Origin of the sequence: Paenibacillus sp. PL91 (assembly GCF_012935325.2) — a bacterium.
In the GTDB taxonomy this organism is placed as follows: Bacteria; Bacillota; Bacilli; order Paenibacillales; family Paenibacillaceae; genus Pristimantibacillus.
Window position 1 is genome coordinate 57,672 of record NZ_JABBYG020000018.1, and the last position, 57,671, is coordinate 115,342.

The following is a 57,671-nucleotide window of genomic DNA, read 5'->3' on the forward strand; positions in this document are numbered from 1 at the left end:
TGTGCTTTTGTTACCTAAATAAAGACAAGTATTAAACAGATCCCCTATTTAATAAAAATCGATGGAAGCCATTGAGCAAAACCAAATGGAAAAAGAACATGAATAGCCTATTTTCTAAAATTGGCATTGACATCCAAATCGTTAGGTTATATAGTTAGTTACATGAGTAGTTAACCAGTTTGGTGGTGATAAACGAATGAACATTATGATGGACGACAGCCGTCCGATATTTATTCAAATTGCAGAGCAGATTGAAGATGAGATTATTGAAGGTGTACTGTCCGAGGAATCTCAGGTACTATCGACCAACCAGTTTGCCGCCTTTTACAAGATAAATCCGGCAACTGCGGCGAAAGGCGTGAATATGCTTGTTGACGAAGGAATTTTGTATAAGAAGCGGGGGATTGGCATGTTTGTGGCAGAGGGGGCTCGTGCGAAAGTGATTGAGAAGCGGAAAGAGCAATTTTTTGAAGAGTATGTGGTAACGATGGTCCGGGAAGCGAAGAAACTCGGCATCTCGGCCGAACAGTTAACGGATATGATCCGAAGAGGGGAGAATGTGTAATGGGTAAAATAGTCGAGTTGAACCAACTGGTGAAGTCTTATGGGGATGTTATAGCAGTTAATAATGTAAGCTTCTCCTTGGATAAGGAGAAAATCTATGGACTGCTGGGCAGGAACGGGGCTGGCAAGACGACGATCATGCATATGATCACTGCCCAGCTATTCGCTACAAGCGGTGAGCTTAAAGTATTCGGTGAAGCCCCTTACGAGAATAACCGTGTACTCAGCCAGGTCTGTTTTATTAAGGAAAGCCAAAAATACCCTGATGTTTATCGCATTATCGATGTACTGAATATATCTGCTTCTTTCTTTCCCAACTGGGATCAAGACTATGCGCTCTCACTGGCTGAGGATTTTAGGCTTCCATTGAAACGGAGAATGAAGAAGCTTTCCAGAGGCATGCTCTCCTCTGTCGGAATTATTGTCGGCCTTGCTAGCCGTGCGCCGCTCACGATTTTTGACGAGCCCTACTTGGGTCTGGATGCGGTCGCCCGCAGCTTGTTTTATGATCGTCTGATTGAAGATTATTCACTGCATCCGCGAACGGTTATTTTGTCCACGCATCTCATCGATGAAGTAAGCCGCATCCTTGAGCATGTATTGGTCATTGATAATGGGACCTTGATCATAGATGAGGAAGCAGAGGCGCTTCGCGGCCGGGCGTTTACTTTGGCGGGACCTAAAGCTGCTGTTGAATCCTTCACGGCAGGCAAGGAGGTCATCCATCGCGAGCCTTTCGGCAACTTGGTAACGGCAACCGTAATGGGCCGTTGGGATGCCCGTGAACGCAAGCAGGCGGAAGCATTGGGACTTGAGCTTGCTCCCGTATCCCTCCAGCAATTAATTATTTATCTGACGAATGGCAAAACGCATAGAAAGGCGGTTGAAGTCTAATGAACCGAGTCGTAAGCGTCGTGAAAATGCACAGCAGGGATAAATGGTCGTGGTTTATCGTCCCTTGGCTAGTCATGCTTTCAAGCTTCTTAATCAATCTTCTTATCAGCTATCTTGTTGAAGAGCCTCTCCAAACCGGTGGTGTTGCCTCCATCTACATTTATATGTTTATAGCAGGAATTATTACGCTGGCACAAACCTTTCCATTCGCCCTTGGCATGAGTGTAAGTAGAACGGATTACTTTCTGGGAACCTCGGCCATCATTATTTTGACAAGCATAGGATCCACCATTCTACTGTTTCTTCTCGGTCTCACGGAAGGTTGGACGAACGATTGGGGAAGTGATTTGAATTACTTTCATGTGCCTTATCTCAGCGACGGTCCTCTCATCAATCAATTAACGGTGCCACTGGTCCTCTTATTATTCATGCATTATTCGGGGATTTTGATTGCTGCAACACACAAGCGTACTGGCCGTAATGGCATGTTTATCATTTCAGGCGTTATGCTGCTGGTGTCTACCGTTTTAGGATTTCTGGCAAATTATTTGGATTGGTATCCTTCCATCTTTAAATGGATGGGTGAACAATCTGCTGTGGACTATACGCTTTGGATGCTTCCATTAATCGTCATATTCGCGGCGGCGTCTTACCTTCTGCTGCGCAAAGCGACCATTTAATTTCAGAAAAAGCAGCGGCAGCTTCGGACACGAAATCATGTCCTTGGCTGCCGCTGCTTCTCAGTCGCTAATCTTCAAATCGCAAAGTAAAGATGAGTGCCCGTTCAAGTCCGCTTAGCGACTCTGGCGAGAGATCTGCTGCGCTTATTACATTGTTGCTCGTTGCTTGCATTCCCCAAAGATAAACAGGTTCATCGGCAGTAAAAGTACGGGGTTCACTATGATAGATTAATCCTCTTGCGGTTAACTTTTTATCCCATGGAATGGTAAAGGTAGCAGTCGATGATCCGGAGTCATTTTTTGTACTGACTTTAATCGTGTTAAATGTATCCTGTCCTTCGATGAAAAATGTATCAATTGATATGATAACTTCGACTTCGCGACTCATCTTTGCATCCGAATGGAAGAACAAATCACCGATAGAGCCAGCTGAAGCTACTTTCTTGCCATTTTGCCATATATCAATATCCATTATTGCGTTTGGTTTATTTCCTTCATAGCTCAATTTAAAAGCTCCGGACATAGGACCTAAAAAAGGCTGAAACTTTGCACCATCGCCTTTAAACAACTCAACTGATGTCTGTGTAATTACTGCGCTTCCATTATTTTTTTCAGTTTCAAGCGTTTCAGCTTCAAATAATGAAGAACAGCCTGATGAAAGCAACGCAAGCAAACTTACGAACATCACGATACCAAATGCTTTATTTTTGCTAGCCGTCATTATTTGTCTCCCCCCTCTCGATTCCATCCGTTCCATCAGTTTCGCACCAATTCTTGTGTTAAAAAATCTTGTACTTGGCTCAAAAATGGGGTTTCAAGCACGATACCATCAGCATCGATGATCAAATACATGGGAAACTCCTTCAATCCAAGAGCCTTATCCCACTTCACATTACGTTCTTGACTTTGCTTCACCAGAAGGTACTAATTCCTTCATAACGTCTTCTTTACTCGGGCCACCACAACCCGAGAGTAAAAGCAGAGCTGCGACAACAGCAAATATAAACAAGCGGCAGTTAGTATATACGTTCATAAGCTTCCTCCCTATAAATCACTGTTAAAGCCACAATTTCGGTGGAATAATAAAGCATATTATCCAATCCTAACCCTTTATCCATCCTATTGCTATATAAAAAACAGACGCTTCATATCTGCTTATGGTTGCGTTTCTTATTAAACTAAGCAGCCAAACGACCAAAGCTCAATTGTAAGCTAGACATAACAAAGAGGAGCTGCCTTTTGGCAAGCTCCTGCTTCCGTAATATAGATACACTCAACACCGTAATGCCACGTTAAAACGGAGATAACAGCTGTATATAAAATCCGCCAACAACTGTTCGGTTTTGAAAGCCTATTTGCTTACCCGTGACCGTATCGTACCAATCGGTGAGGGGAACACGGCTTGGCGATTCATGCAGCGAATCCCACAGCGGCGCAATCATTTTCGCAAAATCCTCCTTCGATGGCGCCATTGATGCACACCACACTAGCCAATCCGACTTCGTATACGTGTTTCGGCTGTCCAGCGGCGTGCCGTACCGGTTTTGTTTGGCCAAATAATAAGGAATTTCTTTCGCCAGCACATCGCCCGGGAACAAGCCCAGTCCAAAAAGATTGTCCCATACGAGATTGTATTTCATACTCCATGTATCTTCCGAGCTGTCGAATGTCAATTTATAATGGTCGCCTGCCTCATCCATCGCGATCCACTGCGTTGCCATTTCTTTGGCCGTATCGGAATAACGCGACATTTCTTCCGTTTTCCCAAGCATTCTGCACAAAATGGCATACGCTCCGATACCGATGATCGCTTTAACTGAAAGGTTCGCATTATGGGCTAGATGACCGGCAAAATCGTCCGTACACAGCTGGTTATTCGGATCGAGACCGTTTTCTATCAAATAGTTCGCCCATTTCGTAAGCAGCTCCCAGTGCTTCTCTGCAAAGCCCGCGTTCTGTTCAGATAAACAAACGGCTGCCGCCATAATGAGCATATTGCCGCATTCCTCGATCGGCATTTGGTATTCGAGCTTGTTCTCTCCGTATACTTGACCGTTAGCTACCGGGTAACAGCCCACATCGTGAGGGGCAAAATCATACGGCCATTGTTCGCTGGCTGCATACCGAAAAATCGGACGCATCATTCCTTTAACAAGCTCGGAGTTGTACCGCAAAAACAGCGGAATCGACGGATAGCTGACGTCCACTGTGCCAATACAGCCGTTGCTAAAGCATTCCTTGGACAAAAACAGAATCTCGGCGTTCTCATCGACGACCAGCTTGTGCGCCGAGATCGCCTGCCTATAAGCGAGCGACAGTATATCCGCATATTGCAATCCGCCCGCATTCTCGCTCTCCTGCCGCAATTCCCGGTCAAACGCTTCGCATTTTCCGATGATTTCATCGTATTGCGAGAAAGCTGCGGCAATCATATCCTCGAATGAAATACCGTTCCTTCGCCAATACGCATTAAGCGGTTGGTTAAAATATTCGATAGAATGGATGTCGTCGTAAGCCAGCACCGCATACTCTGATTGCACTGTCTCATTTACAGCGCCAAAATCGAATTGCACAGCCATTACCGGCGTATCGTCTTCCACAGCTCGCGGCATACGCTCGTCATCCGGCAAGCTTACATTACCCGATTCGATAAAATGGTTGCGCAGCCGATAAGACTGAATCGCTGTACTTGTAGATGCGGATTTGGAAGCGGCCAGGTACATAAATCCCCAGTCAATCCGCACGTCATCGCCAACACGCTGCAGCACCGGCTGCTGCTCGCTGCCCATGCGCAGCGCCTCGATTCCGTCGCCAATCGCTTTGCGGGACCAGACAATTTTCTGATCCGGCGTATTGACGCACCATTCGCCGGTAACGTCCAAATAAATTTTCGCTTCATGCGATTTGCCGTCAATGGATTGAATACGGAACGTAACGTATGAAGCCGGCCGCGATAATAGTTCCAGATCGTCAAGCAGCAGCGGCGTGGTGAAATCGACCTCCAGCCGAATGCCATCCCCTTCAAACCGGTATTTGCTGGACGTCGCTGTCACTTCCAGGTTCGTCTGTTTGAGGGCATCCGGTTCCGAGCAATCGCTTCCCTCGGCAAGCTCCGTCATCCCCATAAACCGGCGCGTCTGGCCGTCAATTCTTATCAATCCGGTCATGCTGCTGCGTTTGTTGGTCCAATGAGTAGGATGTTGGTCAGTAAGGCAATCGGCAGTAGACCATACGCTGAAATACGGATCAACCGTTACTAGCGGTACTGCAGGGGGCCTGAAATGTTGTGACATTGTTTTTGTTCTCCTTTAAATAAGATTATGATTGCTAGTGAAACTGCTCAGCAGCTTTTGCGTTCGATTAAGACCGTATCAAAAACTTCCTGATAAAATTCTTTCTCCGCTTCACCTTTGATTTTGTTCAGGATGATTTCAACTGCGCGCCCCGCCATCTTCTCCTTGGCAATATTGATCGTTGTAAGCGGGAAGGGATAAAACAGCTGGGACTGGATATTATCGTAGCCAACGACTTTAATATCCTCTGGTACACGGAAACCCGCTTCCTGTATGGCATAAATCGCTTCCAATGCGATCAGATCGCTGAATGCGAAAATGCCTGTATAATCATCTCTGCTTTGCACGAAATCCTTCATATACGCATACGTATTGCCCATCGTAACTTCATGATAGACGACTAATGAAGAATCAAATGCTATGCCGGAAGCGGCGAGTGCTTGCTTATAGCCTTCCTCCCTTTCACGCGAGCAAGAAAGAGAGCTGGGACCGCATAAAAACAAAATCCGCTTCGCCCCTTTGCTTAACAAGTATTCGGTCGCCAAGTAGCCTCCCCGGACATCATCGGTTATGAGATAGTCGGTCTGCTCATTCTCGAAATGCCTACCGACCAAAACGAATGGGATGTTGGCGTTCTTCAAAATCCCTACGCTTCCGGTACTGCCTTGAACCGGGAACAGAATGATGCCGTCCACCCCTTTGTTGATGGCCAGATAGATCGCCTGCTCTTCCATTTCCTGTTTCTCGCCGCTGTTTAGCACAAAGATGGCATAGTCCTTCTTCCTTGCATCCACTTCGATAAAGTTTGCCATGATAGAGAAAAAAGGGTTGGAGAGATCGCTTAGAATAACCGCAATCGTTTTCATTGAGCCGGAACGCAGCCCTCTGGCAATGCCATTTGGGATATATCCCATTTCTTTAGCCGTATGCAGGATGAATTGTCTCGTAGCTTCCGTCAGGTCGCCTTTCCCTTTTAATGCTCTGGACACCGTGTTGATGCTGTAGCCGGTTTTTGCCGCGATATCTTTTAATCTTATTTTCATGATTACAATCAACCTTTAATTCCAGATAAGGTAACGCCTTTTACAATATACTTTTGGAAAATGATAAAGATAATGATGATCGGGACCGAAGCGTACGCGTTTACCGTCATGGGCAAGGTTTCGTCCTGATTATAGGAGCTCATAAAGAACGGAATGCCGATCGGCAGCGTAAACAAATCTTCCGATTGGATCGCCAGAAACGGCCATAAAAAATCGTTCCATGTGCCAAGGAAGGAAAAGATCATCAATGTAGACAACACCGGCTTGGATAACGGAATAAAAATATTCCACCACACTCGGAACAGACTGCAGCCGTCCATTTTGGCAGCCTCAACCAGCTCATTGGGCATCCCATCAAAAAATTGCTTTATGATCAGCACGCCGAGCGGTCCTGCAAGGCCCGGGAGAATAAGCGCAGCATAAGAATCAAGAATGTTCAAGCTGTTAGCCACCATATACAAGGAAACGATTGTCGCTTCTCCTGGAATCATCATGCCGCTGAGAATAAGCCAGAAGGCTAGCTTTTTATAGCTGAAATCGATTCTAGAAAGTGCAAACGCGGCCAAGGAAGCCATGATCAGGCTGAGTATCGGAACGATAACGGCGATCGTCAAGCTGTTCATCGTCCACTTGATAACCGGCGCATTCTCGAGAATATAAGCATAGTTCTCAAACGAAAATGGGGGCAAAAAGCGGTCGATCATCTCCCCCATAGCGGTTCCTGGCGGCTTTAGTGAAGTGAATAGCATGTAGAGAATCGGAACAATAAAGATGATTGCCAATCCGTAAGCTGCAATGTACAGCATTATTTTCGGAAAAGTCCACTTTTTGGATCCAGCGAATTCGTTCATCTCTTCTTCCCCTTAATCCGTTTTTTTGCCGAAAACTTTAAACTGGATGAATGAGAGCACAATTAGAAAAACAAAGAAAATAAATGACATCGCAGACGATAATCCGAGATCGTTGGCGGTAAAGCCCGTTTCATAGATATATTGAATCATCGTTCGGGTTTCGTTGCCGGGTCCGCCGCGCGTGACGAGCCATACCTGGCCGAAAACTTTAAAGGATGCGATAACCTGCAGCACGGTGATGAGAACGATCAATCCGCGCATCGCAGGCAAAGTAATAAACTTTAGCCTTTGCCACGCATTTGCCCCATCGAGTGTAGCCGCCTCGTAATGATCAACGGGAATATCCTGCAGCCCTGCGAGCATGACGATCATGTTGAAGCCCTGTGTCCACCAAAGCGTAATCATGACGATGGAAATCCAGGCAAAATGCGGCTCGTTCAGCCAAAAAATTTCCGTTTCCGGGCTGAGTATGCCTAAGTTATGCAGCACCGTATTTAGCAAACCGGAATATGGGGCAAGGACGAATATCCAGATAAAGCTGACGACCGCTACCGATAAAATATTAGGCATAAAAAATATGGTACGCAGAAACGTTCTGCCTTTCACTTTCGAATCGAGAATCAAAGCAAGCAGGAAAGGCGTTAAGATCATAAATGGCGTTGAGATTAAGGCAAAATAGGTCGTATGCCATAAGGACGCCCAAAAATCCGAATCCTTGAGCGCATAAATGTAATTTTGAATGCCGACAAACCCTTCCTTGCCAATCAAGGTCCAATCATGAAAGCTGACGAACAGTCCGTAAAAAATCGGAATGATCGAGAAGAGAATAAAGAAAAAGAAATAGGGAGCAAGGAATCCGGTTGCGAGCAATTCGTTAAACAGCTTCCTTTTTCGCTTGCCTATAGACATATCCGCCAAATTCGGATCCGTCATCGTTACCGGGTTCATGTTTCACCTCCAATCATGCAACGGCGTTACGTCACCATAACGCCGCTGCACGTGCATGTTTTATCGGTTCAGAAGTTTTTCCATGCTTTGTACGGCTGTATCCAAACCTTTATCGACAGGTGCTTTGCCGGACCAAATCGTGTCAAGCGCTTGGACGAGCTGGTCTTTCGCCGGCCACATTTTCGGAGATCTCGGCAAGTATACGCCATCGTTGCCTGCTTGCAGATAATCTTGGCGATAAGGCAAGCTTTTGAATGCTTCCGACTCTACAGCAGTTGTGGATGGCGGAATATGTCCGGCCTTGGACCACTCGGCAGCATTGTCTGTCACCCATTTGGCAAATGTCATCGATGCCCTTACTTTATTCTCGTCTTGCCCTTTCTTCTGGATCGGCAGGATGAAGTTGTGCGAATCTATCCATGTAGCAGGCTTGTCATAGATTTGCGGGAATGGTATGGCCCCAAACTCCAGCCCTTTAGTCGCTTCCAACGTGCTGGTAAACCATACGCCTGTTGGCAAAAGGGCACCTTTGCCTGCTTGGAACGTCTCGCCGATTTTGGGCATGTTTCTCTGGATCAAGCCGCTCTCGAACAAACCGCTGATATATTCTGCAGCCTGCTTGCCCTGCGGATTATTTAGTGTCACTTTTTGGCCGGATTCATCGAACATGCCCTCTCCGCCAAGCTGGTTATAAAGCGCCCACCATATCCGGTACGGATCCTCGCCTGTGGAGGCGAGCAGCATATTCGCAATGCCTTTTGGAGCACCGTCTTTGATTTTTTGCAGGAAGTTTTTAAATCCATCGGGGCCAGGCTCGATGATCGGTTTGTCACTTTCGTCCAGCAAATTCAATTCACGAAGAATTTTTTTGTTGTAATACAGGATGAGCGGATGAGCATCAAGCGGCAATGCGTATTGCTGTTCGTCAAACATCGTTGCGTTCACCATGTTTTCATTGAATCCGCTTAAATCAATGCCCATCGATTCGATATAAGGATTCAATGGCTCGATAATTTTAAGATCCACTAGCTCGCTTAATTTGGACGTATGGGATATCGCAAGATCAGGTGCGTTTCCGCCGGAAACAGCGGTTTGCAGCTTCGTATAAAATTGGCCCCAATCTTGCGTCAATGCCTTAACTTCAATTTGTCCTTTATGTTCATCGTTAAATTTCTTCACGAGGCTGTTCATGATTACGCCGTCTCCACCGCCGAACATGTTCCAGTAGGTAATAGTTACTTTCTCGGCCGGAGCAGCATCCGGCGTATTTGAAGCGCTTTCATTTGTGGCTTCCGTATTTCCGTTATTGCCCCCATTGCCGCTATTTCCACTATTGCCTCCATTGCCTGACGAACAAGCGCTTAACATTAATGACACAACAAGCAGCATCCCTAGTACAACTGTATACAGTCTGGTACTTTTCATAGAAATCCCCCTCGAATAAATAATAAGAAACGAATGTTTATGCTTACATTGTTCTTCGGAAAATGGATAAATCATCGCTCCTTTCCCTCTTATTATTTTGCAGCATTAACGTTAACCCTAACGTTGATTTACACTCTATAAGAGAAAAAACGATCCGTCAACAGTTTTTTCTCTTTTTTTTGATTGTTACCGAATTGTTGTAATGAATGGCGGAGCCCGTCCTTTGAGCTTGAAAGATATGACAAAAGAAATAGGCCGTCCTATCTAGGACCGCCCGTATATTTGTCGAATATGGCACTTTTTTTCACGCATTTTTATAGACAAAATAATCGCCGATTCTATATTTTTTTACATCATTCGCTGGAATGTTATGATTGTGAAACCATTCGTTTTACGTATCCGATTGGTAGATAATCCGCATAATGATATCTTGGTTATAATCGCCGAACTGCTTGCCGAATATATTGATGCCTCCGATATGCACCGCATTCTGCTTGATTCCGATTCGTAAACTGATAAACCTATTGTTGCTCAAATTGAGCTCGTTCAGCTTCACTTTGGAAATTTCTACGTCATCAAGGAAGCTCCCCGCGTGGTCTACCTTCCATGTTTTAAGCAGCCCGTACTGCGTATGGTTATCGGGTATCCAATGCGGGTTCAGCTTTCCCCTCCTGTCGCCGAAATCACCAGGACAAGTCCATGTTCCGATTTCGATACCATTGATCCATATCGTAATATCCGACGGCCAATTGTGATCGTAATCTGGCGCTTCGGAGCATAGCTCCATCGAAAATTGTATCGATTTAATTTCTGCGTTCGTCTCCGACAACGGAGGAAATTTATAATCAACATATCCTCGGCTAAACCAGAGCAATTGTGCTGAAATTCTGCTCGGATGATAAAAATGGGATGGCTCGTCCACCGGCTGTACAATTCCGGTTTCCGTAATTAAGCCGCAGGTCGGGTTTATTTCACAATCCGTGTAGCAGCCGACCGGCATATCAATTTGGTAGACGCTCGCCTGATTGTTGTAACCAGCGTTTACATTCAATTGCATATGTATATCGTCAAACGTTCTTGAGCAAACCTTCATCGTCCCTCTGGAAGCAGGCAGCACTTCTGTCACGATTATGCCTGCGTTTTCCAGCACTCGGATGTTGGAAGCGACAGTCGATACAGGCAGGTCTAACTTTTCAGCGATATCAACGATATTTTCCTGCTTGAAATTCAACAGCTTTAAAATATTAATACGGACATCCGAGGCAAGCGCGTGCGCCACTTTTCTTAACCGCTCCGATTCATCAATCGACAACTCCAACATACGGCATTGCTCCCCCCTTCGATAGTACTCATTTCAGTTGCAAATATCGACAAAGTTAATTAACCTTCTGACACATCTGCCTTTAATTCGCTCGCTACCTCAATCATCTTAGGGATCACCGCCTCATTGGTGCCGGATACATAAATATCTCCTTGATAATGCCTGAAAGGAATCTTTGTATCGCCGCAGCTCCACATGAAAAATTCCCCCTCAATGGACATGCTGGTAGAGCCTGTCACTGTAAATACCGGAGTATAAGTGAATTCAGGCTTGGACATAAAATATTGTTTACACTCTTCCAAAGATATGGTTTGCGCCAAATGTGCCGATTCCTGAAATGCTCGTGTAATCCGATAGCGTTGACTCATTGTAATGCCTCCAATTTTTCTGTTTTTGCCTCACTCCGTGTAAAGGTAGAAGCTTGTCTGCATAATTTATAATGCTGGCCATTTATATACTTGAGAAACACTTCGAATCATTTCGCCGATTAAAGCCTCCTCTTGCGGCTTCCCCGGCTCACTATTTGTCATCACGACGATTCCGCATTTTAAACGCGGATAGGCCACAAGCATGCACTGATAGCCGATACCCCAACCTTTGGAGAGCATGGATGGTTCACCGTTGGCTTGGGATAGAAATACCCCTAATCCAACATATTGGGCGCAGCCATAGCCGGTGAGCATCTTTTGGGCTAACGCTGGCGATAAAAGTGAGGCATGGTCACCTCCCCAAGCTTTAATGACTTCGATTGCTATTAAAGCCATCTCGGATGGGGTTGTCCACAAGCCAGCACCTGACAAATTCGGATAATGTGCTCTCGTTCCGTCTACCACATTCCCATGCTTATTATGTCCAGCAGTTAATCCGGCTGCCTCAGCAATGCGTGGTTTTGAAAGACCATTCCAAAAAAATGTTTGATGTAATCCTAAAGGAGCAAATACTAACTTGTCAATGGCTGAGATGAAAGACTCACCCATTACATCCTCGATGATAAGCTCTAAGATTGTAAAGCCTGTATCGGCGTAGTGAAATTCACTGTCAGGCACATATTTAACTTCTGCAGATTCTGAAAGATATGTAGTATTCCCCAATAGTAAATCCTTCGGGGCGGGAAACGGAGACTGCTTCTGGCAAATGTCAAAACTACCCTCCGATTCAACGAAACCTGACTGATGGGCGAGCAAGCTGCTTATCGTTACTTTCTTAGCAATCGTATATGGATTTTCAGGAATTTTCCATGATTTCAAATAAACGTTCGCATCTTCTTGTAAATCTAAAAGACCCTCCTGGACTAGTTTAAGGATTCCGATAGAAGTGACCATTTTACTCATGGAGCATGCGTGAAATATACTGTCTGCATTCACTTTCAGAGGCTTCCCTGCCTCTTCAAGCCCAAGGCTCAATGAGCATTCAAGCTGGTTTTCTTGAAAAATCGTTAATCCAGCTCCTGGCACACAAAAGTGGCTCATACGCTCTTGAAGCCTCTCTAATAAATGGTTATTATGTATATCCATATAAACCTCCTAACAAAAAAAGAACGTACGTTTGTGATCATTACACCATAATTAACCAATCGGATCAAGCCTTTTTTCCGCTATCAAAATCAGTTGTCATCGGGAATGAATGAACGTTCATTTCGACAACATATGACAAGTGCGTTGCCTCATAAAACAAAAAAAGCCGCAGGATATGCGGCTTTAATGGGACTGGTTCTGTTATTAAAGATCGGCCATTATCCGGCCTTGTATTTCAGGCAGATCGGATAAAACATTTGATTTGACATTCAAAATGACTTTATCTTCTTCAAACTGCATCAGGATTGTAAAGGCAAAAGGCGTTTCGACATACCTCATCGTCAGTTGAAGCGTATCCTCAGCCCAGGTAAAGCTGGATAACGTTCGTTTATCCTCATCCTGAAGCAGACGAGAGGTTCCTTCCGCCCAATCTCCCCGACCAACGTTAATCTTGTTTTCATCTTCCCGCTTCCTCAGGACGACTACTGCTTGATCGTCTTCAAAGGATAGAGAAATGCTTTTCCAATGCTGAGCATTGTCTTCAAGCAAATATTTGTTGCCAGTGATCGTTGCCTCCAAGGGCGAATTCGGCTGCAGGCGAGGTATTTCAAGGGCCAGTCCCTCTAACCTTTCCGCAAGCTTCGCTTGTGAATCCTGATCAGGCGAAAGCAGCGAAGGTTCCATCGCCGGGAGCAAATGATCCCACACAGCGTCCATGACACCCTGTAGATCGTTCGTGCCGCTCGTCATAGCCAATACCGCATCCTGCTCCGGCATCACGATACAGAATTGACCGAATGCGCCATCACCGCGGTACAATCCATGCCGGCACTGCCAGAACTGGTAGCCATAGCCTTGGGCCCAGTCGCTGGTTCCGCCGTCTCCGTTAGATATTTGCTTGGACGTTGCTTCATCGACCCACTCCTCATGCAAGAGGCGCTGTCCATTCCACACGCCTTTTTGCAAATAAAGCTGGCCAAACTTGGCGATATCCTCTGTGGTGACGTTTAAACCCCAGCCACCAACATGAATCCCAAGGGGACAAGATTCCCACGTCATTCCTACAATATCAAGCGGATCAAACAAACGCGGCTGTAAATATTCAAGCAGGTTTTGACCGGTCACCTTTTGCAGGATTGCTGAAAGCATATAGGTAGCTCCACTGTTGTAGACAAAATGAGTGCCAGGCACATGCTGGACAGATGCTTGGAGAAACGCTTTTGCCCAATTCCCATCCTCGCTCTGGGTCATTCTACTCGTTGTGTCCTCAGCATGGCCCGTTCCCATCATCAGCAAATGGCGAATGCGCATAAGCGCTAAATTCGGTTCTATTTCACCCGGGACATCCTCTGGAAAATACGATATGACCGCATCGTCCAACGACAGCCTCCCTTCCGAAGCGGCGAGACCGATGGCGGTTGAGGTGAAGCTTTTGCTTAGAGAGAACAGCATATGAGGAACAGTTGACGCATATGGCGTCCACCAGCCCTCTGCGACCACCTGGCCGTGTCTGAGCAGCATAAGACTATGCAGTTCCAATTGACGTTCCTGTACAGCGTTTAAAAATGCAATCACAGCTGCGGAGGGAATTCCTTGTGCTTCCGGCTGACTTCTGGGCAAATGCAAATGAGTAGTTTCCATCTTTTTCATTCCTCCTTTAAATAACGAGCTTACGGCTACGGTAGAGGACTGACAACCATTTTGTGAGCGCTCTCATCAATATCGTTTTTTATTGAAAAATGGCTCTTGCGATAACCGCTAGATCAACAATATCAATGATGCCGTCATGGTTGATATCCGCCTTTTGGATCAAATTCCAATCCGGGCTTGTCGAACTTTTGCCATAGCTGACAGCTGCAATTGCAAGATCGCCTACGGACACTTTTCCATCCGTGTTCATATCTCCTGGTACTTTAGCATTGACCGAATTTTTAAAGGTTTGCAACGCTTGATTTAAGAGGTTTGCTGCTTGATCAATCTCTGCTTGACTACTCGCACTCTCGGATGCTGCAATGGCTGCTTGGATCGAGGCTTGCAAAGCAGCTTTTGAACCGATAGGATATTGCCCTGGCGCACTGCCCTCTACCGCCGCATTCACAGCAGACTGAGCTTGAGCAATTAACGCATTCAGTGCTTCCTTGTTCAGTTCATCAGTGCTTGTAACTTGTACCTTATATGAAACAGGTGCAAGTGAAGTCTCCACGCCCGCAGAGTTGGCAATTAACGCTTGAGAGAGTGTAATGGTTGTTTGAGCTGTTTCTTTGATCGCTTTCCAGTTTAGTTTAAGCAATTCACCATCGGTGGTGACGGCATGATCCGCACCTTGACTTACAAGCAAAATACGGACTTGCCCAGAGTGATCTGCTTTAGGATCAATGGCCAGTAGACCTTCCTTCTGCGATTGTACTGAAACAAATTCAAGTTTCTCGGGATCGTAGTTGAATATGAGATCCTGGGCATAGATTGCATCGTCTAGGCTGGTCGAAACATGAGCTAATCCATAGCTTACATCGAAATTATTTCCTGCCGGAATTTGAGGCACACCTGTAAGCGTCCCTGTTAAACCTGTTTCCGTTGTCGGAACAGCATTTGGAACATCTGCTTTATACAACGTTAGATAGTCCACATTCACATTGCCAATACTATCGTTATCAATACGGTAACTGATTACGTTCTTGCCTGCTTTTAAAACTAACCGTTCAGAAGCGGTAAACCATTCATCCCAGCTGATTGCCGTTTTATCTGGTTCGATCGTTTTTACAGGAATACCATTTACATATACATTGATTTTTGCTTGTGCAGGCAATTGTGTCGTTGGATTGTTTGTAGATTCCCCCTCCACTTGAACGCCATATGCATATCTTACACCTACGATGTAATCACCATCTTCTTCTGCGTTTACGACAAAGCTAGCTTCAGCGCCAGATTTTTTGGGCAAGTTTATATAGCCTGTTCCTTGATAATTTTTATGGCTATTGTCTTTTGTAATATCGCCATACAGCATGGCATCCTCTGCTTGATACATATCGCCTAGCCCTAAATCACCTGAAGGCAAATCTTGCCATTCATACGGAGATACAGGTTCGCCAAAATGAGGGGTTCCGTCTTCATTCCAGCCGATTTTCTGAATATTGACTTGGCGCCACCAGTTACGTCCCGTATCTTGGTATACTCGTGAATGGTAGATCATCCAATCTTCCTTGCCGTCTGCCGATTTTACAAAGCCTGCTCTGGCTGGACCAGATACATCGCTGGTGGCAACGAAAACATCATTTGTACGGGTCCAAGAATTCGGGTTTAAAAAATCTCCGTCTGTATTCGTAAAATAAGATAAACGATAACCATCTGATGCATAGTCGCCTTCTGACATGGTAATAAATACTTTGCCATCTCTTTGCAATACTCGGGGACCTTCTCCGCCGCCGCCTGGCAAGAATGAGCGATCTGCCGTAATCGTATAAGGGTTATCCATCGGGGCAATTGCCGGCCCGACTGGTTCTCCGGAGCCTAAAGTGCCCCAAACCGCATATAACTGGCCGTTGTATTCAAATACCGTAAAATCGTTCGCTTGTTTATACACACCATTTTCACCCGCATATAAGGCACCTTTATCGACATATTCCCCTTGAGGATCGTCAGTAACGGATTCCAAAACAGTTGCCATATGCTTGAAACCAAACTCTTTTAAGTCGGCACAATAATAGATATACCATTTGCCGTCAAAGAAAAAGATTTCCGGGGCAAAAATACGAGTCTGATCTCCTTTTGAATCGTATACCATTACCTTCTCACCCTGGTCTAACAGGGTACGGGACTTGGATACATAAACTTTATTGTTAGAATCTAAGTTGCTGGATGATACAAAGTAATAAAATCCGTCTTTATACGTTACAAATGGGTCCTGCCCTTGATATAACGGGTTATTAAATTTGTCGGATACCGAAGAGCTTGTGACGCCCATTTCTTTCATAAAATCGGATCGAGCGATAGATAAGCTCTCAATCGACTCTATTAATAATGCTACCTTATCTCGATCACTAATCTCTTTGTCATCAATCGAGCCAAGCAATTCCTCCGCCGTCATTTTAGTTGCATTTAAGTGGATTACTGCGCTTTCCGTTACTTCGTCAGCAAAGTTTTCCGTTAAATATACGATCTTTTGAATTTCTGCCGTCAAATCCGCTTTCTTAGTCGTCATTACGCGGTCTGGCGGCAAATAAAGAGCCGATTCCGGAACGACTTCTCTACTTTGGCTTGCGCTTTCCCATTCCATACGAAGCCAAGACCCTCCCCACCCTTGTAAATATTCAACTTTGATATCATAATGTTTTCCTGCTTCCAAAGAAAGCGGAATACTAACCTGTGGTTTTTCCCAGGTTTGCTGCCAAAAGTCAATGATTAACTCTCCATTAATCCATAATCTGAACCCGTCATCGCCTACCATATGAAAAGTATAATCTTCTGTAAATTCCGGTACGATAGTTCCTGTAAAACGTGCCGTATTATAGTCGGGAGTTCCTGAAAACTGATTAAAAATGCTTGCGAAAGAATCACCATTTAAATTTCCAACTGCTCTTTCTCCTCGAAAATCATCAAAATTAAAGATGGTTATGTCTTCGCGGTTATTTGGGTTTCTCACACATTTAAAAAATTCACCCAGCAATCCGTGGCCATCCAAAGTTGAATCTGCAGCACGAACATTCATTGGAAAGTTCATCATTCCTGCAAAGAGGATGATGGCCAAAACAATTCCGATTACTCTTTTCATACTTGTTCCTCCTATTTTTTATTGGACTACTTTTCCCGTTAGGGAAGCACATTTGAATTTGCTTATCATGTTCCCTCCTTAGCTTGCTGGGTGCTTCAAATTTAGCATATTTTACAAATTATATATTTGTAATATCCCGATCTTTTTTACGATTTTCTATCCTTTTTTATGTGGATGGAAAAAAAGGCTGCTGACCCAATGGAGTCAGCAGCCTTTACATTATACGTATATTAATTTTCTTTATTTTTCTCTGCATGATAGCACATAACATACCTTTTTTTCATGCTAGGCCTCCAGTGGTGATCGTTTTTTACTGTTCGTCAGCTCAATCACCTCTCTGCTTTCACACCCTTAATCAGAAGCCAAAAGGCTAATGATAGCTCACCAATCACTCCAGGTACGGCAACGATCAGAAGGAATATCGTTTTATAGTCGTCGTAATTGGTTAGAAGAAAATGTGCAAAACTATCTATTAAATAGCCCGCAGCTGCAAGGACCAAGAGGATCCCAATCCATTTAGGCAAGTAGCCTGCTGACTTGATAATTAAATAGCCAACGATCAATAAGTGGAATCCAAAAAACACTAATCCAATAAGCCACCCATTGTTAAACGCATTGATCAATAACATGACCTGAGCGTGCAGCTGTTCGGCAGTGAATACACTCAAGTATTCAGCACCGCTAAGAAGCTGCAGCACATTCAAAAAATTGTACAAGGCGATTCCGAAAATGGCGGTGTATACCAATCTAAACAACGCCGCGAGTATTGCAAGATTTTTATTAACCGGTTTGAGTAAAACATAAAGTGACCACGTTACCAGCACATCCAGAATAAGCACGATAACAAAGCTAATGAACCCACTCCGAAATAACATCTCGTTGGATATGATGTTATTAGCCGTTGTTGCTGCATCATCCGGAACAATAAGGCCATCAAGAATAGAAAAATTAGAAAACATTGCTAAAATAGCCATAAACAGAAGCCCAAGTCCTGTGATACTTGAATAAAAATGAGGTGATTTTTCGTTGTTGCGGGTTGTCATAACAAACCCCTCCTAGTTTTCCTCGAAAGTGAATATCTCTTCCAAGGTTAAATCGAAAACGCGAGCAATACGAAAAGCCAATTCCAAAGAGGGGGAGTAGTTACCTTTCTCAATCGCAACGATAGTCTGCCGGGTCACCCCCGCTTTATCTGCTAATTGTTGCTGTGTCATTTCATCATGATTAAAACGTAAAGTCCGAATGTTGTTGCTAATATGCCATTTGCTCATTTTAAATCCCTCTTCGATAAAGATACAGCTGTGTGATAATTCCAACCATCTCTGATAATAACCCAGAACTAATTAGTATGATGAACATCATATAGGGTGGTTGTTCCATCACCAGCGGTATCATGGATAGTAGAAAACCAATGATAAATACATAATGAGAATTTCTAGTGGATTTTAATGCAATTAATCGGTCGAGCTCATCCGTAATTAATGGTTCTTTTTCTTTTGTGGCAATGGTATTAACAATACTAAACACGATATGGATGATAATTTTGGCTACGATCGATACCGGAATTAAAATTAGAATGAAAGCTCCCCAGAAGCTGAAGTCATTTGAAGTTTGAAAGCTCCCTTCTTGGTACTTTTGAAACACATACGTACAATAGATCGAAAAAATGAGTAAGGTGGCCATTAAGGATACGATGTTTCTCTTTTCTTGAAAGGACATTTCAGATCGCCTCTTCTGTTAATATTTATAAAAAAGTAAAGCTTTCTATACACAGTGTATGATCGACCATACACAATGTCAAATATTTTTTACATGTAAATCAAAAAATGGTTTTCTTCCTGCCTATTCTCTAATAAATCACAAAAAAACCTCCCTGCAGTAAAAGTACTTTTACTGCAAAGAGGTTTACATCTTAAAATCGGCAGGTATCACGGAAGTAAGCTGCTCGATGACCCCATTCAGGTGTATCAATTCGGATACGCTTCATTCAGAAACCTGGCAGATTGGATTATTAACGCTTTCAATACGTCAACATCAATGTCCGCTATTTTATTAATATAGACACATGCTTTACCTGAAGTGTGTTTTCCGAAATTTTGCAACAGCACTTCGCGCTCCGTATCGCCAGTCGCAAAATACAGGCTTATCTTTGCCTTTCTAGGCGAGAAACCTACTAGAGGTGCAACTCCTTCATGACCAGATTCATATCGGTAATGATACGAGCCAAAACCAATAATGCTAGGTCCCCACATCTTAGCTGGGTAACCTGTTGTTTCCGTAAATATGTCTAACAGCTTATATGCGTCTTCGCGCTTCTTGAGATTATCGACATTATCAATAAATTCGATTACGCTGTTGTCGGTTTCCTTTGTTTTCTGTTCATACATCGTTTTTAAATCTCCCTTCAATTTAGCTTGTTCCGATAATCAGATGGTTTATTAATAGAAGTATACCAAAAGTGGTATTCGATATCACCCGAATAGCTTTATGCGCATCAAACAAATGTCTTTCTTCCATATTGAATTGAGCTCTTCAGTAAGACTTAAATTGACAACTAGTTCCGAAGAATATATGTACATGTACGTGCGTATCCAGCCAGAGATGATTAATCTTGGGAGGGGAAAGCGTGAATATGATGGAATATATTCGATATGTCTGGCACGATTGTTGGGTTAATTATTATCTAAACATGTTCAACTCATGTTTGTGTGAAAAGCATAGGTGCTATTTGCTACGAAAGTCAGAATATCATCTTTCAAGAAGGAGGCGTCCCGTTTGAGGACGTCTTTTTTCTTTGCTGACCTATTAATCATAATTTCTAATCGATTAAAATTACAGGTCAATACATATTTAAAGTATAACTTTGTGTTATGTAGCAAAAAATAAATTCGTCTTAAATTCGAAATGAGAATGGGGCATGTAAATGAAGAAAGTAATTTTAATAATGGGCTTCATCGGGTGCTTGATGATTTACTCAGCTATCCCTGCATCTGCAGAGAACTTGAATCGTTCCCAAAGCGGAACAACTATGAATGCAAACAATTACAGGGTTAATGCAGCAACTGATGATGATGGTTTTGATTGGGGCTGGCTTGGCCTTTTAGGACTGTTTGGCTTAGCTGGTGCAAGAAAACGCGTACGTGACCGTGACCACGCTTAAGTAAGGTTAATTAACACAAACACCCCTTTAGTGAAATGCACCCCTAAGAATAGAGATTGGAATACCACTTGGTTATTCTAATGATATATTCTTAGGGGTGTTTTTTATGGCGATTAATATCGTTAAATTAAAGCGGATGCAGTTACATTTTAACGCAAATATCGTTCTTCAAGTTATGTTTTTTCTAACTTGTACCAGACATTGATATTTTGCTCAACGACATAATAAATAAGTCGAAAATTGATTAAAAAAAGGAGCATTATTAAATGGGGGTTTTAAGCGGCAATCCAAAAGATCAACCTCTGCACTACGGAGAAATCTTTAGTGTGTGGCAAGCTTCGACAGTGGACAAAGGAGCAGTATCTTGCTACCAAGCGTACTTAATCCACGCTGGTGACAAAGATCCGACACCGCATTGGGATTAGTTGCTTGTAGTCAAGCTATGGGTCAATCCATAAGAGAAGATATCGGCGCATTATTTGCTAAATACCATATCACTAAAACAGCAATTGGCGTAAAAATCCTTGAGATGAGCAAAGAAAAAGGATGGCTCATACCTCCTCCTTTGCAAGTAAAGAGACCTGAAGCCGTCAATGCTTAAAACTAATTTAAATCCCACCTTAGGGTGGGATTTTTTTATGCATAGAACTATTTGAAGGGAAGCCAAAACACTATGAAAATTTGTCTGGCAGCGCCTTAATGATTTCTTCGTATTGTAGAGCAACCGCCACCTCTAAAATATGAATAGGGTTTTGATGAGCATAAGCTACAAGCAATTCTTTAGTGAACTCATCATCATTTAATTTCAAACTTCTTTTTACCAATTCCATCATTGCTCTTTGATTACGAAAATTAAGCTGCTCAATTTTCTCCATTGCTAATTCAATGTCATCCTGCATGGTTCGCTCCTAATATTCGTGAATTTATAATTAATTTAGAGTACCTGATCATACTGTAAATATAACTGTTCGGTTGTTTTCCTTTTTTTCAGGGGGGGATGTAGATGAGAATAATTTAACAAGATTTTCATATTCATGCTGTGCTAGAATAAGCGATCTAATCACCTATTATTCATATACGGAGGGATTTTATCATCATGTACAGATTTCTTGTTCTATTTGCTTCACTCGTTCTAGTCATCACAACCGCTTCAAATGACAAGATAGATGCTTCCCCTGTCTTGAAAATCGGCAGTGAGGGTCAGGCCATTACGGAACTGCAATTCCGGCTTCATACCGTTGGTTATTACAATCTACCCATCGATAAAAATTTTGGAAAGGCCACCTATAACGCAGTTCAACGCTTTCAGAAATATAACGGACTTCACAGCGACGGCATTGTAGGCCCTAGAACATGGGCAAAGCTCAAAAAATTGTCGGTGAACAAAAAAGAGCTTTCTATGCTTGCTCGCGTCATCTATGCAGAGGCGAGAGGCGAAGATTATAAAGGCCAAGTGGCGGTCGGTGCAGTTGTAATGAATCGCCTGCAATCTCCAAAGTTTCCGAATACACTGAAAGGAGTCATTATGGAGCCAAATGCTTTTTCAGCTGTAAAAGACGGACAGTACTGGCTTATCCCGAATCAAACGGCGTTCAAAGCGGCTAAAGCTGCGGTGAAAGGCGTTGACCCAACCGGCAATGCATTCTTCTACTTTAATCCAGATGTATCTAAATCGGTTTGGTTCAAGACGCGTACAGCGACCAAGAAAATCGGCAATCATCTATTTACAAAATAATTAATGCCAAGAAAGAACATGATCCAGAACAGGAGTACGAATGCATGAGTTTTGATATCAAAAACCGACATAAGGCTAGAGTTGAAGTGATTTTGGATATTATTAAAGAAATCTCTGAAAAAGAGACCATTCCGGAAGCATTCAAACATAAATTAAACGCGATGAGTTACGATGACTTGGGAACATTCGTTATGGAAATCGTTAAAACCCGATCCATTGATGAAATCCTAAAATTAAAGGTCCAGCCAGATCCTTCAGATTAAATCTCATCTGAGCGGCCTCTTTTGCAAAGCCTCGCTCCCAATAACTGCCCTTGATCGAAGAAAAGGCAGCCGCTATTACTGGCTGCCTTCTTGCAATATATAGTGTCCCCTCTAGCTTTAGATTGCTTTATTTGCGCAGTGTGTTCCAGATATTGTCTACGTTTTCGTCATCCCAAATGATTACCCAATATTCTTTGATATCAGCACGCTTAAGAGCTGCTGTGCGTCGATTACCATCGCGGACCGATAGTGCGCCATTCAAATGTTGTATGATTAAAGGTGGAGCATCCCAACCCTCGCGAAACATTCGTTCATATCGGCCAACTAAGTGCTCCCACTGTTCTACTGTAGAATAGTACTCCATATTGGGTTCGTTTTCGGGTCCGTGACAACGCACCAACCGATCAACATCGATCAGGATTGGACCGACCCAATGTCGTTTTCGTTGTTTTAGACCTTCCGAAAACGAAGGATTTTTACCAGCTGAATTCAAATAGAGGTGAACCCACTCCTCCATTTGGCCACGAGAGGCAAACTGCTTCGCTTCTATGCCTGTATATTCAAGCGCCCCGTTTTCCATTTTGTCGCTCCCCCCAACATTGCATATCATTAAAAATATGAATGAACTTAAATGAACATCAACTCTATTCAAATTCCAGCTGGGATAACCGTCAAAGATCTACCGCCTTACCTTTCAACCGCAATCCGTTACATAAGAACGGTTATAGGAGATGATGTGATCTATCGCTTCCGATACAGCATTTACTACAGTGCTTGCTTGGTTTCTTATATCAATATGGCTGCCGCTCATGGCATAACTATGTTCCGTTATGGCAAACATGGATAAATCATTAAACGAATCCCCTATGCATGCGACCTCGTTTGGATGGAGCCCCAACTTTTTGATCAACAGTGATAATGCTGTTCCTTTTGATACATTTAATGGCATAACATCAAGGCAATCCTTGTCGGAAATAAACATTTCTATTTCACCTTCAAACTGATTATGCAATTCAGCCTTCAATTGAAGCAATTTTTCCAGTTCACCAAAGTAGGAAATTTTACAACACCTTATTTCATCCTCTTTTAATGCTGCTTCCAGATCCCAACGCGCGGTACAAGCTGTTAATATACGAGCTTCATACGGATGCGATTTGTCATTACGTTCCTTTAAATAAAATGAATCATCTGTACAATGAACAAAATTTACAAAATGGTCGAAGCAGCGGGTTGTTTGAAGAATTCGAGAAGATACATCTGGCTCAAAAACAGAGGATGCCAAAAATTCTAGATTCTTTAGGCGAACAGTAGCCCCGTTCTGGCCTATTGCATGATAACCATTATTGAGCTCGTTCATGACGATCTTGATTTCAGAGTACATCCTTCCTGATGCAATGCACAATTCAAATCCTTCCTTATGAGCCCATTTTATTGCTTCAAGGTCTCTATTATTCATTCGGCGCGTATGGTCTATCAAAGTACCATCTAAATCACTAACAATCAGTTTAATCATGACGATCTTCCTCCGATACAACTAATAGTTCTACTTGATGCTCTTTAAGATTGTCCATCATTTCTTGATTCGGCTTCTGGTTGGTGATCAACAAATCAATGGATTCTAAACCTGCTATTTTATAAAACATCTGATTTCCGAATTTAGTATGGTCCGCCAATACAATGACTTGATTTGCCCGATTAATCATTTCTCGCTTAACAACTCCATCCTCCTCATAGGGATAAGATAAGCCATTGGCCGTAATTCCACATGCACCAAGAAATAATTTATCCACCTGATAATCGGCTAACATATTTAGCGTTGATTGCCCGAATAGAAACCGATGCCGAGCGTTTAACTCTCCACCTAATAAATAAGTTCTTACCGTATTTTTTCTGGAGAGTACATCTGCGATATCAATCGAATTAGTTACGACAACGTTATTCTCCGAAGATAAATTTTCCGCGGCAAATTGAACTGTGGTTGAAGCATCCATCATAATAAAATCTCCGTTGTTAACAAGTGAAGCTGCAAAATGTCCAATCTCACGTTTCTCACCGGATTCTCTCACGAGTCGCTCTTTATACTCGTATATTTCTTTTGGTTTTATCGGTAAAACCGCGCCACCGTGTGTACGGACGATCAGGCCAAGCGCTTCCATCTTCAATAAATCCCGACGGGCAGTATCGCGCGATACATCATACTGTTGACAAATATCTTTAATATCGACACGTTGGTATTGCTTCAAATGCTCCATAATCGCGTTTATCCGCTCTTCTTGAAACATGCTAATGTCCCCTTATTCATGATGATAATGGTAAAATATCTAAGTAGTATATAAGGCATTATACTTCATTCTTATAAGTAAATACAATCATTTATCGTCTTTTATGCAACATTGTGTAATTTCACTTATCCATTTGTATAATGTTCATGTATCAGCAGAGAAGAACAAGAGCCTGAAATCACGGGGGTGATTTCAGGCTCTTGTTCAACCTGTTAATAAGACTGGATACAATAAATCCGACATATTATTAATAAAAGGTCCTAGTCGGGGCTGGGAAATGCCGGGGGGAGTAGTTGAAGAAGGTGAATCGTTGAAGGATGCAGCGGTTAGGGAAACAAAGGAAGAGAGCGGTATCGATATAGAAGTGACAACATTTTGTGGTATTTTTCAAAATGTAGGGGAGTGTATTTGTAACACTTTATTTTTAGCCAGACCAATCGGAGGCGAATTAACAACGTTCCCTGAGTTTTTAGAAGTAGGATTTTTTCCGATCGAGAAAGCATTAGAGATGGTGACCTGGAGAAATTTCAGGCAGAGAATAGAGTTTTGTTTAAATAAAGAACATCATCCCTTTTATGTTGAATTTTGACTTCCATTTTAAAATCCCGCATATAAAAAGCAATCGAACTGGAATTTCGATTGCTTTTTTCGTACATGCTTATTCAATTATAAGTGCAAATATCAAACATCCAAACGATTAACTATAAACTAGCTCTTTTTCGCTTAGTCCAAGCGTCGCTGCTGTTGAAGCATGAATTTCGTGCAGAAGCTCTGTATTTTCCATTAGTGATACGCCATAAGAAGGAATCATTTCTTTAATTTTCGGTTCCCACTCTTTCATATGTTGCGGGAAGCATTTTTTAAATACCTCAAGCATAACGTGAACAGCGGTAGAAGCACCAGGAGAAGCACCTAGTAATGCCGCAATCGAGCCATCAGCGGCACTAATGACTTCTGTACCAAATTGAAGTGTACCTTTGCCACCAGCCTCAGTATCTTTTATAACTTGCACACGTTGGCCCGCTACTACTAAATCCCAATCCTCGCTTTTGGCGCTCGGGATAAACTCTCGCAACTCTTCCATTCGCTTTTCCTTAGATAACATAACTTGCTCGATCAGGTATTTTGTCAGTGACATGTTTTTTGCACCTGCGGACAACATAGTTACGAGATTATCCGGTTTTACGGAAGTTACCAAATCAAACATTGAACCGGTTTTTAAAAACTTTGGCGAGAAGCCGGCAAACGGTCCGAATAGCAACGATTTTTTGTTGTCGATAAATCTAGTGTCAAGATGTGGAACAGACATTGGAGGAGCGCCAACCTTAGCTTTGCCGTATACTTTTGCATGATGCTGCGCTGCTACTTCCGGATTATTACACACCATAAATATTCCACTTACCGGAAAACCTCCAATATGTTTCCCTTCAGGAATACCGGATTTTTGCAGTAAATGCAGGCTTCCTCCTCCGCCTCCAATAAAGACGAATTTTGCATTATGGCGTTCAACGCTACCGCTGTCGTTTCTTACTTTCAATTCCCACGAGCCGTCGCTAGTTCGTTTAATGTTATCAACGCTATGTTTATATTTAATATCGACGTTTTTACTTTTTAAGTGGTCAAATAAAATGCGCGTCAAAGCACCAAAGTTCACATCAGTGCCAGTGTCGATTTTAGTTGCAGCTATAGGTTCATTCGATGGACGACTTTGTAAAATAAGCGGAATCCATTCCATCAGTTTTTCAGGGTTATCGGAAAATTCCATCCCTTGAAACAGAGGATTATTGGACATCGCTTCAAAACGTTTCTTTAAAAACGATACATTTTGTTCCCCTTGTACCATACTCATATGAGGCAACGGCATAATAAAGTCCTGCGGATTACGTATCAGCTTGCTGTTTACAAGATAAGACCAAAACTGCATGGATAGCTGAAACTGTTCATTAATTTGGATTGCTTTGCTAATATCTATAGATCCATCTGGTTTTTCGACAGTGTAGTTAAGTTCGCACAGTGCGGCATGCCCTGTTCCAGCATTATTCCATTCGTTAGAGCTTTCCTCTCCAGCATTTTCTAGCTTTTCAAACACTGTAATTTCCCATTCCGGTACTAATTCTTTCAGAAGTGTCCCTAAAGTCGCACTCATGATTCCGGCACCAATTAAGATGACGTCTGTTTTAGTTTCTCTGCTACTCATTTTTACCATCCTTATACCCAAAAATTTGCAGAAAGGAGGCAAGGTGCACCTGCTTCGGCATCTCAACAAGCCAAGGCGCGACCTAGTCACACACCTTTTCTGTTTCAATAATAACGTGTATACAATTGTTTATAGATTAATATATCTACTATTATCTTATAATTATAAGCTATTTAAAAGCTGGTGAAAAGTGAACAGTCTGTTCACAAAACTCTCGGAACAATCAAAAACGCAATTAAAAACAAAGTACAGTCTAACCAAAAAGTATACATCATTTATAAAGATAAAACCACTCCTGATCATGGAGTGGTTTCTTTTTTGATTTTTGAAACGTTTTTTTTCATTACATTTAAGAATGTTGGGCATACTAAAATAACACAAAAAAAGCCAACCCATTATGGAGGACTGGCTTTACTATTTTTTCTAGGTAAAAATCGCAGCTCGCCCGGAGCGTCATCCATTTTTTTCGCCATACTTCAAATTCTGGAGTTCAATACCTCCAAATAGTGCTGATTGTACATAATACCCAGCACATTGCCAAATGGATCCGTGACAGAAGCTGTAATGAAACCCTCCCCACGGCGTTGGATCGGTTCGTATTCTTCCGCTCCCATGGACTTCAAATGGTTAAGAGTGGCTTCTATATCATCAACATGCCAGTACATGACGGCACCACCAGGGCCAGCTGTATCACGGGCAGGAGCGAAACGGCGATTGATCAGACCAAGTTCGTGCTGGTAGTCACCAAGGCGAAACTCGACATAGGCTAGTTGACCATCTGGTCCTGAGCGTTCGAAGTAAGGCGCAATGCCCAGCAACTCCGAATACCACGCCTTTGCTGCCTCCATATCATCCGCCCAGTAACTGATGGTCGCAAATCCTCGTAAAGTTTGTTTTATACTCATACTTAATCTCCTCCTCAAATAATAATTATCGGTTTACAATTGCTATTATAAGCATCCAATACTGACAAAGGTATGTCAGTGTTTCTGCTTTACTTCCAACCTAGTTAATATGTTTACCGTTTTTTCGAGGATAGTCTTATCTCGTAAAATCATAAATCTATCAGAATAATCATCACATATTATAGAGGAATCATTCATCACTTCTATTGCTTTATTTAATGTCATCCATTTAACCACCATACCTAATTGCTTTTCGCTTTCACTAAGCATCATATTCTGGCGTTTCCCTGCTTTTGCTATGTAACAGTAAGAGAGCTGCATAAAATCATTTCTTTTCTTATGCTCCTCGATATACCCCAATTTATGAATAATATCAGCTTCATATCCTGTTTCTTCCTGGATTTCACGTAAAAATGCATCCTCAGAATCTTCGTTCTCATCTACCCCTCCGCCGGGTAACTTGTAAAGGTTCGTTTTTGACATATACATCATGGCAACATTACATCCATCATCAACTAAAACGCCTCTTGCTCCATAGCGAGATATGGTGTCTAGGACTTCAGGGGCATCGCCTACAATATCATAATCCGTTATTTTTTTGATCAATTGCACAACATCACCTAGCCTTTCTAAAAAGAGAGGATCCCCTGCCGAATTGTCCGTTCTTGTTCGTTAGCGTAATTACGTTTAATCTTCATTTTATATTCATAATCCTCTTATGTAGAATTGTAAACTTATGACCCGTATGATGGCTGCTTCATTCGCGAAGTGTCCGTTCTTACGGGTCATTGTTTTATTTAAACGACTATTTTTTCGAACGTTTTTTGGAGGATACTTTAACATGATTCCCGCGTTTTACGCCCGAAACCATCACATTTTTCTCCGTATACGTGTAATGGTGCTTATAGACAGGACAACAATGATGCTGCTTAATTGTTTCAATATTTTGAACGACATTCACAAGCTGCGGATGGTAGTAATTCTCATATTGTGTAATTGGAGGATCATAGATCGTTTGCGTTGGGCAATCGGGACAAAATTCAGCTTCACTCATGCCGGCTACATTGCCCATGTTATAGTCATAATTTCGATTCAAAGTAATTATCCCCTTCCTGTTTTGGAATACACCTTATTGTATTCACAGAAAGGCAAGTCGACCTGTACGCTTGACCCGTAAGGCTATGGCCTCCAATATTCATGCGTTATGGAGGGCGAGAGAATTACCACGTACAGATTATACCGTGTTCAGTCTAAAAAACAGATCTATCAGTCGGCGGATACCAGTTCATATGTATATCGTCATTTGATTGCAGGCGTCCGTCTTCTTCAATCCATTATTCATTTATATTTTTTGCAAGGAAGGCGAGTCTACTCACTTCGAAAAAGCCGTTTTTCTTGTAAAACTTTTCTGCTGGAACATCTCTGTCTGTTAGCAAGGTTATCGCTTTTATGCCTCTTACAAGTAGCTCTCTTTCTAGACTTTCAAACAGCTTCGAACCAATACCTTGTCCTTGAAATTTAGGATGAACACACATTTCATTTACAAAGAACTCATCATTTTCCCACCATTTCTTGCGATGTCCACAAATAAAACCAACAATTTCTTCATCAAGAATCGCGATCAACCCCATAAACCCTGGCGTGTTTACAAAATCCAATAAATATTCTCTTGCCTTATGATCCAGCCATCGATCATTCCAAGGTTCTCCATTAAAAACTTCGCAAAATAAAATTGTGCATTTGTCCAGATCTTTAATATCGAATGATCTAATCACTTAAATACTTCCCATCGTTTTGGTCTATTCTGCATTTCCTACTTCATTAAAATTCCACAAAACATACTATTCTAGAGATCATTGGATTATCCTGCCTGCTCGAATGGTGAATCCTATCATATTCGATACCCAAGGAACTCGGCTAACCGTGCCAAACCACCCAAGAATACCGTTTGCACGATTCGCGGCGGGCCTACAATGTAACCATCGATGCATTTCCAGGCGACTCCAAGCCATAAGGGGTTTAACGGAACCCCCTTCTTGTTCAACTTCCCTTCACATTCTAATTTGTGAATGAATTCAAACATCTTCCAATGTTGTCCCGGGGGACGAACTTCGTGCAGAGCAATTAGCCGATTGTCACTAACATTCCAGAACTGGTGAGTCTCATTGGGATGAATAGTGATACAACCTCCTTGTTCCACAATCGTTTCCCTGCCGTCAATCACAAATCGCATTCGTCCCTCCTTCACCGTGAATTTTTCTTGAAGAACGGGATGCCAATGCGGACCGTTCATCGCACCTTGCTGAATAATCACGTGCTCAACTAACAGGTATTGTCCGTGGTCGTCTGTACCGCTGTCGATTAATGTTACGGTTCGACCATCAAGATGAATGAGGGACTGCTTTCTCATATTCATCAACGCTGCACTTCCATTCGCCATTATTTTGTTATTCTCTAATGGTACATCTAAACTGACCGCTCCTCACGAAATAAAATCCAACACACCAGTCACATATAAATAACGCTGCAATATGGATCCATGAACTGGATTGATTAGCCGCATTATTGCTAAGAACTATCAAAGCATGGAAAAAATCTGATAACCGTTCTGCAAGTGATATGTGGATGGAGGGAAATTCATAATCGCGACCTTCCTTTATTGACGAACCCCTGCCCACGCAGGACAGCCCCACCCTATTTCCAGTATACTAAGGTAAAGTTTAATACCATCTTGAGTAGTAGACCTTCGAAGGGAGAGTTTTCCCTTCCATACTAACTTAATGAAGCTTTACAACAAGGTTTGATAATATGTAAAAAAGTTTGATTAAAATATAATTATATTTTCATAAGAACCTTGATAAATCAAGGTTCTTATGAGTGCGAGCATATTGCGCGGGCTGCGCTTATTGCTATCTTTACTTCGTGAAATTCCCTTTATATTACTAGGAGTATGAAAGGCGGTGAACAGATTATGATTTTTAGCGAACGATTAAAGCAAGAACGCGAAAAAGGAGTTGGTCACAAAATGACCTGCAGACAAAATTCATGTAAGCCGCCAATCAGTGTCCAAATGGGAAACAGGAAAAAAATTTCCGAGCATTGAGGTAATTATTCATTTAAGTGATTTATTTTGGATTTCAATCGATGAATTATTAAGGAGTGACGATGAACTGAAAGAGAAAATAATTCGAGAAAGTAAGCAGTTAGCGTACCCAAAGTGGAAAGCTTTTTTTGATAGCATGTTTGTCATAGGGTTATTCTTGTTAGTGTCAAAATTAATAATAATAGCTCTGAATAAATTTACTGGTGCTGATATTACTATTTTAGAAAATATGCGAGTTGTATCCAATATTTCACCATTTGCATTGATGGGTATTGGTGGTATTGTTTCTGATCATTTAAAGAAAAAACATAAGGATGAATTGTAAGCTGTATTCAACGAACTGGCGCGACCGAGGAACAACCTAGGTATTAGGCATGCCCCAGTCACTTCCACATGCACCTCGCGTCGAAATATGTTTTAATATACCAAAGGAGTGTGATTCAATGGACATCAAATCGTTTCTATATCCCAAGAATGAAGTCTCTTACCTCATGACATCCTCTAATATGAAAGAAGCCATGGATAAATTGGAGGAGAGCCACTATACGGCCATTCCGATCTTGGACGACAATGGCTTATATTTCGGTACGCTATCCGAGGGTGATTTGTTATGGAAGTTGAAAGCCACACCTGGCCTCAGCTTCGATACGATGCACGAAATTCCAGTCGTCTCCATCAAAAAACGGATGAAGGTCGAATGCGTCGCGATCAGCGCAGATTTAGACGACATGCTGGCGCTGGCGGCCGATCAGAACTTCGTTCCGGTTGTAGACGCCGATCGCGTCTTCCTAGGTATTATTCGCCGCAAAGATATAATCGAATACTATACTCGGAATATTGTTGATTAGTTGGAAAGAGCTGATCTGGATTATGAAGGCTGCCTTTCGCAGGCAGCCTTATCTTTGTTCTTATCTGAATAGCCTTTATGTCAAATACCAATTAATTGCATTCTTAAATAAAACTTTTTCGGCTTGTTCTTTATCAAGTGCGTTATAAATCAGTTCAATATCCAAATGATTATATGGTCTTTTTGCTCTGGTTGATGGTAAGTCCGTTCCAAACATTAATGCATCTGGATTTACTGAATAAATTGAACGGATAGCCTCTTCTACATGAAGTTCAACCCTACCAAAACCCGTTGCTTTAACTCTAACCCCTTTATCGACTAAAGATAAAAGATGATTAAATCCTTCATTTGATAAACCTAAATGGTCAACCGAAACGGCAGGAAGAGCTTCCAATGTTGATGCGATTTCAGGTAAAGACGCGGAGTCGATATATAATTCTGCGTGCCAGCCTACTAACTCATGAACCCTTCTTGCCAAATAATCTAAACGAGATATATCTTCAGAACCTCCTCGCCTTACATTAAAACGAATGGCTCTCACCCCATAGCTATGAAGCTTTATAATTTCTTCATCTGGTGTGTCATGGGGCAATTGTGTTACACCAACAAAATTTTCACCCAGTTTTCTCAATGAGTCAATTAAATAAGATTGGTCAAATCCTTGGAATGAACCAGATACTATGACACCACCTATAATATGTAAATCACGAACCTTTTCTAAGTAATCATTACAGGTGAAGGCATCAGGTAAAAATCCTTGATTCTCTATCAAAGGGAAACGCGGGTCAATGATGTGTAAATGAGCATCAAATATAGTTCGCATAAAAACGCTCTCCTTATGATTTGAAGTGTAAAATGAGCAGGCCACCGCAGTGCCTGCTCATCATGTGTGTTATTCAACTAGTTCCGTAACTCCCTCTGGGAATGGAATGATGGATTCTTAGTTCTTGTGAGTATAACAGTCCCCACGATTAAGTCATAAAGGGTTTGTTTATTTTTGTTCATTATGGGACTTATCAAATAAATAAACACCAGTCCATAAACCGTGGCAAATAATGAATAAATTAAATAATCTGGATATTCGGTGGGAATGACAATATGCCAAATCGTAAAATGAGCTAGCTCCCATGGGATGAATTTTAAGGCAGAGCGAAGGAGAGAGTTTCCAAGTCCGATTGGTTGACCAGCCATGTCTGTAACTACAATCCCCATTTTTTGTTTTCCCCATGTCGCATGCGATTTCGAACCCTCACTTATGGAAAAATAAAGATATACAGGCATCGTAATCAATAGAAACCCTGTAATCTCCCCCGATATAGGGCTTGCCATAAACAGTGGAATCAGCAACGGCTTTATCAGAAAAGATACTCCGAAAAGCAAAAAGAGGTAACCCAAAATGATCATATAATCCCACAAAAAAGCGATTATGCGGGTGCTAACAGATACACTTTTTATATTTTCATCCCTTTGTACCACTCTAGCCCTCCTAACCTGAATGAGGAAGATATCAGTGAAACTACCAATCCGCTCAGTTGTTATGGCAGCAGGTGATATTTCGAATCATTAACTGTGTGACGCTTCTTTCAGCTTGACCGCCGACCAATCTGTCCGGTAAAACCGGAGCATGATCGACACCCCCATGACCATAAGGAACGTATATAAAGCCAGCCATGCGCCCACACTTCCCCATTTCAACACGTTGATAAAGATATAGGCAAGCGGCACGAACAGCAGCCAGCTGGCGGCCAGCGATATTTTGAGCAAAAATGTCGTATCACCAAGTCCACGCAATCCACCCGCGTAGAAATTCAGCAGTCCGTCGAAAATTTGCAAATACGCCGAAATCATAATCAGAAATGCCGCCACTTCATAGACGGCCGGATCGGAGGAATACAACCGCGCAATCGGTTCGGCCAGGAATGTCTCTACCGTACCGAGTGCGATCAGAAAAATCGATCCAAGGATCGCCGTATCCGTCCCGGCCCTCCTGCCTAGGTGGGCCTTTCCCTGCCCAACATATTGGCCGACCAGAATCGTAGCGGTTGCGCCGAAGGCGAAGGCCGGCATGAAGCCGAACGCCATGACGCTGAGCGCTACCTCGTTCGCTGCCAGCGCCGTATCACCCAGCCGTGCTACAAAGGCGGTGAAAATAAACATCGATAGGCTGAGCGAAAACTCCTGCGCGCCCAGCTTGCCGCTTTCCTGCAGCATCAGCTTCATTTCCGGCCAGTTAAACTTCACAAGTTGTCGGGTGTTGAACGGCTTATGCAGTACGAAATAAAAGACAATCACACACACCAGCAGTTGAACTGCTTCACCGACCAGCACCGCTGCTCCCGCTCCGGTCAGACCGAGTTTAGGAAAACCCCAATGCCCGAATGTCAGCGTGTACGTCAGAAAGATCATTATCAGATTGCTGATCAGCGCGATGACCATAGACAGCCGGGTAGCTCCGATCCCACGCAGAAATCCGTGAAACACAAAGTTAATGATCCCGAAGGACATCGCAAAGAAACGGAGTTCAAGATAATCTGTGCCTTCCCTGACGAGATCCGCCGAGCCTCCGGTCAACCGCAGAATATCATCGGAGAGCAACAAGCCCACGACGGCGGTCAGCACCGCAAAGATCAGACATAAATAAAATGCGAGATACGTCCGCTGGATCCCTTTCTGCATATCGTTCGAACCGTAATTCTGAGCGACCAGATAGTTCACGGTATGTCCGATCCCGGAGAAGATTGCAAAAGCGTTATACATAATAATGTTGGAGACGCCGACGATGGCGATAATCAGGAATCCAAGATCACCTACCAGAATCAGATTGATCGTTCCCGTCACGGTAGCGGTTGCGAAGGACACCAGTGACGGAATGGCTAGAAGTAATATTTTTTTCCAATTTTGCAGCATACGAGTTGTTAGCCTCTTTTCAACAGATTGTATACCCTTTCATTCGACAATGAAGGACCACTTCCTTTTTTAATATGCAACAATGATATCATGTTCGAATGTCGAGTCTCCTTGATGAGGTACTGTTGGACGGTAACAGAAGAAAACCGCTGTCATTTTCCGAATTAATAGTAACCGAAAAACCTGAACGATCCTGCCTTTAGTTGAGAAAACGGCAGCCATTATGTCGGCTGCCGTTTCTATTGTGGAAATGCAATGGGAAGAGAATAATGTTTGTGAGAAAAAGGTTAATGGTCTCCTCAACCTCTTACCATGGGACAACACCATTTTCGTCGTAAAAACCGCCTGTTGGCCCATCTTCAGGCAGTTCCGCTAAGCGGAGTACAACAGTTGCAGCCTGCTCCACCGATCTCGTGCCTTGGAATCCGTTAAGGTCAGTTGCCGTAAAACCTGGATCAGCAGAATTAACTTTGATTGATGTATCTCTAAGTTCATACGCAAGATGTACCGTAAGAGCGTTCACTGCGGTTTTTGAGGCATTATAGAGAAACACTTTATGATGATAAAATTCAAAACTAGGATCACTATGCTGATTTAAAGAGCCCAATCCGCTAGATACATTCACAATTCTACCCGCGGCTGAACGTCGAATAAGGGGCAGAAAAGCCTTTGTTACTGCGAACATAGCAAAAAAATTGGTTTCGAATGTCTTTCTTAATAAGTTAACGTCTGTTTTAGAAGGTACCGAAATTTCAGCGTAATCACCGAATGCAGCGCCTGCATTATTGACCAGAATATCAAGCTTCCCATATGTGGAGTCGATTTTGCGCACCGCATCATCAATTGACGTTTGGTCAGTCACATCAAGCTGCACCCAGAGAGCATGAACACCCTCTGCTCGCAATCTGCGCTCGGCTTCTTTTCCATTAGCTTCACTTCTGGCGCCTACTAAGATTGTAGCTCCCCCACTCCCTAAACGCTTTGCTGTCTCATATCCAATTCCTTTATTTGCCCCTGTAATTAAGGCGGTTATTGCTGGTTGTTCTAACATCTCAACACTCCTCTTATCTTTTCTGTCCATCAGAGCTTAATTGCTCTCTTGGTTCATTTATTAAGTTATAATATTTAGAGTACGGTAACGAGACGTCTAGTTATCCTAGTAGTAAAAGTACTACAATATGGATTTTAAGGAGGGCTTCATGGAGTTTATAAAAGCCGACCGTCATCATGAATTAGGAAAATTTCTTAGGAGTCGAAGAGAACGAATAACTCCTGATCAAATTGGGCTTTCGCCAGGCAAACGACGTAGAACTCCTGGCCTAAAAAGAGGTGAGGTTGCCTTACTTGCGGGGATGAGTTTAGAGTGGTATACCTATCTGGAACAAGGAAGGCCCATTCGAGTATCTCCTGACGTTCTTGAAAGCCTGGCTCGCGTACTCCTAATGGATGATAATGAGCGCAGATATTTATTTACGCTTTCAAATAGATTCGATCAAGCAAGGGATTTACAAGCGAGCGAATACATCTCTCCTGCCTTGTCGCATTTCTTGAATGGGCTAGAATTAACCCCTGCATACGTTATTGATAAGCGCATGAATCTGGTTGCTTGGAATAAAGCTTTTGAGGCTATTTATGATGAGTATCTGTTTACTGACGGAGGCGAGAGAAACTTAGTCTGGATCACGTTTACTTCCGCTGGCTTTCGAAAGCTAAAAGGGGAGAACTGGACAGAAGAAGCTAAACATTGTATGGCACAATTCCGCTCAGGTTACGGACGTTATATTGAAGACCCCTGGTGGTTAGAACAAATTAAAGCGTTAAGAAACTCAAGTGAGGAATTCAGCGTCATGTGGGAACAACAAGAGGTGCTCTATGCCCCCTTGGGGCAGAAAATCGTGCAACATCCGACAGTTGGAAAGTTAATATTTGAGTATTTAGCATTTCAAGCCATGGATCATTCGGAAATGCAAGTTATCATTCATAATCCGGTTATTGGGACTGAAACGAAGAAAAAAATGGAAGATTTAATAAAAACAGCATTATAGGTTAAAAAGCTACAGCTAGGCCGTTCGTTGAGAAAAAAAGGCTGCCATGCGGCAGCCTTATTTAAATTGATTCCAATATGCTTCTTTATGAAAGTTCTACACACAGAATACGTTAGTCAGCTCCAGCGCCACCTCCCCCGTCTCCCCCGCCAAAAATTTAGTCGTTGAAAGACCTCAATTACGCCTTTTTTATTTTTTTATAACATGTTAGCATTCGATTTGTAGGACATATAATACAGAAAGGAAAATGTAAATATGAATATTAAAGTCGAAACGCTTCCAAAATATCGCGTTGCTTATGTGCGACAAGTGGGCCCTTATGGTTCTGGAAACATCCAAGCAATGGAAAAGTTAAAAGAATGGGCTAAGGAGAGAAATCTACTTGCTGAATCTGCCATTATATTCGGAATTTCACAAGATAACCCCGAAACGACACCCCCTGAAAACTGTCGATATGATGCTTGTATTGTCATTTCAGACGATTATCAAATTGATCGTTCCATTTGCGAAAGTGAACTCTCAGGTGGAAAATATGTTATTTGCAAGGTCAAACATACAGCGGAAGATATTCGAAGAGCATGGGCTGAAATTTTTCCTACTATACAACAGAGTGGATATCAAATTGACAACAAACCGATTTTTGAAAGATACACTGGCGATATGATAAACAACGATTTTTGCGAAATAGGTGTACCTGTAAAACCTTAAACTACCTGTTATCCCACTCATCACCGCATTACCTCAAAAACCATAAAAACTCCCACAGAAACGCTTCGCTGTCGATATAAAAATAATTAAAATAATATTTACTTCCTTTGTCGATTTCTCTTAAAAGGCCACCCTCATAAGAAGGTGGCCTTGATTGCATTATTCTATTCGATAGCTTAATGAAGCCGCTGTCTAAGACTTTATTTTCTGGCGCAGCTGACCTGGGGTAACCCCGGTCTTTTTTTTGAATTGTTTATTGAAGAAGCTAAGATCGTCGAACCCGACTTTCAGCGCAATTGTCGCGATTTTGTCTTCGGTGTCCAGGATGGCTTCCTGAGCGATACTCAAACGGATTCCATTACGATATTCGATGAAGGTTCTCCCTGTGTACATCTTGAATTTGGCAGAGAACACAGACGCGCTCATGCCGCAAATATGGCTGATTTGCTCCAACGTAAGAGGTTGGGCATAGTGGCGGTGGATGAAATCGACGATCATCTGCAGACTTTGTTCGTCGGAAACAGCTTCCTTGGGACGTTCCATCTGTTGGTAGTAACGGCTTAAAGAGATAAACAGCTGGATCATGGATGTCTTGATCATCGTTTGGTAGCCTAGATTCCGGTTGTTCTGCTCTGCGATCAGTTTGTCCAGAATGCTGCCGATCTCGAGCTGCTGGCTTGTTCGCAGGCCGAGCCGCGATACGAATCGTGCATTGTTGCGAAGGAAAGGTTCGACATAGAAAAAATCAACGAATGGCGTAACCGAAGACATGGTGTCCAGCTCGTTCTTGAGCAAAGAAGGCATGAACAAGATGTTGCAGATAACGAGCTTCCCTGCTGTCCCGACCCGGTAGGCATGCACCATATCAGGCTCAATAATGAACACGTCGCCAGCACGAATGGCATAATAGTCCCCATGGTTATAGCTGTGCTCACCGGAGCCTTCCGCCACGTATGCCAATTCGGTAAATTCGTGGGAGTGCTCGGCTACTGCCTCACCCGGCGCAATGACGTAGTATCCGGCGTGAAACGGAAAGTCGGGGTTATCGAAATATTGTTTACTCAAGATCCGGGTCATAGGCTACACTTCATTTCCGAAGAAGATCGGTTGTCGCGGTCTGCCGGTTATTTGGCCAGCAGGGGCAACGTACCTGCTTTGATTCTAGCATTAACTTCGAGTCCCAGTCCATCCGTTGCAATATGACTCTTCCCATTATAGGTTGTTCCGTCCGGCATGTAGATGATCGCCAGCACGCGACGGGGCTTATCCGACTGATTGGAGTGGGCATAGTGGAACGTCTGCCCGTGATGGAACGTGCAGCTCCCCTTCTTCAGCGGAACGACGACTGGCTTCGCATGTTCCAGCTCCGTGCCACTAATAAAATCGAAAATATTTTGCGGGTTAACGAGATCGATGCCGGTTAGTTTACCGATTTTGTGCGAGCCGGGGATAAACATCATGCATCCGTTCTTCTCGTCGACGTCGTCGACTGTGATCCACGCGGAGAGCGCGCCAGGCTCGTTCATCGGCCAATAGGGTAGGTCCTGATGCCAGGGAGTTGGCTTGGAATCGTGTGGCATTTTCCAGAGGGCGTGGTCGTGGAACAAGCGAATGCCGCTCGCGCCGCTAAGCTCCTTAGCCGCTTGGGCAATTCTGGCGTGCAGCGAATATTTAGCCATGATCCCATGGTCACGCCAGACGTTGACCTTCTGGTTAAGCACCTTGTAATAAGATCCGGTGCTGACATCGGTGGCAATGGAAAGCTGAGAGCGATCCACCATCACTTCTTCCATCGCCTCTGTTAGCTCCGCGACCTCTTCCTCACTTAGAATATTGTCCACTTGAACGAAACCGTACTTCTGATAGAATTCAATTTGCTCTTGCGTTACGACACGAGTCATCCGCCATCCATCCTTTCGATTGTTTTGGATTTAATGTACCACGCCGCCTCGGACTGCTCTTGGGGGATCTTATTAGTTAATAGGTCAATCTTCTTTAGTGAACGATTGCTGGCGGCATGCAGTCCGGATGGGATGAGCATCGGCTCTTCTATGAGGTATTCTTTATATGTGAAATTAGGATGGTATATATTTATCATGGGGTGCTAAAAAAAACGGGTTCCGATCTCATTAAATCAGGTTAATCATATTGATAAAAAGAGAAGAAGCCGCCAAGGAGCGGCCTCGGTGTCGCGGAATTTCATTTCAAATTTTTTATGTAAAATAAAAGACCAGCTCGGTCTACATCAGAAAATTGTAAATGAATACCATGCGTATTCACGAGGCACGAACCAAAAACTATACAAGCCAATCATCTCTATATAGAGGTAGACTGATACTTCTCCTTCAAGCATTGTTTGGATATATAAAATATTTGCCCCATATGTTCAGAATAATGGGTTGCACATTGATGTAGCATGTCAAGATTGGTCCTTTCCCGTTTCCTCACCAGCTGTGTCTGTTCTAACTTCTCATCTGTAATGTTTTTTACTATATCAATGACTAGCTGAAACCTATCGTGGATGATTGTTTCCAGTTCTGACTTTTCTATATTTGCTCGATTCAGTTCATTCTCACGATTTCTCAAGACCTCTTGATGTAAAATTCCATTAAAGATTCTTTCCTGTATATTACCTTCGATGTGCTTAATCAGTGAGGATATACTTAAACTTGTCTTGTCAGGGCTCCAATTGAGTTGTTCATCATCAAGCTGCTTAATTGCTTTAAGAATTCTTCTACGGATTTCTTCAAACTTTTGTAACAACCATTCCCGATTAAACTCATAGTTCATCCTAGTTTCCTCTCCTTTAAACAATTTACCTAGTCAATTCTCAGATTTTCCTCATTCACTGTAATATTTTTTATTAAAACACAAAAACCCGAAAGACGGGCACTTTTTCTAAAGTGTCTATCTTTCGGGTTACTTCAAGCACTGCTCCAATTTATAGTTATCCATTATGCTTGTTTTATTGGTGTGCAGATATCATATAACTCGACTAAGCTTGTAACCGTGTGTGTACTTTGAATTTCTGCACTATATTTTTGTGACTTTCTGTTAACCCAGCAGGTATCAATTCCTGACAGAAGACCACCTTTTATATCGGTATTTAATGAATCCCCGATAATAAGTGCTTCCTTTATATTAAAATCTTTAATACGGCTCATCACGAATTCGAAAAATTCTTTTGATGGCTTTTGATATCCAATGCTTTGAGAATCAAAAATGTCTTCAAAAAATTCATATAAGCCTGACTGCTTCAATCGCTTTATCTGAGTTTGGGTGATCCCATTAGTGATAACAAAAAGTCTATGGGATACAGATAAGCTCTGGCACACTTCTAAAGCTCCTTCCATAAGCAGCTGACTTCCATTTCCCAAAAGTTCTCTATATAGATTTCCCCATTCAATGCCGTCCACAACGTTTCCTAGTTTTAGCATAGTTTCTGAAAATCTTGAATTTAGCACGACATCTAAAACAATATTCCCATTTTCATAATCAGCCCATAGTTGTTTATTGACGGAATTATATACTTGAAACAATTCATCCGAAAAAGTATAACCGTGTTGCTGAAACAATTTGTTCAACGAATCAGTTTCATTAGCGCCAAAATCTAACAATGTATCGTCTAAATCAAATAGAAGGATTTTATAACTCATTTTTCTCCCCTAAAATATAAATAGTTTTACTTCTTCTCATCTTACAAAGGTAAACATTAGTCTATAGAGAAAAAGGGAACAGGGCTATGAAGACCTGCAACTATTTACGCGCGGCCGGCTGATATTCTCCAGGCACCATACCCGTTGATATCGCTATTCGATTCCAACAGTTGATCGCATTAATCGCCATAATCAAATCGACAAATTGGCTCTCGTCGAAATGTTTTCGAACTTGCTCATACAATTCCTGTGGCACCCCTGCATCCGAAATTTTGGTCACAGCTTCCGTTAATGCTATTGCGGCCCGTTCCGCTTCCGTATAGAACGGAGCTTCCCGCCATGCATTAAGCATATACAATCGCTGCTCCGTCTCCCCCATCGCTCGCGCATCTTTCGTATGCATATCAAGGCAGTAGGCGCAGCCATTAATTTGCGAGGCACGAATTTTTATCAGCTCCCACAGTTTGTGGTCAAGACTACTGTTTTTCACATACCCTTCCAATTTCAAAAGTGTTTGTAAAGATTCGGGTTGCACTTTCATATAATTCAGTCTCATTTCCACGTGTCAATTACACCCCTTAATTTTTTTTGGTTAAACTTTATTCCTTTCTTACGACAAAGGTACAAGTGTCATATCCGTTCAAAAGTAACAAACTGCAAGGTGTATCACAGACAATCTTTATCGTCGATTAACCTCATCTACAATATAGCTCTATAATTTATGGCTGTCAACCAAAAATCGTGAGTCATTTAGCTGAAAGTACCCCAATACCCACATTTGACAAGGGTTTTAAATCCACCTAAGATGATTAATAACAACCTTTATCTAGAAAGCTGGTGTCTGTTTGCAGTATAGTATTGGCGTTGAATATGGGCTGCATTGCTTGGTATATTTAATTGATATTCCTCCTGAGTCAACCATTGGGATTAAAGAGCTTTCCGCTTTTCAAGGTGTTTCGGAGACCTATCTTTCGAAGATTTTTAGTAAATTAACAAAAGCTGGTATCGTAAGCTCTGTCCCTGGTGTAAAAGGAGGCTATAAATTAGCCAAATCTCCTGCGGAAATATCTTTTTGGGATGTAGTTGAAGCTGTTGAAGGCGCTACCCCCATTTTTCAATGTAAAAACATCAAAAATAATAGCTATCTATGCCGTGATGAAGACTATGCAGCATGCTCTTTAGCTTCTCCCTGTGTGATTAACTTAGCTATGCTCGAAGCTGAAGAAAGTATGCGCAATCTTCTGCGAAACAAGTCACTTACTTGGTTGAATGAAGAGCTTGATCGCGTATTAACCCCTCAATCGCGCAAAGATACCCGTGCATACTTTGCTAATAACAACACTGTTTAATGTTGAATTTAAATGGGACACTTATTGAAAAAAATACGCTCAGCTCGTAAATTCCGCTACGGGCGGGACTTGGTTCGTAGATCCCGTTTAAAAAGCTTTCATGAGTGAATGGTTTGCCAATTTCTGCAGGATATTCTCTCGTGACAATAGTGATTTCATCATTCTTCGATACATTCCTTGCGTGAATTCTCCTGCTCTTTATCCCGTTTTTAAGCTCAGCCCTTCTGAGTACCTTCGCGTATGCACCTTTTGGGTAATTTTCGTTTACAGTTGACTCTGGAGAACCTTAGTCGGGAAAGATCAAGTTCTTGTCACCCCGTCTGTTTCTTGACGAGCCGGTAAGCCGTCTCGAAAAATCAAAAAAAACGCCATGTGATTTCACATGGCGGTTAGAGTTTATTGTGATGTAACTTTAGAATAATAACGATTAAATTTGACTGAATAAATTAACACATAGATAACGATTAGCGCAGCAAACAAATTTAGCAGGATCAACGAGAAGTTCAAACTAAAAAATTGAGTTAGCACTCCGACTCCAACAGGGGGAACAATGAATCCGGAGTAAGCGCATAAATAAAATGCCGAAATGACTCGCGGACGTTCTTCCGGCTTCGGTAACTGGCTGGCAAACCTTAAAGAAACTTGAAAAGTCCATCCCGCGCCAATTGCTTGAATAATTATACCGGCCCAGAGCAAAAATAAACTCGCTGTCTGACCAGAAAAAACGATGACCCACGATCCGATGGAAAGAAGGATGATTCCTATACGCATCCGAGTAACGGGGTTTCGCGGCCAAGGAAAGAACTGCATCAAGGCACCCCCGCCTAGAAGCACAAGAATTAACAACCCAGAAATAGAGAGATTGTCAGTGTGAATAACGTTCTTAGCGAAAGAAGGAATGAGAGAAAATACTATTCCGCCTAACGTGAAAAGAGTAAACATCGGAAGTCCTATAAAAGACCAAAAATGGGAACGAATATTGTCTGGAACACCTAGCGAAATCTTCGTTTTAGCAGGCTTCTGCGGTTGGGAATCTTCGTGTTTCGGTAGCATTTCCAGAACTACCAAAGAACTCAATAACATGACGAGCAGAAACCAATACGGCAAACGAAGCGGCATAAAATGAATATATTGCACGATTAAGCCTGAAATAGCTGGGCCCAGTCCAAAACCGATGTTTACGGTTACTCCTGAGAGCTTAATTGCCGTACCCACTTTATTTTGAGAGGTCTGTTTTAATAAAAATGCGCTAGCAGTACCTGTAAAAGCGCCATATGCGATGCCTTCCAAAATCCTTGCTGCATAGAGCATCGATTCGTTAAAACTTCCTATAAAGAGCAACGTCGATGCGATGGAAATCCAAATACTGACGCGAAGCACTCTTTTCAACCCCCATGCGCTTCCTCTGGCTCCCACGACAAGCAAGATCGGCAGCAGGATAGCGGCATAAACGGCAAATAAAATCGTGATTTCCAAACTGCTCAGTCTATAATGCTCCCCATATAAAGGGAATAATGAGGAAATAAACGTAGCTCCGCAGGACATCATAAGAACAACCCAAAGCATTCTTTTCATATATGATCTCCTCTTTCTAATTTGAGTTATTCCCCGAGCGCTTGGTATACATGAACGGTCTTTCGAAATTCCGCGCTGCGTATTTTTGGCAATCGCTTCGAACAACTGCGATGCAAATTGTCGGGAAAGCCGTGCATTGGCACAAAGCCAGGTCCAGTACCTGCGTAGTCTCGGGCATAGATGCTACCCTGACCACGGTCGATACGAATTAATATTCATAGTGTTTTTTCTTTCCTTCAAATTCATGTATTGAGTATTATAATGTCCTGCATTTATCAAGAAATACGGTATCTGTAATAGCAATGGCATTATACTTACTTACTAGTTGATAAGTTTTATTTAAAAAAATTTAGCTCTTTATTAATCTATCTATTTGATCGGTGATTTGAGGTAATATGTCCTTTTCTAACACGCGTTTGTATTGCAAACCACCTTTGATGCATGACAGGACGGCATACGTTAAAGATTCGACGTCAACGGTACTATTAACTACTCCTTCTTTCTGCGCTTCTCTTAGGAGTTCCATCCAATTCGTCAATTCAAACTGGCTTAGTTCTTGGACTTTTACTTGAACGACATCCGGAAGGGATTCATAGTCCGTTTGAAGAGAAGCTATTGGACATATGCCATTACCGCCCAGCTTTAATTGTTCGGCGATGTATCTTTTAATTTTCTCTTCGACGGATATTGAAGCATTATTAACGGAAATCGTTACATTATGCAAAGTCTGATGGATCCTATCCGTTAAAGCAACCGCTAAATCCTCCTTCTTTTCGAAGTGGTAATGAATGCTTGCCTTTGTTACGCCTAATTGCTTAGATATATCATCATAACTAATTGCAACATAACCTTTTTCACGAATCAGATTCAGCGACAAGTCAAGAATTTGTGTTTTTCTGTTTTCCATATCCAAATACTAACTTACTAGTTGATAAGTTGTCAAGAACCTATAACTTCTCACCATTTTCCTCAGACAATACCCATAAGGTATACGACTATTTTTGATCATACCACTTTAATTCCCACCGCCGTCAAAAGAATAATCCGTTCCAGTAACATCCTAACTTTCATTGTGAATGCCCTTTCTATTTGCAAACCATCTCCTTAGACTTATCCATATGCAAAGCAGCGGAATATAACCATACAATAGGATCCACCCCGACAAGGTCAATACGGAATCCAGCTTTTCAATAATCATCGGGCTTTTCATTGGAAGCATAATGATAAACACAAGACCGCAGGTTATCCATAAGGAAGGCCTTGCTTTCATCCCAACCGTTTTTTTTAAGATTCGGCTACCTCCCCATAGGCCAACGCAGCACGCGGAAATGCTCACGAAAAACCAAATAAAAATATAGATATAATCAAATCTTTCAAGAAATGGAAACCGGATGATTTTTGACAAAATAAGCGTAGGCCAGATGGTATGCTTCAGCTGTTGAAGATTAAAAAAAGAAAAGCTTACAAACGCGACGATTAAAGGAATTAAAGTGGAATGGGCAACTGCAATATGAGCCCATTTCTTGGACTTTTCCTGATTTTTGATAAATGGATACAATAGAAGCAAAAACTCAACCCCTAACAATGTACTCAACGAATGATAAGCCGACTCTGCAAATTCATAAGGGCTATGGTTGAATAGGGGAAGAAAATTCGTCCAATGCGCTTGCTTCAACGGAAAATAGAGAGACGGAATTAGCAAGGTGGGGACGATGATGCAGATGAATGAAATGCCTGTAATGACCCTTAAGCCTCCGGATACAAGGTATGCGGAAGTCAACAGGAACATAATCGATAAGGTCCAAAGCTGCGTAAAAGGAAAAACCCAGACATGTATGACTTCCAGGTAGGATCTTATTTCATTTACGATAAACAAAAGGATATAGCCATAAAACGCTAGAGTCAGAAGGCTGCCGAGCCGCTTCCCGAACAACTGGATGTGCAGCGATATAATGTCTCCATCCGTTGCATTTTCCAGCAAAAAAAACATCATCGCAACAATTAAATGAAAGCTTATCCCTACTGCCGCAAAAGAAAACAAGGAATCCATTTCAGCCCCTTTTATTATGCGGTTTTGGAAAATTAACAAGGTGCTGCCCATTTGCGTGCCGTGTATTAAAATCCATAGAAGATAAGGAGATACGGTTAAGCTTTCCTTTACTTGTTTTCCCACCGGCTATCCCCCTGGCGAATTATTCTCCGACTCCAGACTTGCTTAGATGTGTAGAGAATTGAACATCGAATTTGATTTTTTCGTAGTCGGCCATATAGAACTTTTCCTCAGTCCAGCCTCTTTGGCGAGACCTCATCAAATCACCGATTCCGAGCGGGTCCACTTCCTCCTTCACAAACTTGTACAGCAGCGCATGAAGATGGCTTTGAATTTGCTTTTCCAGTTGCTTAATTATTGAATGCGTATTTTCCTCCACATTCAAAGAAAACCAATCCGGATATTCATTTACCATTCCGCTCAACACAAAGGTATAAGTTACTTTCGTCTCATTCTGTTTGAGGGTTACCTTCCTAATCAGCTTGCCGGAATTAACGGTAAATATAGCTGGCGATTGGTTCGAGCCCTTTTTGATGACAAATGGAATATCTCCACGCAATGCATCACCTTGTAGCAATTTAAAATAAACCATTTCTTCCGGGCTTAAGACGAGCTTCAACCGGTCATCCTTGAAGATCCCGTAACCAGAAATTTCAATATCCTTTTTTGAGTTTAATTTGAGATAAGGCATGGAAAAATCCCGCCCCGTTCCGTAAAAATCAAACAGAACGGTTGAAAGATTCGAATAAGGGATCATTTCGCGCTTCATATTTTGTTCGATCAAATGATAAGGAAACTCTTGGCTTCCCTTGCCTGCCAGACTTTCGGATACGGATGCCAGGGATTCGTCAAAAACGGCCAAAATCACATAATTGCTTATTAAAGGGTCTCTGCATATTGTTTTTAAAAATGCGGATAATCCTTCGTTGACCACTTCCTTGCTGAAAGCAAGCATTTTCAGCTTTTCTACCCGGATCGGCTGTGTGGATTGGAAGGCCATGTCCTTCAGGATCACCCTAGTTTGCTTCGCTTTTCCTTGAAGAACTTTTATTTTTCCTTTTTCCTCATAATCGGAATACAATGCCGAGCCCGTATAACCGGAGCCACTTTTGTCGAATCCGAGAACGGTCAAGATCCGGATATGGTCAATAACGTTTTCATTGCTGCAGCCGGTCAGGATGAGCAAACCCATGAAGGGAATTAGCAGCAGACGCTTCATGCTACTCATTGTTAATATCCTCCTTGTCTTCCTTCGGATGATATCGTTTAAATAATTTCGGCTTTAAAAACTTGCTTCGATTTGTCGTGTATTGGAACGATGTACGTAGGACACTGTCCGCAAAATTGCCGGTTCGAAACGGGAATATCGGTACCAAATAAGGTGTCCCTAACGATTTCAAGCGCAGTAAGTGCCCTACAAGAATAAGGAACCCGGCGGCAATGCCTAGTCCGCCCCAAATGGCCGCAAGCAGGATAAAGGGAAATCGTAAAAGACGGATCGTATTCGCCATTTTGAAAATGGGAGTCGTAAACGAAGCTAGTGCCGAAAGAGCAACAATGATCAGCAAAATATTACTTGTCAGCGCCGCGTGAACCGTCGCTTGTCCAATCACGATTCCTCCTACGATCCCCAGCGTCTGCCCGATTTTCGTCGGCAGCCTTGCTCCGGCTTCCCGCAGCAGCTCAATCGTGATTTCCAGAAAGATGGCCTCTATTACAGGCGGAAACGGTACTTGATTGCGCGATACGATGAGCGGTTCGAGAAAGGTTTCCGGCAGCACCTCGAAATGATAGGTTAATACGGCAACATATAACGGAGCGGCAAATATGGAGAAAAATATGCTTATAATTCGAATGATGCGAAAGAAGGATCCGAGTATCCAAGGCAAAAAATAGTCCTCGGGCGAAATGAAAAAGTCCAAAAAAGTAGACGGCCCGGTAATGACATAGGGAGAACCGTCAGAGAAAACGGCAACTTGGCCGGATGTAATGGCATAAATAACGCGGTCCACCCTTTCCGTTGACAGAAACAGCGGGAACGGCGAATTAGAGTTATCCGAAATGATCTGGTCAAGTAGCGAGCTGTCAAAAACAACATCTAAATCAATCGCTTTAAGCCGCTGCCGAACCGTTTGAACGTGCTGATCGTTCGTAACACCATCCAGATAAACGATCATCACCTTTGTGTTAGACAAGGACCCGATTGTTATTTCTTCAAATACTAATTCCGGTACGGCAATTTGCTGCCTGAGAAGGTGAATATTGAGATCTATATTTTCCACAAAGCCGACTTTAGGTCCAACGACGCTAAATTCATTTTCTGTTTCATTGCTCTGGCGGTGACCTAGCTCCGTTTGATTCACGTTTACCAGGATAAACTCATGTTCCGCTTCGTTTAGTTGAATGACCGCGTATCCTTTTATCAGCTTTTTCTCCACTTCGGCAACATCATGGGACACTTTCACTTCTTCAAACGGGATGACGTTTTTAATATCCTCCAGGTCATTTATATGTTCGATATTTTTTTGGATTTCTGATACGAGGTAACGTTTTATTTTCAAACCATCCACAAGCGTTTGAAAATAACTTATTTGAATCCGAACAGAAAAGTCGCCCTCAACAGGGGAAAATTGATGGAAATCGCTGGATTTTCTTGCTAATTGAAAAACCTCGGCGATCGTTTTCCGGGTAATGTTATTTTGTATTGCTGAATCTTTAGAAGGTTCATTATGCCGCTCCATCGCCTGCTCCTTGCCTACACTTATAATATGAGTTAACACCATTATGTTCGGTGATCCCCAATTCCATACATTTTTCGAGGCGATCATGCAGCAGCTTTATGGTTTTCATAACGCTTTACGGCAAGGTAAAGCAGTGCAATTATCCCATTCATGAAGAGGGTATCGTTTAGTCATTGTTATCTTACTACTCACCGTATTACTCCAAATAAAAACAAAAAAACCTCCTCACAGCCAGTTCCGCTGTAGAGAGGTTTCCTCTATGATAAAATTCAAGATCTTTATCAAAACCTGGATAAGAATAATTATAAGCTTACACTAAAAGATATTATTGAGGCTTAAATCAACTCAAAAAAAATCACTAGGCTCATCTTCCTTGATTTGAGTTATATCGAAAATATAATCGCCGTCCAATTGCTCCATTTGTTCCTTCGAGGTTAGATTTACGACGGCCTTCCCTTCAACCATCTGAGCCTGCGGTCTTCCGATGCCAAGCTCTTTGAAGATCGTGCCCGCAAAACCGGTCGCATAGAAGCGTGCGCTTCCGTCCTTCTCAAATCGAATGACGGATGCCTCCGTAGAAGCCAGCTGATCGCCTGCCCTTTGTTTGAAATCGGCAACTCTCTCTTCCCAATCGGCCAGCAGCTTATCCGCTTCCTCCTCCATGTACAACGCTTGCGCCGAAAGCTTCATGTTTTCCTTCCAGTCGAATACCTCTTCCGTAATGATGGTAGGCGCAATGGCTTCAAGCTGAGGATAAATTTTCTCGTCGCGCGTCTTCGTACCGATAATCAGATCCGGCTTGAGCGCGATAATCGCCTCTATATTGGGCTGGTTTTCGACTCCCGTCATTTTATCGCGCAAAAACTCGTACCAAGGCTTCTGATCCCATGATTCCACCGCGCCTACTGGCTTCACGCCAAGTGCTGCGGTTATATCAACCATTCCGTTAAACAAAACGACGACGCGCTCCGGCTTTTTCTCTAATGTAACGGAGCCCATCGCGTGCTCGATCGTTCTAGATGCGCCTGCCGCATCGTTATTCGCCGCTGCGGGCGTCTCGGTTTCGGCAGCACCCGCTGCTCCACCGTTGTTAGTAGCCTCGTTTGTTCCGTTTGTACCGCAGCCCGCAATCGCAATAGAAAGCATGAGCACCGCCAACCATTTAAACCTTTTCATGATCTTCCTCCTGTAAAATGATTCAAAATGAGAATGCATTAAATGATAATGATAATTGATATCAATAATACTATCCACATTTTGATCCATTGTACATGACTGATTTTGTCCGTTTACGGCACTTATTTTGTCATAGCGCTAAAGATGCGATTCCAGGCTTGACTTTGGATATTCCGATATTGTAATCATCTATCGTTACCCGTTAGCTAAATAAAATGAGCAGGCCGCTGCAGCGCCTGCTCATCATGTGTGATATTCCAAATATGGGAGTCCGGTACGAATACATGGCGCCCCAAATCTTAGAAGCAATAATCCGTTTTTATTATATTATCTCTCAGCTTCATTTCCGAAAATATCCTTTGCAACCTGAAGAGCTGAAGCCGCACGAGGCCATCCTGAATAAAAAGCTAAGTGCGTAATGGTTTCTACCAGCTCATCTGATTTCAGACCGTTTTCTATGGCTAAGCGCAAGTGATAGTGAAGTTGCTCCGTCATACCGCCCGTCACTAATGCAGCTACGGTAATCAAACTTCGATCCCGGAGAGAGAGTTCCTCCCTTCTCCACAGATCTCCGAATAACACATCTTCGGAGTAGGCGACGAATGCCGAAGCGAATGGCCCGTAAGATTCTCTTGCGCTGGACGCAATTTTTCGATGTGCCAAAGGTCATGCCCCCCCGATTGATCTCTGCAGCATCTGGGCAACTCCATTACCGAACGACCAATCCTCAAACTCCGTATCAACAAGTACGACGAATACATCTTCTTTTCTCATGGGAAGAGCCATTGATAATTGTTCGGCAAGCGTCTCGTAGAAACTTGTTTTCTGCTTAGTCGGTCTGCCTGATTTAAGCGTAATTTGAATATATAGCAGCCTGTCGCTTCGCTCAACTTCTAGATAGTTGGGACTGTAGTAAAACTCCCACGGTTTATGAGCATGAAACACCTGGAACAAATCGTCCTCAGGTACGTCGAAATGCTGCACCAACGCATTCATGATCGTTTGGCTGATTCGTTCCATTTGGTGGGCTTCAAATTGTTGCTCCAAGTAGCTGACTCTAATGAACGGCATAATTGATCACTCCTTTTTTAGATACCCTCATTGTACTCCGCATATCTTTATTTATATAATGGAATAAGACAATGTTCTTTATCAATTTTATCGATTGAGGTGGCGTGAATGGACTTAAGGGAACTGATTACTTTCCAAACGATCCTTCAAGAGGGAACTTTTTCGCGAGCAGCCGAGAAATTAAATTACGCGCAGTCGACCATATCGAATCAAATTCAACGGTTGGAAAAGGAACTGGGGGTAAAGCTATTCACGAGGGGATGGGATGCGGAATTGACAAACGCGGGGCGATTTTTCGCGTCGGAGATCGAAAAGCTTATTCAACATTGGAACGACGTGACAGACCTTGCCAAAGCATTGCAGCAAGATGAGATCGGCAGCCTGCATGTCGGAGGAATTGAATCTGCGATGAACACCATACTTCCGAACGCCATGCGACTCTTTCTCGAACGCAAGCCAAGAATGGATTACCAGGTCACCATGGGAAATACCGACTCCTTGTCGCAATCCATTCTCCGAGACGAGCTCGATTTCGCAATCTGCGGCGAGCCGTCCGATTCGTCCGCCTTCTTTTTCGAGCCTCTTTACCAAGAGGAAATCATTGTTGTCGCTGACCGCAATCATCCTTTGTCGCGAAGAAACAATGTTACTTTCCGTGAGCTTCTCGATTATCCCATCATCGCGGGGGGACGTACCTGCCTGTACTATTTGCAGATAACAAAGCAGCTGTCTAGATACGAAGTGACTCCCTCACTTTTGAATACGATAAGCCAAATTTCAACCATCCCCTATTTCACCAAGCAATCACTTGCCGTCGGCGTCGTATTGGATTCGACTCCTTTGATTCCAGAAGTGGAGAGAATCAATGTAACATTGGATGAGCCTTTTATTCCGATCGGCCTCTTGCAGCTTCGCGGCCGTTACTATCCGCCTACCTCCTCCAGACAGCTTTTTTTACACATCTTAAGGGAGGAATTATTAGGGAGGGATGACAACAGGCTTTCTTAAATACTCCCGTTTTCGTAGATTTTGATCGTAATAACTTGTTAAACACGGAATTTGCACTAACAGTTCATCAATTTTGCTTTTTGCTGACGGTACAGAGGAAGATGTAAATTGTGACAATGATTGTGATACTAATGCAGCTTCAATGCCGAAAAAACTCCTCAATAATACGAGGCGCTTCAATACTAATTTAATCCTCTTACCATAGAAGAAACGCCCGTACTGTTGTAAGGGCGTTTGTTGAAACTGTCGAATACCTTCTAAACCTCTTTACGCTCCATGCAACGGACTAAGCAGACGCACTGCGCTGCAAGGCGGGAGAAACACTGATCGTGATCCAATGCATTTGCATTTGCGGCAAAAACAAAATCCTGCATCTTGCGACTTGCTTGGGCTACCCTTGAGGTGCGTAATTTATGACATCAATTCTTGCCATCCTTGATACTCTCCTTAATTACTGATAATCCTTCGCCAATTCCGCGAGCTCCTCATAGGCTTGCTCCGGCGTAATTTCACCAAACATGATTTTTTCTCCGACCGCTTTGAAGTCCTTCTGCGTGAAGTTGCTCCAGCCCTTAGGCTCCGGTACATACAGCTGAGCATCCGGCGCCGTATTCGTAATTAACGCAATGCCCATTTTATCGGGAGCATTAAATTTTGGAGTCAGCTTCTCGACAATCTTTTTCGAGACAGGAACGCCGCGGGATGTACCCAAAAGCTCCGCCGCTTCAGGATCGTTAATAAACCAGTCGATAAACTTCTTCGCTTCCTCCACATGCTTGGAATTAGCGCTTGCGCTCCAGAACATCGACGGCTTGAGCCAGCCACCTGCCTGCTCATTTCTCGGGATCGTTACGAAATCGAACACTCCTGGCTTCAAGCTATCCATACTGTTGGATTGTGCAGCGTGAATGACACGCAGCAGAGTTGTACCGTTTACCATGAGATCCAACTGAGGGTCCATTTCCTTGTCCGTTACGCTCACCTCGCCCGGAGGTACAATCCCCTCCTTGCGCAGCTCGGCAAATTTAAGTTGATATTCGAGGTAAGTATCCTTGTCCAAATGCAGCTTGCCATCATCCGTAAAAACTTGTCCTAAGCCTTTGCTAAGCTGATAATTTACGTATTGCTGGAAAGAAGCTGATAGATCAGGTAACGCGTAATGATCGGAACCCACCTTGGCTTTCGCTTCTTTACCGAAGGCGAAAAACTCATCCCAGGTCCAACCGCTCTTCGGCTTCGTAATGCCCAGCTTTTCTACGGCTTCTTTATTAAAGGTCATCCCGATTGCATTATTGCCCAGAGGAATGGCGTACAGCTTATCCTGATATTTCCCTGTGTTCAACAGCGCGCCATCGATATCCTCCGTCGATATGCCCGTAGATAAATCAGCCAACTGCTTACGGCCCGCATATTCCGCCAAATAGGACGCATCCATTTGAATAATATCCGGTGCATTTTTCGCCGCAGATTGGGTGGCCAGCTTATCCCAATAGCCTTCCCATCCGGAAAACTCAGGCTCGAACGTCACATTCGGATTTTTTTGCGTATACAAATCCAACGCTTTTAAAGTAGCATCATGTCTGGACTGGGATCCCCACCATAAAATGCGCAGCTTTACCTGGTCTGCGGCCGCTTGGTCCTTGCTTTCCACCGCCGTGCTTTTCTCATTGCTGCTGCCGCAAGCGACGGCAGTTAGAAGCATGATTCCCGATAATAAAACGGTAATCGATTTTTTCACACTGATTTTCATAATGAATCCCCCTTTTAGCAATGAATAAACCGCTTACATTTCATATGTTAACAACCAACCGGGTGATCGGGTATACGAGGAATGCACAATTTATTATAGAAATGCATTCTTTCTAGCCTTTTACCGACCCGGCCGTTATCCCTTCTACGAAATGGCGCTGGGCCAAGAAAAAGATAAGTACGGAAGGTAAGATCGAAACAAGCGACATCGCGAGCAATTGCCCCCAAGGGACGGATGACTGGGAATCGACGAACATGCGAAGCGCCAAACCGACCGTGTATTTATCCACCGAGTTAATATAGATCAAATGGCCGAGAAAATCATCCCAATTCCACAGAAAACAGTAAATGGCTACTGTCACCAATGCCGGCTTCGTCAAAGGCAGCACAATTCGCCAGTAGATGCCGAACCAGCTGCAGCCGTCCATTTTGGCCGATTCATCCAGCTCCTTTGGAATGCCTCTAATAAACTGTACCAAAAGATAGACGAAGAACGAGCCGCCGATTCCACCCGCCAGCGTATGCGGAACGATAAAAGGCAAATACGTATCAACCCAGCCCCAGCCGTTAAACATCACATATTGCGGGACCATCGTTACCTGATGAGGCAGCATGAGAGTCAGCAATAGGATCGAAAACCACAAGCCGCGCAGCGGGAAATCGAGCCGGGCAAACGCAAATGCGGTCATACTGCAGGCAACAATACTTGTAAGGAGCACGCCTATAATTAATTGAAAGGTGTTCATATAGAAGTGGGTAAACGTAAATTCAGGTATCGCCGTCCATCCGTCGCTGAAATTGCTCCACATCGGATGCTCTGGAAAGAGACCGGGCCTCGACATTTCCTCATTCGTCTTTAACGAAGCCCCAATCCACCAAAAGACGGGATACATCATGACGATGCTTAATAGGCTGAGCAGCACATTTTTTTGAATTAAGCTTCGTTTAGAGCTCTGCATCATCCTTTTTTCCTCCCATCATTCTCGTAAAATACCCAGTGCTTCGAGCTCATGAAGATCAAGGCCGTGCAAACGGCAATAATCACGAGCATGATCCAAGCCAAAGCCGAGGCGTATCCCATCTGCAGCCGTCCGAATGCACGGTCATACAAATATAGAGCATACATATACGTAGAGTTGATCGGTCCGCCGTGTGTAATGATGAATGCCTGCGTAAACATTTGGAATGAGCCGATAGTTTGAAGCACTAAATTAAACAAAATAATCGGCGAGAGCATAGGAAGCGTAATACTGAAAAACTGTCTGATCTTGGTGGCTCCGTCCACAGACGAGGCTTCATACAGCTCTGTCGATATTTGTTTGAGTCCGGCCAAAAAAATAACCATAGAAGAACCGAACTGCCAAACCACCAATAAAATCAACGTTCCGAGAGCAGTTTGCGGATTGGTGATCCAGTTCACGCCTTCAATTCCGAACAAGCCCAGCAATTGATTGAACAATCCGTCCGAGTTAAAAATGTTTCTCCAAAGAATGGACACTGCAATGCTGGTCCCGATCAAAGAAGGGAGATAAACCATCGTTCTATAAAAGGACATGCCGCGAATATTTTGCTTAAGCAGCATCGCAATCAGCAGTGCAGCGAACAATTTGAGCGGAACCGACAATAGAACAAATAAAAACGTGACCTTAAGGGATTGGATAAACACCGCATCGGAAGTGAAAATCCGTTCATAGTTCGCGAATCCGGTCCATTCCGGCTGCTCCAAAAGGGAATATTTCGTGAAAGAGAAATACAACGATTGCAGCATGGGCCAGAACGTCAATAAAAAAAGTCCAATTAGCCAAGGAGCTAAAAATAAATACCCAGCAACCGGCGATTCCCATCTGCTCAGAAAACGTCTCAGCATCGACTTCTTTTTCTGGATCCGTACCGCCTTCGCCGCATTAACGAGGGCTGTAGAAGAGCTCCGATTCATAGTAGCATCACCTCTGTCTGGTTTATATAAGTTAATCATATAAGACCGGCAGAGAATGAAAAATAGGAACGATGTACACTTTGTTATACATATTAACAAAAATAAAAGACTGCAAATTCGTTGGCTAGAATTCCAGCACCCAGTGAGAAGCTACGATTTATTTTTATACAAATCCGTCGGATTGCAGCCGGTATACTTTTTAAATAACGTACTGAAATACGGCACATACTTATATCCGACCTGGTCCGCCACCTGATAGATCAAGTGCTTCCCTTCTAAAATCATTTCTTTCGCCTTCTCCATCCGAATCCGCGTCAAGTAGCTGTTGAACGACTCCCCCATCGCCTTCTTAAAGAGAAGGCTTAAATAGTTTCTCGAAATATGAATACGATCCGCCAGATCGGATATCGTAATCGGCTCGGCATAATGTTCATGGATAAACTGAACGATAAAATCAACGGCCTGCCGATGCTTGATGTTCTCATTGCTGCTGCGGGAGCTGCAAATCATATCAATTTTTCCGTAAAGCCACTCCCTCAGCTGCTCCAGTGTCGTTACGAAATGCAGCTCGCGGGTAACCTCCTCCATCGGAGCGATGTTTTCCAATTGAATGCCGACTTCAAATAGCGTATAAGCAAAAATGGTCCACAGCTCCGTACCCAGCTTTTCAAGGTTGCGAGCCGATACATCTCCGCCTTTGCTCCACTGGCCGAAGTAATCCTCCACAATCTCTTTCGCCTTATCTTCTTGAAACAGCTTCATGGCCTCTGCCATTTGCTGATAAAATTTAACCGGACGGAGGGAGATCGGGTAAGCTTGTTGCTCTTTTTTTCCGCCATGGACATATTCGTATAAGTGGATGCCTTCTATTGGAGCGTTGTTTTTAAAGTAAAGAGCTTGGAAAGCCTCCTCGGTCGAATCCGCAATTTCCATCCAATTCGACTTAAACGTTCCGATTCCGGTATGAAGAGTAATATCCAAGAAGGAGCGGACGCTTTGAATGACCCGTTCCCCAAAACGGTAAGCTTGCTTCATCGTAAGGTCGCTCCATTCTTCATTCGGAGCATGAAGAATAATCGCCGAGTGGTTGCTGAATAGTTCCACATAATGAGAATCTGGCCACTCCTCATTGGAGATCTCCTGAATAATGTTAGCGATGGCGAACCTGAACAAGCTCAAATCCTTCGTCGAGACCCTTGTCACACGCTCCGTACGGATAATTTCAATGCCAATTACGGCATGGCGGTGACCTTTCCAATATTGGTACGCTTCGGGAATCATCCGGGTATCCGGAAGCTTCGAATGATCCGGTCCTGTAGAGATTGATTTGATCCATTCTTTTTCAACGAACGGCTCGTATAGCTTTAATTTCTCCTCAAGCTCTTCATTTCGATGTCTTTGCTCCAGTTCTTCCTCCAATGCCGCGATCGTTCTCCCCAGCACATCCTGTATCGTCTGAACGCTAATCGGTTTGTTTAAATAATCGGCTATCCCAAGCCGAAGCGCTTGTCTTGCATATTCAAAATCAGCGTAGCCGCTTAAAACAATAATCTTCCCGAGAAAATTCGCCTTGTTCAGCCGTTCAACCATATCCAAGCCGTTAAGCACGGGCATATAAATATCGGTGATCACAATATCGGGCTGACACTCTTGAACGACCTGCAGTCCCTCCTCACCGTCCATCGCATCCCCGACCCACTCCGCATCAAGCTCCGCCCAAGGGATGACGTTTCTCATTCCTTCCAAAACATTCCGGTCATCATCTATAATTACAATTTTCCACATGTCTCATCACCCTGTTCTTCCTTATTGTTTAACATCGGAATGCGTATGAGTACTGTTGTTCCGGGACTATCTGTATTTGACATCAGTTTTAGACCGTAGCTGCCGCCAAAATAAATGTCAAT

General features: G+C 43.0%; 59 protein-coding genes and 2 pseudogenes (1 of these 61 only partly in view). 14 read left to right on the forward strand and 47 right to left on the reverse strand.

The window, feature by feature from the left end; all coding sequences use genetic code 11:
• The first annotated feature begins 196 nt into the window (after positions 1-196).
• The 3 genes from HI950_RS28295 to HI950_RS28305 are packed head-to-tail and all read left to right on the forward strand — an operon-like array spanning position 197 to position 2,138.
• The gene (locus HI950_RS28295) at positions 197-565 is read left to right on the forward strand and encodes a GntR family transcriptional regulator (protein ID WP_169088847.1); all 369 of its coding nucleotides are present in this window, start codon (positions 197-199) and stop codon (positions 563-565) included.
• Entirely contained in the window at positions 565-1,458 is an 894-nt protein-coding gene (locus HI950_RS28300) for an ABC transporter ATP-binding protein (protein WP_169088845.1), read from the forward strand. Before HI950_RS28295 ends, HI950_RS28300 begins: the two co-directional genes overlap by 1 nt.
• Complete coding sequence (locus HI950_RS28305; protein WP_169088843.1) at positions 1,458-2,138, forward strand: hypothetical protein; 681 nt, start codon at positions 1,458-1,460, stop codon at positions 2,136-2,138. The genes HI950_RS28300 and HI950_RS28305 overlap by 1 nt, the downstream gene beginning before the upstream one ends.
• A gap of 67 nt (positions 2,139-2,205) precedes the next feature.
• Here the strand turns inward: HI950_RS28305 and HI950_RS28310 are convergent, their stop codons facing one another.
• From HI950_RS28310 to HI950_RS28380, 15 genes are all read right to left on the reverse strand, one after another.
• Positions 2,206-2,859, reverse strand: a complete 654-nt coding sequence (locus HI950_RS28310) for a hypothetical protein (protein WP_169088841.1) — start codon at positions 2,857-2,859, stop codon at positions 2,206-2,208.
• Positions 2,860-3,430: 571 nt separating this feature from the next.
• Positions 3,431-5,431, reverse strand: a complete 2,001-nt coding sequence (locus HI950_RS28315; RefSeq protein ID WP_169088839.1) for a glutaminase family protein — start codon at positions 5,429-5,431, stop codon at positions 3,431-3,433.
• Positions 5,432-5,478: 47 nt separating this feature from the next.
• The gene (locus HI950_RS28320; RefSeq protein WP_169088837.1) at positions 5,479-6,474 is read right to left on the reverse strand and encodes a LacI family DNA-binding transcriptional regulator; all 996 of its coding nucleotides are present in this window, start codon (positions 6,472-6,474) and stop codon (positions 5,479-5,481) included.
• 8 nt (positions 6,475-6,482) lie between these two features.
• Positions 6,483-7,325: a carbohydrate ABC transporter permease gene (locus HI950_RS28325; protein ID WP_169088835.1), complete on the reverse strand. Its 843-nt coding sequence runs from the start codon at positions 7,323-7,325 to the stop codon at positions 6,483-6,485.
• 12 nt (positions 7,326-7,337) lie between these two features.
• Complete coding sequence (locus HI950_RS28330; protein ID WP_169088833.1) at positions 7,338-8,273, reverse strand: carbohydrate ABC transporter permease; 936 nt, start codon at positions 8,271-8,273, stop codon at positions 7,338-7,340.
• A gap of 60 nt (positions 8,274-8,333) precedes the next feature.
• The gene (locus HI950_RS28335) at positions 8,334-9,698 is read right to left on the reverse strand and encodes an ABC transporter substrate-binding protein (RefSeq protein WP_169088830.1); all 1,365 of its coding nucleotides are present in this window, start codon (positions 9,696-9,698) and stop codon (positions 8,334-8,336) included.
• Between the two features lie 391 nt (positions 9,699-10,089).
• Complete coding sequence (locus HI950_RS28340) at positions 10,090-11,019, reverse strand: ArsR/SmtB family transcription factor (RefSeq protein WP_169088828.1); 930 nt, start codon at positions 11,017-11,019, stop codon at positions 10,090-10,092.
• Positions 11,020-11,078: 59 nt separating this feature from the next.
• Positions 11,079-11,387, reverse strand: coding sequence for a hypothetical protein (locus tag HI950_RS28345; protein ID WP_169088826.1), 309 nt, complete (start codon positions 11,385-11,387; stop codon positions 11,079-11,081).
• Between the two features lie 66 nt (positions 11,388-11,453).
• Positions 11,454-12,533, reverse strand: coding sequence for a serine hydrolase domain-containing protein (locus tag HI950_RS28350; protein WP_169088824.1), 1,080 nt, complete (start codon positions 12,531-12,533; stop codon positions 11,454-11,456).
• Positions 12,534-12,737: 204 nt separating this feature from the next.
• A complete protein-coding gene (locus HI950_RS28355; protein WP_169088822.1) occupies positions 12,738-14,174 on the reverse strand; it encodes a serine hydrolase domain-containing protein in 1,437 nt (478 codons plus the stop codon).
• 88 nt (positions 14,175-14,262) lie between these two features.
• Entirely contained in the window at positions 14,263-17,301 is a 3,039-nt protein-coding gene (locus tag HI950_RS28360; RefSeq protein ID WP_169088820.1) for a family 43 glycosylhydrolase, read from the reverse strand.
• Between the two features lie 329 nt (positions 17,302-17,630).
• On the reverse strand, positions 17,631-18,344 hold the full coding sequence (locus HI950_RS28365; protein WP_169088818.1) for a DUF4386 domain-containing protein: 714 nt from the start codon (positions 18,342-18,344) through the stop codon (positions 17,631-17,633).
• 12 nt (positions 18,345-18,356) lie between these two features.
• Entirely contained in the window at positions 18,357-18,572 is a 216-nt protein-coding gene (locus HI950_RS28370) for a helix-turn-helix transcriptional regulator (protein WP_169088816.1), read from the reverse strand.
• A gap of 1 nt (position 18,573) precedes the next feature.
• Positions 18,574-19,020, reverse strand: coding sequence for a hypothetical protein (locus HI950_RS28375; RefSeq protein ID WP_169088814.1), 447 nt, complete (start codon positions 19,018-19,020; stop codon positions 18,574-18,576).
• A gap of 248 nt (positions 19,021-19,268) precedes the next feature.
• Positions 19,269-19,688, reverse strand: a complete 420-nt coding sequence (locus HI950_RS28380) for a DUF1801 domain-containing protein (RefSeq protein ID WP_169088812.1) — start codon at positions 19,686-19,688, stop codon at positions 19,269-19,271.
• A 536-nt stretch (positions 19,689-20,224) separates the two neighbouring features.
• On the opposite strand from HI950_RS28380, the gene HI950_RS28385 reads away from it, so the two are divergent.
• Together HI950_RS28385 and HI950_RS28390 are read left to right on the forward strand one after the other, a co-directional pair.
• Positions 20,225-20,461, forward strand: a complete 237-nt coding sequence (locus tag HI950_RS28385; RefSeq protein WP_169088810.1) for a WGxxGxxG family protein — start codon at positions 20,225-20,227, stop codon at positions 20,459-20,461.
• Between the two features lie 266 nt (positions 20,462-20,727).
• Positions 20,728-21,062: pseudogene (locus tag HI950_RS28390) on the forward strand (DUF3231 family protein).
• A gap of 70 nt (positions 21,063-21,132) precedes the next feature.
• Here HI950_RS28390 and HI950_RS28395 read toward each other — a convergent pair.
• Positions 21,133-21,360 (reverse strand): hypothetical protein, encoded by a 228-nt coding sequence (locus HI950_RS28395; RefSeq protein ID WP_169088808.1) that lies wholly within the window; start codon positions 21,358-21,360, stop codon positions 21,133-21,135.
• A 197-nt stretch (positions 21,361-21,557) separates the two neighbouring features.
• Here HI950_RS28395 and sleB point away from each other — a divergent pair, with 197 nt between their 5' ends.
• Entirely contained in the window at positions 21,558-22,196 is a 639-nt protein-coding gene (sleB, locus tag HI950_RS28400; protein WP_169088806.1) for a spore cortex-lytic enzyme, read from the forward strand.
• A gap of 44 nt (positions 22,197-22,240) precedes the next feature.
• Positions 22,241-22,459 carry a hypothetical protein gene (locus HI950_RS28405; protein WP_169088804.1) on the forward strand — a complete coding sequence of 73 codons (219 nt, stop codon included), beginning with the start codon at positions 22,241-22,243 and terminating at the stop codon, positions 22,457-22,459.
• A 127-nt stretch (positions 22,460-22,586) separates the two neighbouring features.
• Here the strand turns inward: HI950_RS28405 and HI950_RS28410 are convergent, their stop codons facing one another.
• The 3 genes from HI950_RS28410 to HI950_RS28420 form a co-directional block, all read right to left on the reverse strand.
• Positions 22,587-23,039: a ParB N-terminal domain-containing protein gene (locus HI950_RS28410; RefSeq protein WP_169088802.1), complete on the reverse strand. Its 453-nt coding sequence runs from the start codon at positions 23,037-23,039 to the stop codon at positions 22,587-22,589.
• A 114-nt stretch (positions 23,040-23,153) separates the two neighbouring features.
• Positions 23,154-23,972, reverse strand: a complete 819-nt coding sequence (locus tag HI950_RS28415; RefSeq protein ID WP_169088800.1) for an HAD family hydrolase — start codon at positions 23,970-23,972, stop codon at positions 23,154-23,156.
• Positions 23,965-24,741 carry a DeoR/GlpR family DNA-binding transcription regulator gene (locus HI950_RS28420; protein ID WP_169088798.1) on the reverse strand — a complete coding sequence of 259 codons (777 nt, stop codon included), beginning with the start codon at positions 24,739-24,741 and terminating at the stop codon, positions 23,965-23,967. The genes HI950_RS28415 and HI950_RS28420 overlap by 8 nt, the downstream gene beginning before the upstream one ends.
• A 241-nt stretch (positions 24,742-24,982) precedes the next feature.
• On the opposite strand from HI950_RS28420, the gene HI950_RS28425 reads away from it, so the two are divergent.
• The gene (locus HI950_RS28425; protein WP_317618464.1) at positions 24,983-25,330 is read left to right on the forward strand and encodes an NUDIX hydrolase; all 348 of its coding nucleotides are present in this window, start codon (positions 24,983-24,985) and stop codon (positions 25,328-25,330) included.
• A gap of 108 nt (positions 25,331-25,438) precedes the next feature.
• Here HI950_RS28425 and HI950_RS28430 read toward each other — a convergent pair whose 3' ends face one another.
• The 6 genes from HI950_RS28430 to HI950_RS28455 all read right to left on the reverse strand — a co-directional run bounded on the left by HI950_RS28430 (position 25,439) and on the right by HI950_RS28455 (position 30,259).
• On the reverse strand, positions 25,439-26,938 hold the full coding sequence (locus HI950_RS28430) for a malate:quinone oxidoreductase (protein ID WP_169088794.1): 1,500 nt from the start codon (positions 26,936-26,938) through the stop codon (positions 25,439-25,441).
• Positions 26,939-27,414: 476 nt separating this feature from the next.
• Positions 27,415-27,843 (reverse strand): VOC family protein, encoded by a 429-nt coding sequence (locus HI950_RS28435; protein ID WP_169088792.1) that lies wholly within the window; start codon positions 27,841-27,843, stop codon positions 27,415-27,417.
• 75 nt (positions 27,844-27,918) lie between these two features.
• A complete protein-coding gene (locus HI950_RS28440) occupies positions 27,919-28,455 on the reverse strand; it encodes an NUDIX hydrolase (RefSeq protein ID WP_169088790.1) in 537 nt (178 codons plus the stop codon).
• 193 nt (positions 28,456-28,648) lie between these two features.
• A complete protein-coding gene (locus HI950_RS28445) occupies positions 28,649-28,939 on the reverse strand; it encodes a hypothetical protein (protein WP_169088788.1) in 291 nt (96 codons plus the stop codon).
• Positions 28,940-29,177: 238 nt separating this feature from the next.
• Entirely contained in the window at positions 29,178-29,618 is a 441-nt protein-coding gene (locus tag HI950_RS28450) for a GNAT family N-acetyltransferase (protein WP_169088786.1), read from the reverse strand.
• Positions 29,619-29,734: 116 nt separating this feature from the next.
• A complete protein-coding gene (locus HI950_RS28455; RefSeq protein ID WP_223285560.1) occupies positions 29,735-30,259 on the reverse strand; it encodes a cupin domain-containing protein in 525 nt (174 codons plus the stop codon).
• A 555-nt stretch (positions 30,260-30,814) separates the two neighbouring features.
• On the opposite strand from HI950_RS28455, the pseudogene HI950_RS28460 reads away from it, so the two are divergent.
• Positions 30,815-31,271: pseudogene (locus tag HI950_RS28460) on the forward strand (helix-turn-helix domain-containing protein).
• Positions 31,272-31,389: 118 nt separating this feature from the next.
• On the forward strand, positions 31,390-31,794 hold the full coding sequence (locus tag HI950_RS28465) for a CBS domain-containing protein (protein WP_169088784.1): 405 nt from the start codon (positions 31,390-31,392) through the stop codon (positions 31,792-31,794).
• Positions 31,795-31,869: 75 nt separating this feature from the next.
• Here HI950_RS28465 and HI950_RS28470 read toward each other — a convergent pair whose 3' ends face one another.
• From HI950_RS28470 to HI950_RS28485, 4 genes are all read right to left on the reverse strand, one after another.
• On the reverse strand, positions 31,870-32,616 hold the full coding sequence (locus tag HI950_RS28470; RefSeq protein ID WP_169088782.1) for an amidohydrolase family protein: 747 nt from the start codon (positions 32,614-32,616) through the stop codon (positions 31,870-31,872).
• Between the two features lie 77 nt (positions 32,617-32,693).
• Positions 32,694-33,269, reverse strand: coding sequence for an RDD family protein (locus HI950_RS28475; RefSeq protein ID WP_169088780.1), 576 nt, complete (start codon positions 33,267-33,269; stop codon positions 32,694-32,696).
• 87 nt (positions 33,270-33,356) lie between these two features.
• Positions 33,357-34,700: an MATE family efflux transporter gene (locus HI950_RS28480; RefSeq protein ID WP_169088778.1), complete on the reverse strand. Its 1,344-nt coding sequence runs from the start codon at positions 34,698-34,700 to the stop codon at positions 33,357-33,359.
• Between the two features lie 307 nt (positions 34,701-35,007).
• The gene (locus tag HI950_RS28485; protein WP_169088776.1) at positions 35,008-35,751 is read right to left on the reverse strand and encodes an SDR family oxidoreductase; all 744 of its coding nucleotides are present in this window, start codon (positions 35,749-35,751) and stop codon (positions 35,008-35,010) included.
• A gap of 148 nt (positions 35,752-35,899) precedes the next feature.
• Between HI950_RS28485 and HI950_RS28490 the strand changes: the two genes are divergently transcribed.
• Together HI950_RS28490 and HI950_RS28495 are read left to right on the forward strand one after the other, a co-directional pair.
• Positions 35,900-36,745 carry a helix-turn-helix transcriptional regulator gene (locus HI950_RS28490; RefSeq protein WP_169088775.1) on the forward strand — a complete coding sequence of 282 codons (846 nt, stop codon included), beginning with the start codon at positions 35,900-35,902 and terminating at the stop codon, positions 36,743-36,745.
• A gap of 255 nt (positions 36,746-37,000) precedes the next feature.
• On the forward strand, positions 37,001-37,453 hold the full coding sequence (locus HI950_RS28495; protein WP_169088773.1) for an AraC family transcriptional regulator: 453 nt from the start codon (positions 37,001-37,003) through the stop codon (positions 37,451-37,453).
• 192 nt (positions 37,454-37,645) lie between these two features.
• Here HI950_RS28495 and HI950_RS28500 read toward each other — a convergent pair whose 3' ends face one another.
• The 5 genes from HI950_RS28500 to HI950_RS28520 form a co-directional block, all read right to left on the reverse strand.
• Positions 37,646-38,530, reverse strand: coding sequence for an AraC family transcriptional regulator (locus HI950_RS28500; RefSeq protein WP_169088771.1), 885 nt, complete (start codon positions 38,528-38,530; stop codon positions 37,646-37,648).
• 47 nt (positions 38,531-38,577) lie between these two features.
• On the reverse strand, positions 38,578-39,354 hold the full coding sequence (locus HI950_RS28505) for a phytanoyl-CoA dioxygenase family protein (protein ID WP_169088770.1): 777 nt from the start codon (positions 39,352-39,354) through the stop codon (positions 38,578-38,580).
• 415 nt (positions 39,355-39,769) lie between these two features.
• The gene (locus HI950_RS28510; RefSeq protein WP_169088767.1) at positions 39,770-40,243 is read right to left on the reverse strand and encodes a DinB family protein; all 474 of its coding nucleotides are present in this window, start codon (positions 40,241-40,243) and stop codon (positions 39,770-39,772) included.
• 164 nt (positions 40,244-40,407) lie between these two features.
• Positions 40,408-41,109 carry a YjjG family noncanonical pyrimidine nucleotidase gene (locus HI950_RS28515; RefSeq protein ID WP_169088765.1) on the reverse strand — a complete coding sequence of 234 codons (702 nt, stop codon included), beginning with the start codon at positions 41,107-41,109 and terminating at the stop codon, positions 40,408-40,410.
• 100 nt (positions 41,110-41,209) lie between these two features.
• Positions 41,210-41,665, reverse strand: a complete 456-nt coding sequence (locus HI950_RS28520; protein ID WP_169088941.1) for a carboxymuconolactone decarboxylase family protein — start codon at positions 41,663-41,665, stop codon at positions 41,210-41,212.
• A 289-nt stretch (positions 41,666-41,954) separates the two neighbouring features.
• Between HI950_RS28520 and HI950_RS28525 the strand changes: the two genes are divergently transcribed.
• The gene (locus tag HI950_RS28525; RefSeq protein WP_169088763.1) at positions 41,955-42,458 is read left to right on the forward strand and encodes an RrF2 family transcriptional regulator; all 504 of its coding nucleotides are present in this window, start codon (positions 41,955-41,957) and stop codon (positions 42,456-42,458) included.
• Between the two features lie 396 nt (positions 42,459-42,854).
• Here HI950_RS28525 and HI950_RS28530 read toward each other — a convergent pair whose 3' ends face one another.
• From HI950_RS28530 to HI950_RS28565, 8 genes are all read right to left on the reverse strand, one after another.
• A complete protein-coding gene (locus HI950_RS28530) occupies positions 42,855-44,033 on the reverse strand; it encodes an MFS transporter (RefSeq protein ID WP_169088761.1) in 1,179 nt (392 codons plus the stop codon).
• Between the two features lie 349 nt (positions 44,034-44,382).
• Positions 44,383-44,940: a TetR/AcrR family transcriptional regulator gene (locus HI950_RS28535; RefSeq protein WP_169088759.1), complete on the reverse strand. Its 558-nt coding sequence runs from the start codon at positions 44,938-44,940 to the stop codon at positions 44,383-44,385.
• A gap of 153 nt (positions 44,941-45,093) precedes the next feature.
• Complete coding sequence (locus HI950_RS28540; RefSeq protein ID WP_169088757.1) at positions 45,094-46,206, reverse strand: GerAB/ArcD/ProY family transporter; 1,113 nt, start codon at positions 46,204-46,206, stop codon at positions 45,094-45,096.
• Between the two features lie 19 nt (positions 46,207-46,225).
• Entirely contained in the window at positions 46,226-47,311 is a 1,086-nt protein-coding gene (locus HI950_RS28545) for a Ger(x)C family spore germination protein (protein WP_169088754.1), read from the reverse strand.
• Positions 47,304-48,824, reverse strand: coding sequence for a spore germination protein (locus tag HI950_RS28550; protein WP_169088939.1), 1,521 nt, complete (start codon positions 48,822-48,824; stop codon positions 47,304-47,306). Before HI950_RS28550 ends, HI950_RS28545 begins: the two co-directional genes overlap by 8 nt.
• Positions 48,825-49,169: 345 nt before the next feature.
• Entirely contained in the window at positions 49,170-50,000 is an 831-nt protein-coding gene (locus HI950_RS28555; protein ID WP_169088752.1) for an ABC transporter substrate-binding protein, read from the reverse strand.
• A gap of 327 nt (positions 50,001-50,327) precedes the next feature.
• Positions 50,328-50,663, reverse strand: coding sequence for a carboxymuconolactone decarboxylase family protein (locus HI950_RS28560; RefSeq protein WP_169088750.1), 336 nt, complete (start codon positions 50,661-50,663; stop codon positions 50,328-50,330).
• Positions 50,664-50,666: 3 nt separating this feature from the next.
• Positions 50,667-51,071, reverse strand: a complete 405-nt coding sequence (locus tag HI950_RS28565) for a tautomerase family protein (RefSeq protein WP_169088748.1) — start codon at positions 51,069-51,071, stop codon at positions 50,667-50,669.
• Between the two features lie 108 nt (positions 51,072-51,179).
• On the opposite strand from HI950_RS28565, the gene HI950_RS28570 reads away from it, so the two are divergent.
• A complete protein-coding gene (locus HI950_RS28570) occupies positions 51,180-52,079 on the forward strand; it encodes a LysR family transcriptional regulator (protein ID WP_169088746.1) in 900 nt (299 codons plus the stop codon).
• A 451-nt stretch (positions 52,080-52,530) separates the two neighbouring features.
• Here HI950_RS28570 and HI950_RS28575 read toward each other — a convergent pair whose 3' ends face one another.
• The 5 genes from HI950_RS28575 to HI950_RS28595 all read right to left on the reverse strand — a co-directional run.
• Positions 52,531-53,829, reverse strand: coding sequence for an ABC transporter substrate-binding protein (locus HI950_RS28575; RefSeq protein WP_169088744.1), 1,299 nt, complete (start codon positions 53,827-53,829; stop codon positions 52,531-52,533).
• Positions 53,830-53,941: 112 nt separating this feature from the next.
• Entirely contained in the window at positions 53,942-54,787 is an 846-nt protein-coding gene (locus tag HI950_RS28580; RefSeq protein WP_169088937.1) for a carbohydrate ABC transporter permease, read from the reverse strand.
• Positions 54,787-55,764, reverse strand: a complete 978-nt coding sequence (locus HI950_RS28585; RefSeq protein WP_169088742.1) for a carbohydrate ABC transporter permease — start codon at positions 55,762-55,764, stop codon at positions 54,787-54,789. The genes HI950_RS28580 and HI950_RS28585 overlap by 1 nt, the downstream gene beginning before the upstream one ends.
• 150 nt (positions 55,765-55,914) lie before the next feature.
• Positions 55,915-57,549, reverse strand: coding sequence for a response regulator transcription factor (locus HI950_RS28590; RefSeq protein ID WP_169088740.1), 1,635 nt, complete (start codon positions 57,547-57,549; stop codon positions 55,915-55,917).
• Positions 57,534-57,671: the 3' end of a cache domain-containing sensor histidine kinase gene (locus HI950_RS28595; protein WP_169088738.1), read on the reverse strand. It continues 1,635 nt past the right edge of the window; the window shows 138 of its 1,773 coding nt (coding positions 1,636-1,773); its start codon lies beyond the right edge, outside the window — the gene reads right to left on this strand; it ends in the stop codon at positions 57,534-57,536. The genes HI950_RS28590 and HI950_RS28595 overlap by 16 nt, the downstream gene beginning before the upstream one ends.

Coding starts and splice junctions, on each gene's coding strand:
- HI950_RS28465 (WP_169088784.1), top strand. CDS start 31,390: ATGGACATCAAATCGTTTCTATATCCCAAGAATGAAGTCTCTTACCTC.
- HI950_RS28375 (WP_169088814.1), bottom strand. CDS start 19,020: ATGTCCTTTCAAGAAAAGAGAAACATCGTATCCTTAATGGCCACCTTA.
- HI950_RS28345 (WP_169088826.1), bottom strand. CDS start 11,387: ATGAGTCAACGCTATCGGATTACACGAGCATTTCAGGAATCGGCACAT.
- HI950_RS28585 (WP_169088742.1), bottom strand. CDS start 55,764: ATGAATCGGAGCTCTTCTACAGCCCTCGTTAATGCGGCGAAGGCGGTA.
- HI950_RS28410 (WP_169088802.1), bottom strand. CDS start 23,039: ATGGAAAACGGGGCGCTTGAATATACAGGCATAGAAGCGAAGCAGTTT.
- HI950_RS28420 (WP_169088798.1), bottom strand. CDS start 24,741: ATGTTTCAAGAAGAGCGGATAAACGCGATTATGGAGCATTTGAAGCAA.
- HI950_RS28435 (WP_169088792.1), bottom strand. CDS start 27,843: ATGAGTATAAAACAAACTTTACGAGGATTTGCGACCATCAGTTACTGG.
- HI950_RS28580 (WP_169088937.1), bottom strand. CDS start 54,787: ATGCAGAGCTCTAAACGAAGCTTAATTCAAAAAAATGTGCTGCTCAGC.
- HI950_RS28405 (WP_169088804.1), top strand. CDS start 22,241: ATGAGTTTTGATATCAAAAACCGACATAAGGCTAGAGTTGAAGTGATT.
- HI950_RS28310 (WP_169088841.1), bottom strand. CDS start 2,859: ATGACGGCTAGCAAAAATAAAGCATTTGGTATCGTGATGTTCGTAAGT.
- HI950_RS28505 (WP_169088770.1), bottom strand. CDS start 39,354: ATGACTCGTGTCGTAACGCAAGAGCAAATTGAATTCTATCAGAAGTAC.
- HI950_RS28535 (WP_169088759.1), bottom strand. CDS start 44,940: ATGGAAAACAGAAAAACACAAATTCTTGACTTGTCGCTGAATCTGATT.
- HI950_RS28430 (WP_169088794.1), bottom strand. CDS start 26,938: ATGAGTAGCAGAGAAACTAAAACAGACGTCATCTTAATTGGTGCCGGA.
- sleB (WP_169088806.1), top strand. CDS start 21,558: ATGTACAGATTTCTTGTTCTATTTGCTTCACTCGTTCTAGTCATCACA.
- HI950_RS28550 (WP_169088939.1), bottom strand. CDS start 48,824: ATGGAGCGGCATAATGAACCTTCTAAAGATTCAGCAATACAAAATAAC.
- HI950_RS28395 (WP_169088808.1), bottom strand. CDS start 21,360: ATGCAGGATGACATTGAATTAGCAATGGAGAAAATTGAGCAGCTTAAT.
- HI950_RS28470 (WP_169088782.1), bottom strand. CDS start 32,616: ATGCGAACTATATTTGATGCTCATTTACACATCATTGACCCGCGTTTC.
- HI950_RS28590 (WP_169088740.1), bottom strand. CDS start 57,549: ATGTGGAAAATTGTAATTATAGATGATGACCGGAATGTTTTGGAAGGA.
- HI950_RS28300 (WP_169088845.1), top strand. CDS start 565: ATGGGTAAAATAGTCGAGTTGAACCAACTGGTGAAGTCTTATGGGGAT.
- HI950_RS28360 (WP_169088820.1), bottom strand. CDS start 17,301: ATGAAAAGAGTAATCGGAATTGTTTTGGCCATCATCCTCTTTGCAGGA.
- HI950_RS28570 (WP_169088746.1), top strand. CDS start 51,180: ATGGACTTAAGGGAACTGATTACTTTCCAAACGATCCTTCAAGAGGGA.
- HI950_RS28355 (WP_169088822.1), bottom strand. CDS start 14,174: ATGGAAACTACTCATTTGCATTTGCCCAGAAGTCAGCCGGAAGCACAA.
- HI950_RS28455 (WP_223285560.1), bottom strand. CDS start 30,259: ATGAATATGAGAAAGCAGTCCCTCATTCATCTTGATGGTCGAACCGTA.
- HI950_RS28320 (WP_169088837.1), bottom strand. CDS start 6,474: ATGAAAATAAGATTAAAAGATATCGCGGCAAAAACCGGCTACAGCATC.
- HI950_RS28480 (WP_169088778.1), bottom strand. CDS start 34,700: ATGCTGCAAAATTGGAAAAAAATATTACTTCTAGCCATTCCGTCACTG.
- HI950_RS28305 (WP_169088843.1), top strand. CDS start 1,458: ATGAACCGAGTCGTAAGCGTCGTGAAAATGCACAGCAGGGATAAATGG.
- HI950_RS28500 (WP_169088771.1), bottom strand. CDS start 38,530: ATGACCCGGATCTTGAGTAAACAATATTTCGATAACCCCGACTTTCCG.
- HI950_RS28415 (WP_169088800.1), bottom strand. CDS start 23,972: ATGATTAAACTGATTGTTAGTGATTTAGATGGTACTTTGATAGACCAT.
- HI950_RS28315 (WP_169088839.1), bottom strand. CDS start 5,431: ATGTCACAACATTTCAGGCCCCCTGCAGTACCGCTAGTAACGGTTGAT.
- HI950_RS28330 (WP_169088833.1), bottom strand. CDS start 8,273: ATGAACCCGGTAACGATGACGGATCCGAATTTGGCGGATATGTCTATA.
- HI950_RS28325 (WP_169088835.1), bottom strand. CDS start 7,325: ATGAACGAATTCGCTGGATCCAAAAAGTGGACTTTTCCGAAAATAATG.
- HI950_RS28365 (WP_169088818.1), bottom strand. CDS start 18,344: ATGACAACCCGCAACAACGAAAAATCACCTCATTTTTATTCAAGTATC.
- HI950_RS28335 (WP_169088830.1), bottom strand. CDS start 9,698: ATGAAAAGTACCAGACTGTATACAGTTGTACTAGGGATGCTGCTTGTT.
- HI950_RS28490 (WP_169088775.1), top strand. CDS start 35,900: ATGGAGTTTATAAAAGCCGACCGTCATCATGAATTAGGAAAATTTCTT.
- HI950_RS28575 (WP_169088744.1), bottom strand. CDS start 53,829: ATGAAAATCAGTGTGAAAAAATCGATTACCGTTTTATTATCGGGAATC.
- HI950_RS28495 (WP_169088773.1), top strand. CDS start 37,001: ATGAATATTAAAGTCGAAACGCTTCCAAAATATCGCGTTGCTTATGTG.
- HI950_RS28545 (WP_169088754.1), bottom strand. CDS start 47,311: ATGAGTAGCATGAAGCGTCTGCTGCTAATTCCCTTCATGGGTTTGCTC.
- HI950_RS28515 (WP_169088765.1), bottom strand. CDS start 41,109: ATGAGTTATAAAATCCTTCTATTTGATTTAGACGATACATTGTTAGAT.
- HI950_RS28385 (WP_169088810.1), top strand. CDS start 20,225: ATGAAGAAAGTAATTTTAATAATGGGCTTCATCGGGTGCTTGATGATT.
- HI950_RS28370 (WP_169088816.1), bottom strand. CDS start 18,572: ATGAGCAAATGGCATATTAGCAACAACATTCGGACTTTACGTTTTAAT.
- HI950_RS28530 (WP_169088761.1), bottom strand. CDS start 44,033: ATGAAAAGAATGCTTTGGGTTGTTCTTATGATGTCCTGCGGAGCTACG.
- HI950_RS28350 (WP_169088824.1), bottom strand. CDS start 12,533: ATGGATATACATAATAACCATTTATTAGAGAGGCTTCAAGAGCGTATG.
- HI950_RS28565 (WP_169088748.1), bottom strand. CDS start 51,071: ATGCCGTTCATTAGAGTCAGCTACTTGGAGCAACAATTTGAAGCCCAC.
- HI950_RS28555 (WP_169088752.1), bottom strand. CDS start 50,000: ATGAAAAGGTTTAAATGGTTGGCGGTGCTCATGCTTTCTATTGCGATT.
- HI950_RS28510 (WP_169088767.1), bottom strand. CDS start 40,243: ATGAACTATGAGTTTAATCGGGAATGGTTGTTACAAAAGTTTGAAGAA.
- HI950_RS28520 (WP_169088941.1), bottom strand. CDS start 41,665: ATGAGACTGAATTATATGAAAGTGCAACCCGAATCTTTACAAACACTT.
- HI950_RS28340 (WP_169088828.1), bottom strand. CDS start 11,019: ATGTTGGAGTTGTCGATTGATGAATCGGAGCGGTTAAGAAAAGTGGCG.
- HI950_RS28295 (WP_169088847.1), top strand. CDS start 197: ATGAACATTATGATGGACGACAGCCGTCCGATATTTATTCAAATTGCA.
- HI950_RS28380 (WP_169088812.1), bottom strand. CDS start 19,688: ATGTATGAACAGAAAACAAAGGAAACCGACAACAGCGTAATCGAATTT.
- HI950_RS28485 (WP_169088776.1), bottom strand. CDS start 35,751: ATGTTAGAACAACCAGCAATAACCGCCTTAATTACAGGGGCAAATAAA.